We start from the raw sequence: 56,301 nt of genomic DNA on the forward strand, positions 1-56,301 counted from the left end.
TGCGGGCGATCTTGTTGGAGGTGCGCGGCCAGATGTAGTCGGAGCCGATGAAGTAGAAGCTGTCGCCGCCCTTCTCCTTGTGGACCCAGTCGAGGCCGGCGAGGATCTGCTGCGTGGCCTCCTGGCCGGTGTAGAAGACGTTCTTCGACTGCTCCAGGCCCTCGTAGAAGGTCGGGTAGTACAGGAGGCCGTTGTACTGCTCGAAGACCGGCAGCACCGCCTTGCGGGACGCCGAGGTCCAGCAGCCCATCACGGCGGCGCAATGGTCGTTGACGAGGAGCTTCTTGGCCTTCTCGGCGAAGGTCGGCCAATCGGAGGCGCCGTCCTCCTGGATGATCTTGATCTTGCGGCCGAGCACGCCGCCGGCATCGTTGATCTGCTGGATCGCGAGCTTCTCGGCTTCCTGGGCGCCCGTCTCGGAGATCGCCATCGTGCCGGTGATCGAGTGCAGGATGCCGACCGTCACCTCGCTGTCGGTCACCGCGAGGCCCGTCGTGTTCACGGCCGAGGTCGCCGGTGCGGCCCAGGCCGTCCGCGGCATCAGCGCCAGCGCCGGGGCGCCGGCCAACCCCATGAGCAGCCTGCGCCGCAGCGGGGAGCGCAAGCCGCGATCGGCGCCAGTGTCGGTGTCGTCTGCCATGTGCCTGACCCTGTTCGCGTCCGGGCCTTGAGAGGCGGCCCGGATCGACGCGTGCAGGCTAGGTCCTGGGTTGCGCTGCGGCCTATACGCGATTTTGCGTATGGCCGTGCTCTTGCATGCGGTGCACCATCGCGGTGGAATACTTTGAGGTTCTGGTGACCGGCAGCGCGAACATGGTGAGCACCGCTCGGGTGCTTGGTGTTTCGCGCGCGCGCGTGCCCGCGGATCGCGAGCCGATTGCCGGGATCGGGGCCCGATGAGCGGGCCGCAGCGCATCATCCCCATCCGGCGGGACTACAACCGCTTCGTCGCCGACGAGACGCTGGAAGATTACGCCCTCCGCTTCACCGCCAAGAAGGCGCGCCGCTGGTCCAGCTTCGAGGTGGCGCAGACCGCCCTCGGGTCGATCTCGTTCCTGGCCCTGGAGGCGATCGGCGGGACCCTGGCGCTGACGGCGGGCTTCCCCAACACCGTGGCGGCCGTCCTGGTCGTCGGCCTGATCATCTTCGCCACCGCGGCCCCGATCACGGTCTATGCCGCGCGGTACGGGGTCGACATGGATCTCCTGACCCGCGGTGCCGGCTTCGGCTATCTCGGCTCGACCGTCACGTCCCTCATCTACGCGAGCTTCACGTTCCTGTTCTTCGCCATCGAGGCGGCGATCATGGCGCTGGCGCTGCAACTCTGCTTCGGGCTGCCGCTCGGCATCGGTTACCTGCTCTGCGCCGGTGCGGTGATTCCCCTTGTGGTCTACGGGATTCGGCTGATCAGCCGCTTCCAGATCTGGACGCAGCCGCTCTGGATCGCCTTGAGCCTGCTGCCGCTGTTCTTCGTGGCGGCGCAGGGTGCGGGGTCGCTGCGCGCGCTGGCGGGCTTCCCGGGCCTCGACGGCGGCGGTGCCGGCTTCGACCTCGCCCGGTTCGGGCTGGCCACCGGCGTCCTGCTGGCGCTGCTGGCCCAGGTCGGCGAGCAGGTCGACTTCCTGCGGTTCGTGCCGGAGCCGTCAGGGCCGCGGGATCGCCTCTGGTGGCTGGCGGTCCTGTCGGGGGGCGCCGGCTGGATCCTGCCCGGGATGCTGAAGATCCTGCTCGGCGCCGCCCTCGCGGTCCTGGCGCTGGGCCACGGCGTCCCGCCCGATCACGCCGCCGAGCCGACCCGCATGTATGCGGTCGCCTTCGGCTACCTGACGGGGGAGGGGAGCCGGGCGGCTTTGCTGCTCACAGGGCTGTTCGTCCTCGTGTCGCAGCTGAAGATCAACCTCACCAACGCCTATGCCGGCTCGATCGCGTGGTCGAACTTCTTCTCGCGGCTGACCCACAGCCATCCGGGGCGGGTGGTCTGGCTGGTGTTCAACGTCGCCATCGCGGTGCTCCTGATGGAGCTCGGGATCGACAAGACCATCGAGAGCACCCTGCCGCTCTACGCCGCGGTGGTCTCGGCCTGGGTCGGGGCCCTCGCCGCGGACCTCGCAGTCAACAAGCCGCTCGGCCTCTCGCCGCCGGGCATCGAGTTCAAGCGCGCCCATCTCTACGCCGTGAACCCGGTGGGGACCGGCGCGATGGCGCTGGCGCTCGCGGCCGGCGGCGCGGCCTATCTCGGCTGGCTCGGACCGATCGTGCAGCCCTTCGCGCCCCTGCTCACCCTCGCCATCGCGTTCTGCGCGGCCCCGGCAATCGCCTGGGCCACCGCCGGGCGCTGGTATCTCGCCCGGGTTCCGAAGCAGGATTGGGGCGCGGCCGAGGTGGTCTGCCGGGTCTGCGAATTGCCTTTCGAGGGCGAGGACATGGCCCATTGTCCGGCCTACGACGCCCCGATCTGCTCGCTCTGCTGCTCGCTGGACGCCCGGTGCGGCGACCTGTGCAAGCCCCACGGCCGGCTTGAGGTGCAGGCGCAGGCCGCCGTCGCCCGGCTCCTGCCGGGCCGTACCGCCGCCTGGATCGGTGCGCCGCTCGGCCGCTACCTCGCGGTGATGCTGACGCTCTGCGCGGTGATCGGCCTGATTCTCAGGATCGTGCATGCCGGCGCGACAATCGGGCATCCGGAGCACCGCGAGTTTTTGCGCACCGCGCTGACCAGCGTGTTCTTCACGCTGGTGGTGATCCTCGGCGTGGTGGCGTGGCTGTTCGTCCTCGCCCAGGAGAGCCGCCGCGTGGCCCAGGCCGAGACGATGCGCCAGACGGCGCTCTACGAGGCCGAGATCGCGGCCCATAAGATCACGGACGCCAAGCTGCAGGAGGCCAAGGAGCGGGCCGAGGCTGCCAACCAGGCCAAGAGCCGCTACGTGGTGGGCATCAGCCACGAATTGCGCACGCCGCTCTCCACCGTGTTGGGCTATGCGCAGCTCCTCGAAGCCGATCCCGCGATCCCCGCGCACCGCCTCAATGCGATCCGGGTGATCCGGCGCAGCGCCCAGCACCTGTCCGGCCTGATCGACGGGCTCCTCGACATCTCGCGCATGGAGGCCGGGCGCCTCCAGATCCACCGCGACGAGGTGCGGCTGACCGACTTCCTCGACCAGCTGGTGGACATGGTGCGGCTCCAGGCCCGGGAGGCCGGACTGGAGTTCCGGTTCTCACGCCCCGAGATCCTGCCCGCGGTGGTCGCCGCCGACGAGAAGCGCCTGCGCCAGGTGCTGCTCAACCTGCTGTCGAACGCCATCAAGTTCACGGAAGCCGGCACCGTCTCGCTGGACCTGAGCTACCGGAGCCAGATCGCGGTCTTCACGATCCGCGACACCGGTCCCGGCATCCCGGAGGCGGATCTCGCGCGGATCTTCGAGCCCTTCGAGCGCGGCTCGACCCCGGCCGCCCGCAGCACGCCGGGGACGGGGCTGGGGCTCACCATCGCCAACCTGCTGGCGCAGCTCCTCGGCGGTGAGATTACCGTCGCGGCCGCTCCCGGCGGGGGGACGCAGGCGCGGCTGCGGCTGATGCTGGCCTCCGTGGCGCAGCCCGCGCCGATCGTCCTGCCCGCGCCGCCGGCGGCGCCGGACCGCGCCTATGCGGGCGCGCGCCGCGCCGTTCTGGTGGCCGACGACGACAGCGCCCACCGGGCCCTGATGCGGGCGATCCTCGAGCCGCAGGGCATCTCCGTCCTGGAGGCCGGTTCGGGGCCTGAGTGCCTCGCGATGGTCGCGCAGGGCGGCGTCGACCTGATCCTGCTCGACATCGCGATGCCCGGGATGAGCGGCTGGGCGGCGGCCGCGGCGCTGCGACAGGCCGGACATACCGGCCCGATCGCCATGATGTCGGCCAATGTCCACGAGATCAGCCCGATCCGCGGCGACGATGCTCCTCACGACGCGATCTTCGCCAAGCCCTTCGATCTGCGCGACGTGATGGAGCGGATCGGCAAGCTGCTGCACCTCGAATGGACCGAGAGCCCGCCGCCGGCCCGGGCCGAGCCCGTCCGGGCGGCCGCCGACCTGCCGGGGCCCGGGCCCGAGCACATCGGCGAACTCCTGCGCCTCGGCCGGATCGGGCATATCCGGGCCATCGAGGCCAAGCTGACCCAGATGGAGGAGGACGCGTCCGTGCCGCCCGCTTTCGTCGCCCGGATGCGGGGGCTCGTCGAAGGATACGATCTGCGCCGCTATCTCTCGGTTCTGCAGGGGCTCGCCCGCCATGGCTGAGGCGCCGATTGTCCAGCCGCACCGGGACATCGTCCTGGTGGTCGACGATTCACCCGACACGCTGAGCTTCCTCACCGAGGCGATCGAGCGCTCCGGCGCCACCGTGCTGGTCGCGGTCGGCGGCGACCTCGCCCTCGCCCTGGTGGACGAGATCACCCCCGACGTGATCCTGCTCGACGCGGTGATGCCCGGCCTCGACGGATTCGAGACCTGCCGGCGGCTCAAGGCCAAGCCGCAGCTCGCCGGCGTGCCGGTGATCTTCATGACCGGGCTCAGCGAGACCGAACACATCGTGAAGGGCCTGTCCGCCGGCGGGATCGACTACGTCACCAAGCCCATCGCCCCCGACGAGATCCTGGCCCGGATTCGCGTCCACCTGGCCAGCGCGCGCGCCGCGCAGAGCGCCCGCGCCGCCCTCGACACGGCCGGGCGCACCCTGTTCGCCGTCGCGGAGGATGGCTCCGTGCTGTGGTCGACGCCCCAGGCCGGGCGGCTGCTGGCCGGGCTCTGCGATGATGCGTCCGGCGCGCGCGAACTGCCCGCCCGGGCCCGCGACTGGCTCCGTGGCTGCCTGTCCGGCGCCGCACAGCCGCTGACCCTGACCGACCGCGACGGCGCCGCCTATGCCCTTAGCTTCATCGGCCGCACCCCGGACGAGATCCTCCTGCGCCTGTCGCGCGACGCGCTTGCGGCGGGCGTCGAGCGGCTCCGGGCGCGCCTGCCGGTCACCGGACGCGAGGCGGAGGTGCTCCTCTGGCTGTCCCGGGGCAAGTCGAGCCGCGACATCGGCGAGATCCTGGGGCTCAGCCACCGGACCGTGACCAAGCACCTCGAGGGCATCTACGCCAAGCTCGGCGTGGAGAACCGCACCGCCGCCTCGATCATCGCGGCGCGGCATCTGCAGGACTGAGCCGGGCCGAAGATCCCCATCTTGTCCACAGGCGCCGCGGCCGGGCGAAACGCCTTGGTAAGCGCCGGCGCCCCACGGTCCCGGCTCAGACCGACAATCCGGGTCCGGATGCGATGATGACCAGCCAGCAGCTCGCCGACGAACTGAAGCGGATCGCCACCACGCAGGTCAGCGACATCACCCGGGCGGTGAAGGAAGGCCAGAAGTCGATCGCGCTCAACGAGGTGCGCGACATGGCGCGGCGCCTCGGCCTGCTCGCGGACGCCTTCGATCCGAAATCCGCGGCCGAGAAGCCCGAGCCCGGCGCCGAATCCCGCGACGAGCCCGTCGACGACGCCCAGGCCGCCTGACACCCGTCTCCGGCGGCGCCCCGCCGGTCCCCTCCCAGGAGCGCTCCATGGTCCGCGCCCATTTCACCATCCGCCTCGGCAACGCCTCGCTCCCGGCCTCGGCGGCCCAGTGGGTCGAGGACGTCGAGGCCGCCCGCGCCACCGCGCGCACGATCGTGCAGGGCCTGATGCGCCAGCACGGCGGCGATCCGCGGCTCATGGAGGCGGCCATGGTGATCACCGACGATGACGGCGCCACGCTCCTGGAGATGTCCTTCTTCGACGCGCTGTACCTGCCCGTCGAGCCGGTCTCGGATGCCGATCGCCGCCGGCCGCGCGCGCCGCGCAAGACCGCCCCGCTGGGGCTGACCGCCGCCTTCGGCCCGGTCCGGCGCCTCGCGGGCGCGCTCGGCATGCGCGCGCCCTTCGGCATGCGCGCGCCCTCCCTGTCGGGCCGCTGAAGCCCGATCAGCCGTAGAGATCGCTGACCACGAAGCCCCGCGGCGCGAGGCGTTCGGCCAGCACGCGCCGGTGGCAGCCGGCGGGATCCCGCTCGAAGCAGAGCAGGCAGATCGGCGCCGACCCGGCCAGCGCCGCGAGGTCGTCGAGCGCCGCGATCCCGGCGGCGGTGTCCAGCACCTCCTCGCAGTAGATCCGCCGCATCAGTGCCGCGTCCCCGGCCCGCGCCGCCTGCCGGCCGGATTTCGGCGTCCCGAGGCTGCGCAGATGCGCGTAGCCGAGACCGGCCTCGCGCAGGGAAGTTCCGAGCGCGCCCTTCGAGAAGCCGCGCTTGCGCGAATTCGCCACCGCCCGGACATCGGCCAGCACCGCGACCCCGGCCGAGCGCAGGACACCGACCAGGCGCTCCGAATCGAGGCCTTCGTAGCCTATGGTAAAGAGTTGCTTACTCACGGTGGCCCGTCCGGACTCGTGTTGCGGGACCGCGACTTAGCCGGATGCCGGCCTGTGAACCAGCCGGGGACGGACGTCGTATGTCGCGGGGATGCAACGCGTCCCGGAATTCCGCCGCAATGATCGCAAAGCTCCGTTAACCGCGCCGGGGCCATCGAATACGCCTGTCTGTGGCGCATCTTCGGTGGCGGGCTAAACACTGATGTCGCGGATCTACACGCTTTCGCGTTCGCCGATCGAAGACCTCGTTCGGGGCCTGACCGGTCGCCTGAAGCCGGCCCGGCGCCTCGCCGGGCGGTTCGCCGCCGCCGCGATCCTGGCCGGACTCGCGGCCTGCGCGTCGAACAACGACTTCTATCCCACGAAGGGCGACGCCAAGCCGCATCCGGGGGTGGCCAAGGCCAAGCTCCACCCGATCCAGGGCATCGACATCTCGAAGTGGCAGGGCAATGTCGACTGGGCCTCGGTCCGGGCCGCCGGCACCCAGTTCGCCTTCATCAAGGCCACCGAGGGCGGCGACCACGTCGACGAGCGCTTCCGGACCAACTGGGACGGCGCGGCGCGGGCCGGCGTTCCGCGCGGGGCCTACCATTTCGTGTTCTGGTGCCGCTCCGCCCGGGAGCAGATGGACTGGTTCAAGAAGAACGTCCCGAACGATCCCAGCGCCCTCCCGCCGGTCCTCGACGTCGAGTGGAACGGCCACTCGCAGACCTGCCCGAAGAAGCTGCCCAAGGCCCAGGCGCTGGCGATGGTCACCGAGATGCTGGAGGAGATGGAGCGCTACACCGGCAAGCGCCCGATCATCTACACCGACATCACCTTCCACAAGGACGTGCTGGAGGGCGAACTCCCCGATTACCCGCACTGGCTGCGCTCCACCGCGGCCGAGCCGGAGCAGCGCTTCGTCAACCGCAAGTGGATGCTGTGGCAGTTCACCTCCACGGGCCGGGTTCCGGGCGTGCGCGGTGACGTCGACCGCAACGCCTTTTACGGGACCCCGTCGGACTGGGCCTCGTTCCTGACGACCGACTGCGATCCGCGCGAGCACAAGCGGCTTTCGGAACAGGGTCTCTGCACCGACAAGTAGATGAACGGGTTCGGCGAAACCTAGGTTAGTTCAGGGGCGCAGAGCGCGCGGTATGGCAGGAGGCCCGCTCTTCGGCGGGTGAACCTCGAGAGGATCCTGACGGGAAACTCTCCTCCCGCACCTCTCCGCCCCCTATGCCGATCGAAACTGCCGCCTCCACCGGCAATCTGCTCCTCGACGCGCTGTCGGATTCGGATCGTGCGCTGATCGCGCCCCATCTGGAGCCGCTGACCTTCGTCAAGGGAGACACGGTGCTCGTTGCGGGCTCCGCGGCGAGTTACGTGCTCTTCCCCCGCGAGCACGCCGTCGTGGCGCTGGTGGTCGCCACACGGGACGGCCGGATGGCTGAGACCGCGAGCGTCGGCCATGACGGGGCGGTCGGCGGCCTGATCGGCCGGGGTCGGTTGCCGCCGGCGGTCAGCGGGCTCGTGCAGGTCGGCGGACCGGTCCTGCGCCTCGAAGCCGAGCGGCTGCGGCAGGCCGAAGGCCAGTCGGACACGCTGCGCGACCTCTTCGCGCGCTACGCCGATTGTTTCCTGGCCCAGCTGATCCAGATCGCGGCCTGCAATGCCCTGCATCCGATCGAGCAGCGCTGCCTCCGCTGGCTGTTGTCGCTGCAGGATCGGACGGGCGTCGATACCCTTCCGATCACCCACGAGGTCCTGGCCTCGATGCTCGGCGTCCAGCGTACCTACCTCACCCGGATCCTGCGGGTGCTGCAGGAGCAGGGGCTCATCCGGGTGGGCCGGGGGCGCATCACCATCCTCGACCGCCGCGCCGTCTCGGCCGCCGCCTGCGAGTGCCATGCCCGCGTCCAGCTCCATTGCGAGGCGGTGCTCGGCGCGGTCTACGGCGCCGATCGGCATGCCCGGATCCGGCCGGTCGAGGCCGTCGGGACATCCGCCTCGGCCTGACGGCCCGGCGCGGCGCCGCGTTGCCGGTCGGCCTCCGGCGCCTTCGCGGAGCTCCTGTCGAGCAGGATGTACGGGATGCCGGTCTGCGCCTTGCACCCTGTCGGCCAGCGACGCGGAGGTGGGCCCCGGGCTGCCTGGATCGGCGGTCAGGTCGGGCTAGGCGGTCAGCACCGCCGCGAGCACTCGCTCGACCCGGCCGAAGAGCGCGGCCGTGCGGCCGGCCGCATCCGTGAACGGATGCGCTGCTGCCTCGCAGGACGCAACCAGCGGCAGTATCGGCGCCGCAGCCGTGGAGGCGCGGCGGCCGGCCCTCGGCCGCATCAGACCGACTTCCGCTCCAGAATCTCGATCAGCGCGCCGTCGGGGCCCTCCACGAAGGCGATCCGCAGGCCGGGACCGCGCTCGGTGATGCCGGTCCGCACCGTCACGCCTCGGGCGGTGAGATCGTGCATCGCGGCCTCGATATCGGCGACGCGCAGCCCGACATGTTCGATCCCGAGGCAGGGCGTGGCGGATGCGGGCGCGGTCTCCGCCGGGGCCTGTTCGATGAAGACGGCGAGACCGCCGAGGTCGAGCACGACACGCTGAACCGGATCCGCGCCGACGCGCTTCACCTCCCGCGCTCCGAAGGTCTCGACGTAGAAGGATGCAGCCGAGACGGCGTCGCGGCTGCGCAGGTGGAGGTGGTCGCAGGCGTAGTGCATCGGCTCTCCGGCTTCGGGTGATTCCAGTGAACTCGGCCCCGGGCCCGAGCGCACCGAAGGCGCCGTTGCGCGCCGCATCCGACGATAGGGCCCGCCTGCCGCCGCGGCGAGGGTGGCGGCTTGACGTTCGGCGCGAACCCGCAGACTTTCGCCGCCAGGACCGTTGCAGGGATGCAACATCCATCCCACATCCCGGTGGCGACGCGACATCGCAGAGCCAACCGCACAGCCAAGAGATCCATGCGCAATCCCTACGACGTGCTGGGCGTGGCCAAGGGGGCGAGCGAGGCCGAGATCAAGAAGGCCTATCGCAAGCTCGCCAAGGACTTCCACCCCGACCGAAACAAGAACGACGTGAAGGCCAAGGACCGTTTCGCCGAGGCGAACTCGGCCTACGAAATCCTGGGCGACGCCGAGAAGCGCAAGCAGTTCGACCGCGGCGAGATCGACGCCGAGGGCAAGCCGCGCGCGACCGGTTTCGAAGGGTTCGGCGGCTTCGGCGGCGGACGCGGTGGCAATTTCGACTTCGAGAACATGGCCCGCGCCCAACGCGGCGGCGGCATGGGCGGAGGTATGGGCGAGGACATCTTCTCGCACATCTTCGGCGAGGCCTTCCGCGCCGGCGGGGCCGGCCCGGGCGGCCAGCGCCAGGCGGCCAAGGGCGACGACGTTGCCGCGGAACTGGCGGTGACCCTGGAGCAGGTCGCCAGCGAGGAGAAGCTGCGCCTCGCTTTGCCCACCGGCCGGGAGGTCGACGTGGTGATTCCCCGCGGCGTGATCGACGGCCAGACCATCCGGTTGCGCGGCCTCGGCCAGAGCGGCGGCATGCGGGGTGAGCCGGGCGATGCCCTCCTCACGATCCGGATCCGGCCGCATCCGCGGTTCACCATCGAGGGTGCCGATCTGCGCACCACCGTCGACGTTCCCCTCGAGGATGCCGTGCTCGGCGGCACGATCCGCGTGCCGACCCTTACCGGCGCCGTCGAGATGAAGATCCCCGCGATGACGAGTTCCGGCCGGACCTTCCGCCTGCGCGGCAAGGGCCTGCCGAAGAAGGACGGCACCCGCGGCGACCTGTTCGCCACCACGGCGATCGTCCTGCCGGAGGGCGAGGATGCGGCCCTGACGGACTTCGCTCAGGGTCGACGGGCCACGAAGGCGGCCTGACGCCCCTTCGACCACGCCGCCGGCGCCGCCTCGATGGCGCTCGGTGGCGCCCCGGACTTCCGTCGCCGGGCTGCCTCCGCTAAGGAGGCCCCCCGACCCCGAGAGGGGTCGCGCGGCTTCGGGATCGATCATGGCGGAACACGGGCAGGGCCTTCTGGCGGGCAAGCGGGGCATCGTCCTCGGGGTCGCCAACAACCGCTCGATCGCCTGGGGCATCGCCCGCAGCGCCCGCGCCCACGGGGCGGAACTGGCTTTCACCTATCAGGGCGACGCTCTGCGCAAGCGCGTCGAGCCCCTGGCCAAGGAACTCGACGCCCACGTCATCGGGCATTGCGACGTTACCGAGTCGGCGACGATCGACGCGGTCTTCGCGGAGGCCGCGAAGGTCTTCCCCGAGGGCATCGACTTCGTCGTCCACTGCGTCGCCTTCTCCGACAAGGACGAGCTGACCGGCCGCTACATCGAGACCTCCGAGGACAACTTCACCAAGTCGCTCCTGGTCTCGTGCTACTCGTTCACCGCCGTGGCCCAGCGCGCCGAGAAGATCATGCGCCCCGGTGGCTCCCTCGTGACGCTGACCTATTACGGCGCCGAGAAGTGGATGCCGCACTACAACGTCATGGGCGTGGCCAAGGCGGCGCTCGAGGCGTCGGTGCGCTACCTCGCGGCCGATCTCGGCCCGAAGAACATCCGGGTCAATGCGATCTCGGCCGGCCCGATCAAGACGCTCGCCGCCTCCGGGATCGGCGATTTCCGCTACATCCTGAAGTGGAACGAGTACAACGCGCCCCTGCGGCGGACCGTGACCATCGGGGAGGTCGGCGAGACCGCGTCCTACCTCGTCTCCGACATGGCGGCCGGCATGACCGGCGAGATCCTCCATGTGGATGCCGGCTACCACGTCGTCGGCATGAAGAATCCCGACGCGCCGGACCTTACCCTCGACAAGGATTGAGTCGCGCGGCCGCGTCGCTGCGCGCGGCGCGAACGACCCGGGCGGCCCGGGCTCAATCCTCGTCCGCCTCGGCGAATTCCCCCGAGAGCTTGAGCCCGTCGATCCAGGTCTCGCCGTCGCGCTTGATGACGATCCGCGGCCGGACGCTCCCGTGCTCCGCGATTCCCGCCGCCAGCCGCTCCGAATGCGTGACGAGCCAGACCTGCGTGCGCTGCGCCGCCCGGGCGATCAGCCGCGCCAGCGGGTCCATGAGATCGGGATGGAGGCTGGTCTCGGGCTCGTTCAACGCGATGAACGGCGGCAGCCGGTAGCCGAGCAGGGCACCGGCCAGGGCGAGGTAGCGCAGGGTGCCGTCCGACAGTTCCGGCGGATCGAAGATCCGGGCAGGGAAGTCGGGGAATCGCAGGCCGAAGCTGGCGTGACGGCTGGGTCTCGGGATCACGAGCCCGGCGCCCGGGAAGGCTCCGTCGACGGCGTCGTCGATCTCGGCCGTGTCCTGCCGGATATGCGCCAGGGTGGCGAAGACGGCGGCCAGGTCCGAGCCGTCGGAGGCGAGGGTCGGCGTCGTCACCGCGAGGCAGGGCCGGCGCAGGGGCGACTCGGCATCCGTCCGGAAATCATGGTGGAAGCGCCACCCCGCCAGGGCGAGGCGGACGAGGGCGATCTCGGGATGCCCCGTGGCGTCGAGGAGGCTGCCCAGCGCGGTCTCGGTCGGCAGCAGGTCGTGGCCGAGGGAGCGCTTGCGGCCGGCATCGTCGCGGACGAAGCCGGTGCGCCGGTCGCGGTCGAGGATCACCGCCGTGCGGCCTCGGGTGCGGACCGTCAGGCGCTCGGTCTTGACCTGTGGCTCCAGCAGGAAGGCGGCCCCGACGGTCTTGCCCCCGCTTTGCTCCACCAGCCCGATCTCCACCGCATAGACGAAGTCCTGCGCGGTGGCGTCGTGGCGCAGGGTAGCCGACAGGCAGATCCGGGCGGTCTCACCCTGCCGGCGGCGGCCGGCCCAGAGGGCCGAATCCATGCCGCCCTCCGCGGCCAGGTCGCGCGTGAGCGTGCCCCGGGCCGCCGCTTGCAGCAATTCGAGCGACCGGTAGAGGTTGGTCTTCCCCGTGCCGTTGCCCCCGACGAAGACCGACAACGGATCCACCGGGACGCTGATCCGCCGCAGCGACCGGTAGCCCGAGACCGCGATCTCCCGAACCACCAGCATCGCGTGCTCCCCTGCCTCAGTCGGGCACCGTCAGATCCGCGATGCCTTTGGCGGCCTCGGGGAATCGCGGGTCCATGGCTTCGAGCGTATCCGCCACGGTCCGGGCAATCACGTAGTTGCGGAACCACTTGTGGTTGGCCGGCACCACCAGCCACGGCGCATGGGGCGTCGAGCACCGGCCGAGGGCGTCCGCGAAGGCCTGCTGATAGGAATCCCAGGATTTCCGCTCGACCAGATCGGCCGGATCGAATTTCCAGTGCTTCTCCGGGTCGGCGATCCGGGCCTCCAGGCGCTTCTTCTGCTCCGCCTTCGAGATGTGCAGGAAGAACTTGACGACCGTCGTGCCGGATTCCGTGAGCAGACGCTCGAAGTCGTTGATCCGGCCGTAGCGGCTCTGCCAGACCGCGTCCGGCACGAGGCCCTTCACCCGCACCACGAGCACGTCCTCGTAGTGGCTGCGGTTGAAGACCCCGATCAGGCCGCGCCCCGGCACCCGGGCGTGGTAGCGCCACAGGAAGTCGTGATCGAGCTCCTCGCTCGAGGGCACCTTGAACGAGGCCACCGTGCAGCCCTGCGGGTTCACGCCCTTGAGGACCGAGCGGATCGTGCCGTCCTTGCCGCCGGTATCGATGGCCTGGAAGACGAGAAGCAGGCTGCGGGCGCGCTCGGCGTAGAGGCGTTCCTGGAGCGCGACGATGCGCTCGCGCTCCGTGGCGAGGGCGTCCTTCGCCCAGTCCTTGTCGAGGCCGCCGTCATCGTCGGGATCCACCGTTCCGAGGTCGAAGGCGGCGCCCGGCGCCACGGTCACGATGCCCGGCGCGGCGCGGATCGGGACCGGCCTGTGATGGCCCAGAGCCGACGGGGTGGACAGGGCCAGCGTGTCGACGCTGTCGGCCCAGCGGGCCGTGGACGGGCGGTGATCCACCGTGGGACCATGCAGATCGGCCTCACCTGTCATGCCGTCACCGCGTTTGTGGCCGCGATGATGCTTGCCGTGCTTCTTGGACATGGGGCAGGACCTGGTTCCGGATATAGCCGACCGACGGCGAGAACGGCCGGCGATCCAGGCCGTTCCGGATGCCTGCGCAGGACGGGGTTGAGACGGTTGGGTACGATCTACTTCATCCGGCACGGCCAGACAGCCTGGAACGCCGAGGGACGCCTTCAGGGTGGCCGCGACACCGATCTCAACAGCCACGGCGAGACACAGGCGGCCGCCGTCGCGGAGCGGCTCGCCGCCGCGGCCGGCCCGACCCTGGTGGAGGCCGATTTCGTCGCGAGCCCGCTCAAGCGCACCCGGCGAACCATGGAGATCCTGCGGGGCGCCCTCGGCCTGACCCCGGACGGCTACCGGATCGATCCCCGGCTGCGGGAGATCGGCTTCGGCAGCTGGGAAGGCTCCACCTGGGCTGAGATCCGCCGCCGCGACCCGGCCGGGGCGGCCGGCCGCGACCGGGATCGCTGGCATTACCGGCCGCCCGGCCAGGGCGGCGAGAGCTACGCCGCCCTGGTCGAGCGCGTCGGCCCGATGATCGCGAGCCTGGACAGGGACACGGTCGTCGTCGCCCATGGCGGCGTCGCGCGGGCGGCCCTGGTGGCCCTCGGCCATCTCGACATCTACGCCGCGCCCCGCCTCGGCATCCGCCAGGGCGAGGTGCTGATCCTCGAGCCCGGTGGCTGGCGCTGGGCTTGATCCCGTGCGCCGGCGCAGTGCAAAGCCGCCTCGATAACGGCATGATCGGCAGGCTATAGGGCGGCGGCCACGGTAGGCGCCGGCCCGAGCGGGCGGCCAGCGGAGCAGCGGATGAGCGACGTCGCCGAGAAGACCCGGCCCGGCCCGACGGCCGGGGAGCGCGCGCCGCGCGGGGATGCGGCGGCGATCCTGCGCGGCGACCACCGGCCGGACCTGATCCGCGACGAAGTCCTGGCCGAGATCTTCCTGCATTCGGCCGCTTCCCGGCCCGACCATCCCTGCCTCGTCGACGGCGCGCGCGTGGCGGCCGGGGGCGTCCACCCGCACCTGACCTACGCGGAGGTCGCCGCCCGGGCCGGCCGGATCGCCGCCGGCCTCGCCCATCGCGGCATCGGGCCCGGCGACGTCGTCGGCCTGTGGATGGCCCGGGGCCCGGACCTCCTCGTGGCGCAGATCGGCATCACGATGTCGGGGGCGGCCTGGCTGCCCTTCGACGCCGAGGCGCCGGCCGACCGGGTCGGGGTCTGCCTCACGGATGCGAATGCCAAGGCGCTGCTGGTCTCCCCGGCGCTCGTCCCGACCGCGCCCGATGCGGCGCCCGCCCTGACGCCGTCGGATCTCGATGCCGGGACGCCGGCCGGCGCGCCGGTGCCGGACCCGCGCGCGGCCGGGCTGACGCCCGAGCATCCCGCCTACCTGATCTACACCTCGGGCTCGACCGGTGTGCCCAAGGGCATCGTCATCAGCCACGCCAATATCTGCCACTTCCTGCGGTCCGGGAACGCGCTCTACGGGATGCGCGCCGACGACGTGGTCTTCCAGGGCGCCTCGGTGGCCTTCGACCTCTCGATGGAGGAGATCTGGGTCCCCTACCTCGTGGGCGCGACCCTGTTCGTGGCGAGCCCGGCCATGATGGGCGACCTGGAATCGCTGCCGGGCATCCTCGAGGCCGAGCGGATCACGGTGCTCGACACCGTGCCGACGCTGCTCGCGATGATCACCGGCGACCTCCCGCGGGTCCGCCTCGTCCTGCTCGGCGGCGAGGCGCTGCCCGAGCCGCTCATCGCCCGCTGGGCGACGGGCGGTCGCCAGCTGTTCAACACCTACGGGCCCACGGAGGCCACCGTGGTGGCGACCGCGGCCGAGATGCGGCCCGGCGAGCCGGTGACCATCGGCGGCCCGATCCCGAACTACTCCGTCTACGTCGCCGGCGAGGACCTCGCCCTGCTCGGCCGCGACCAGCAGGGCGAGCTGCTGATCGGCGGTCCCGGCGTGGCGCGGGGCTACCTCGCCCGTCCGGAGCTGACGGCAGAGAAGTTCATCGCCAATCCGTTCGCCTCGGACGGGACCGATCCGGTTCTCTACCGCTCGGGCGACGCGGTCTCCCTCGACGCCGTCGGCCGGATCGTGTTCCACGGCCGGATCGACGACCAGGTGAAGATCCGCGGCTTCCGCGTGGAGCTCGGCGAGATCGAGTCGCGGATCCGGGCGGTGCCCGACATCAACCAGGCCGCCGTCGTGCTCCGGAACGACGACGGCGTCGACCGCCTCGTCGCCTTCCTGATCCCGGAGCGCGGTCGCGCCATCGATGCCGCCGCCCTGCGCCGGACGCTCGCCGGGCAGATGCCGCCCTACATGGTGCCCGGCCATTTCGAGGTGGCCGAGACGCTCCCCCGGCTGGCCTCGGGCAAGGTCGACCGCAAGGCGCTGAAGATCGCCCCGCTCACGGTGGTCGCCGCCGACGGCGAGCAGGAGCCGCCCGCCAACGAGACCGAGGCGGCCCTCGTCGCCGCCGCCAAGCAGATCTTCGGCAACCAGCCGATCGCCCTCGAGGGCGACTTCTTCGCCGATCTCGGCGGCCACTCCCTGCTGGCCGCCCGCTTCGTCTCGGCGGTGCGCGAGAACCCGCCGCTCGCCGGCATCACGCTGCCGGACGTCTACACCCTGCGCACCATGCGGGCGATGGCCGATGCGCTGATCGCCCGCACCGGCGGGATGGGCGCCGGGGCCGCGACCCGCGACCTGAGCTTCGCGCCGCCGCCGCTGCTGCGCCGGGCTTTGTGCGGCCTCGGGCAGCTCGTGGCGCTGCCCTTCGTGATCGCGCTGGCCACCGCGCAGTGGCTCGGCATGTTCGTGACCTACCTGCTGCTCACGGGCGGCGGCCTCAGCTTCTTTGCCGAACTCGGTGTGCTGCTCCTCGTCTACGTGGCGATCAACGGCGTGACCGCGGTGGCGGCGGTGGCCGGCAAGTGGCTGATCCTCGGCCGGACCAGACCGGGCCGGTATCCGCTCTGGGGCGCCTATTATTATCGCTGGTGGCTCGCGCAGCGGCTGGCGCCCCTTGTCCACGTGAAATGGCTCCAGGGCTCGCCGGCCATCGCCATCTACCTGCGGCTCATGGGCGCCAGGGTCGGCCGCGACACCCTGATCTCCGACATCGAGATCGGCGCACCCGACCTCCTGACCATCGGGGACGGCGCCTCCCTGGGCGGCCGCCTCGTCATCGCCAATGCCGAGATCGTCGGCAACGAGCTGGTCATCGGCACGGTCGAGATCGGCGCGGACGCGGCGGTCGGGACCTCCTGCGTGATCAGCCACGACGCGGTGATCGGGCCGCAGGCGGAGATCGCCGACCTCACCACGATCCCCACGGGTACGCGCGTGGGCGCGGCCGAGCGCTGGGACGGTTCACCCGGTCGCAAGGTCGGGATGGCCGATCCGTCGGACCTGCCCGCGCCCGCCGAGGCCTCCTTCGCGCGCCGCACGGCCTTCATGGCGGCCTATATCGTGCTGCTCGGCGCGATCCCCGCGGTGGGCCTGCTGCCGATCTTCCCGGCGTTCTTCATCTTCGATCAGATCTCGGATTCGCTCTCCGACATCACCGATATCGACTACCACTGGTACCTGCCGATCCTCACTTGGCCGACCGCCATGCTGATGACCGCCGGCACGGTGCTGCTGATCGCCGGCATCCGCTGGATCGTGCTGCCGCGGACGCGCTCCGGCACCTACTCGGTCCACTCGCTGTTCTATCTGCGGAAGTGGTCGCTGGCGCTCGCCGTCGAGGTCACCCTGGAGACGCTCTCGTCGCTGTTCGCGACCGTCTACATGCGGGCCTGGTACCGGCTGATGGGCGCCGATATGGGCCACGGCGCCGAGATCTCGACCAACCTCGCCGGGCGCTACGACCTCGCCGAGGTCGGCGCGAAGAACTTCGTCGCCGACGAGGTGGTGTATGGCGAGGAGGAGATCCGGCGCGGCTGGATGCATCTGGAGCCGACCCGGACCGGGGCGCGGGTCTTCGTCGGCAACGACGCCGTGGTGCCGCCGGGCGCCGTCATCCCCGACGACGTGCTGATCGGCATCAAGTCGAAGCCGCCCGAGAACGTCGCCATGAGCCCCGGCGAGACGTGGTTCGGCTCGCCGCCGATCCGGCTGCCCGCGCGGCAGAAGGTCGATCTCGGATCGACCGCCCAGACCTACGAGCCCGGCGCCTGGCCGAAGATCCGCCGCGGCGTGTTCGAGGCCTTCGCGACCTCGTTCTCGCCGATGCTCTACATCACCCTCGCGATCACCGTGATCGACTGGTACTTCTACCCTGCCATCCTGGAGAAGGACTGGACGGGACTGGCCATCAGCTTCATCACGGCGAGCGTCGCCATCGCGCTGATCCAATCCTCGGCCGTCATCGCCATGAAGTGGCTGCTGATGGGCGTCTACAAGCCCGGCATGCAGCCGATGTGGTCCTGGTGGGCGATGCGAACCGAGGCGATCGCGGTCGCCTATTGGGGGCTCGCCGGCAAGGTGTTGCTCGAACACCTTCAGGGCACGCCGTTCCTCCCCTGGGTGCTCCGGCTGTTCGGCGTGAAGGTCGGCAAGGGCGTGTGCATGCTCACCACCGACATCACCGAGTTCGACTGTGTCACCATCGGCGATTACGCCACGATCAACCGGGTCTCGGCGCTGCAGACGCACCTCTACGAGGACCGGATCATGAAGATCGGCCGCGTCGTCGTCGGCCGTGGCGTCTCGGTGGGGGCGTTTTCGACGGTGCTGTACGACACCAAGGTCGGCGATTTCGCCCGGCTGCGCCCGCTCACCATCGTCATGAAGGGCGAGTCGATCCCCGCCAATACCGAGTGGGAAGGTGCGCCCGCGGTCCCGGTGATTCACCACGCCTGACGGTACGACGGGTCATCGCGTTTCGAGCTGCGGCCCGTCCCTACGGCGACGCGCCGCAGAGCCCCGAGCCAGAGACACCGACGCGTCGCGGTCCGGCACACCGGGCGGTTCTCGGTTCAGGGCCCGTCCTGGCCGCCGAAGGACAGCCCGGATCAATCGTCTTAAAGGGCGGACGTGCAGATGGCTTGGCTCATTCGTGAGGTTCCAAGCCCATGCAGGGGCTTCACCCTGCCGAGATCATCCCCGCAGTCTCTCTCTGAACAGGACCGGAAGTGCATCTCGTCCCTCGGGCGAATATGGAAGTGTACTAGCGCTTCGGCAGCGTAGAGGCTTTCTAAGCAGGCTTATTGTGGCTCCCATCCAAATATAGTGGTATAGGCATAAATCCCGAATCGTCGTTCGGTCGCGCTGCGGCGATGGGACGGCGCCAGCGTCCAGGTCGAGGATTGACAGTCGTCCGTGCAGCTTGATCCCGCCACTCTGCTGGTCGTCAGCGCGGCGACGACCTTCCTGGTCGGCACGCTGTTCATGGCCTCTTGGCGGCAGGCGCCCGACTCCCCGGTGCTTGCCTACTGGGGCGCGGCCCATCTCTTGGGCGCGGTCGGATCGACCGGCCTCGCGTTGCGCAACCAGATCCCCGACCTGGTCTCGGTGGCGCTCGCCAACGCCGTCGTGCTGGCCGCCTACGGCCTGATCTGGAGCGGTGTCCGCTCCTTCGAGCACCGCGAGCCGCGAGCGGGCGTTGCGATGGCCGGCGCGCTCGGATGGTGCGTCCTATGCCTGATCCCGGCCTTCAACGGCTCGATCGAGGCTCGCATCGTCTACGCCTCGGCGGTGGCGGCGCTGTATTGCGGCGGCGCGACCGCGGAGATCTGGCGCGGCCGCGCCGAGCGGCTCGCCTCCCGGTTCGCGGCCGCCACCATCCTGGCGCTGCACGGCGCCTTCTATCTCGTGCGGATCCCCGCGACGCTTCTGGCGCCGCCGCAGCCGGGTCTCAGCCCGCTCGCCTCGCCCTGGGTGGCGATCCTGTGCTTCATCACCCTGATGTTCTCGATCGCCTCCGCCTTCACCTTCATGGCGCTGGTCAAGGAACGGGCCGAGCGCGAGCAGCGCATCGCCGCGTCCACCGACGCGCTGACCGGTGTGCGCAACCGCCGGGCCTTCGCCACAGCCGCCGAGGACGCGATGCGCGCGCACCGCGACGCGGCCCTGCTGCTGTTCGACCTCGATCGCTTCAAGGCCGTCAACGACCGCTACGGTCACGGGGTCGGCGACGCGGTTCTGGTCGGCTTCTGTGCCATGGCGACGACCCTGCTGCCCCGGGAGGCCTTGCTGGGCCGCATGGGCGGCGAGGAATTCGCCTGCCTGCTTCCCGGCGTCTCGCCCGCGGAGGCCCTGGCTCGGGCCGAGGAGCTGCGTCAGACCTTCGCGCAGCTCAAGGTCCCTGAACTTCCGGCACTGCGCGTGAGCGTCAGCATCGGGATCGCGCAGGCTCGCCCCGGAATCGCGTTCGAGGCGTTGATGCAGCGGGCCGACGCCGCGCTCTATGCCGCCAAGAATGGTGGGCGCGACCGGATCTCCGTAGCGGATCCGGCCGCGATCCGCGCTGCCTGAGGCGCTGCCGGACCGCTCACGCGAGGGCGCGCGCCGCCTCCGAAACCTTGCGCACGGAGGCATCGACGAGCCCCGCCGAGGAGGCGATCTCCGCCATGGCGGTGTGGACGGCCGCGACACTCTGCGCGGCGGCTTGCATGTTCTCGGTCATGTCGCGGGTCACCGCCGCCTGCTCGGTCACGGCCGACGAGACGCTGAGCGAGATCGCGCTGAGCTGCTCGATCGTGGCGCCGATCCCGTCGATCGCCGCGACGGCCCGGGAGGTCTCGGCCTGCACGGCGGCGATCTGCGTGCCGATCTCGCCGGTGGCCTTGGCGGTCTGCTCGGCGAGCGCCTTCACCTCGGCCGCGACCACCGCGAACCCCTTGCCGGCCGCGCCGGCCCGGGCGGCCTCGATGGTGGCGTTGAGCGCGAGGAGGTTCGTCTGGTCTGCGATGGAGCGGATCAGGCTCACCGCCGCCCCGATCCGGTCCGCGGCGCCGGTCAACCCGACGACGATCGCGCCGGCTTCCTCTGCGCGGGTGACGACGAGGTCCACGGAGGATTTCGCCTGCAGGGCGTGGCGGCTCAGCTCCTCGATGGAGGACGCGAACTCCTCGGAACCGGCGGCGACCGCCTCGACGTTCCGCGCGGTCTGGCTGGACGTCTCGGCGGTGTCGTCGGCCTGCCGGACGACCCGGCTCATCGACTCGCGGATTGCCGCGATATCGCTGTCGATGGCGCGCTGGCCCTCGGTCCGGCGCTGTCGATCCTCGACCTGCCGCGTCACATCGGTGGCGAACTTCACGACGGCGCAGGGCTTGCCGTCGGCGTCGAGGATCGGGTTGTAGGCGCCGAAGATCCAGACCGTGCGGCCGCCCTTGCCGATCCGCCGGAACTCGCCGGCCTGATACTCGCCCTTGCCGAGCGCGGCCCAGAATGCCGCGTATTCCGCGCCGGCCGCCTCGGCCGGCGGCAGGAACATCCGGTGATGCCGACCGCGGACCTCCTCAAGGGTGTACCCCATCGTGGCCAGGAAATTCGCGTTGGCGTCCGTGATCGTCCCGTCGAGGTCGAAGCAGATCACCGCCTGCGAGCGGTCGAGAGCCGCGATCTGACCCGCATGCTGCGCGTTGCGTGCGCGCTCCTCGGTGATGTCGGTGGCGAGCTTGACCACCTTGGTCGGCCGGCCGCGCCGGTCGAGGATCGGGTTGTACGATCCCTGGATCCAGACGATCCGGCCGGATTTCGTGACGCGGCGGAAGGCGCGGGCCTCGTGCTGGCCGGCGCGCAGCCGGTCCCAGAAGGCGGTGTAATCCTGGCCCGCGCGGTCGGCCTCCGGAACGAAAACCCGGTGATGCTGGCCGCGCACCTCTTCGAGCGTGTAGCCGACGAGGTCGAGGAACAGCGCGTTCGCGTCGGTGACGGTGCCGTCGAGATCGAACTCGACCCGCGCCATCGTCCGGTCGATCGCCGCGACCAGAGCGTCATCGCGTGAACCAAACACCGCCATCGGGAATCGTGCTCGCCTGAACTGTAATGTGCCGGCAACTCTCGTGTAATTGGCTTAAAAATCTGTAAATCGCGTGCGGACGCCATGACTCGCATTGTCAAAGGCAATGGCACAAATCCGCGACTTCGGTCAATAAAATTGATGATCGCAATCGTGTATAGTTATCGGCAAGTTTATTTGAATATCTACTAGGGGGAAGAGCAATATTGTGATCTCGAATTATGTCCTTGACGCTTGCCGTCGGGTTCCTGCCTGACACCGCCCCGCCGTTGCTCGACGGGCGGCCTGCGCTAGGAGGGGAGCGAGCACCGGCGGACCGGCCCCATTGCAGAGGGAAGGCTTTCGGAACGGCACTGACTGGAGGTTGCACATGGACGAAGCCACGCGGATCGATCGCCTGGAGATGCGTCTGACCGAGCAGGATGCAGTGATCGAGGATCTGAACCGCACCGTCACCGATCAGTGGCGGGTGATCGACCGCCTGACGCGGCAACTCAACATGCTGCGCGAGCAGGTGGAGGAGGCTGCCGCCCGGGGAGCACCGCGGGGGCCGGAGCCGCCGCCGCCGCATTACTGAGAGGCGGAGACCGGTGCGCCGCATGCGGCGCACCGGCCGGCGCATCAGAAATTCGCCTGGGTGACGAACTTGGTAACCAGGTAGGCGTCGAGGGCCTCCGGGCCGCCCTCGCTGCCGTAGCCGGAATCCTTCACGCCGCCGAACGGCGTCTCCGGCAGGGCGAGGCCGTGGTGATTGATGGAGATCATGCCGCTCTCGACCGCGTTCGACACCCGCGCCGCCCGCTCGGCCGAACGGGTGTAGGCGTAGGCCGCGAGCCCGTAGGGAAGGCGGTTGGCCTCGGTGAGGGCCTCCTCGTCGTCGGAGAACCGGTTGATCGCCGCCACGGGACCGAAGGGCTCCTCGTTCATGATCCGGGCGGTCAGCGGCACCTCGGTGAAGACCGTCGGCTCGAAGAAGTTGCCCTGATTGCCGATGCGCTTGCCGCCGGTGCGCAGCGTCGCGCCGCTGGACTCGGCCTCCGCCGCCAGCGCCGTGACGGCGTCGAGGCGCCGCGCGTGAACCAGCGGTCCCATCTTCGTCTCGGGATCGAGGCCGTCGCCGACCTTCACCGACTTGGCGAAGTTGGTGAAGCCTTCGACGAAGCGGTCGAAGACCGAGTCGTGCACCAGGAAGCGGGTTGGCGAGACGCAGACCTGGCCGGCGTTGCGGAACTTCGAGGGGGCGAGGACGGCCACCGCCTTCTCCACGTCCGCGTCGCCGAACACGATCGCGGGAGCGTGGCCGCCGAGTTCCATCGTGGCGCGCTTCATGTGCTCGCCCGCGAGCGCGGCGAGCTTCTTGCCGACCACGGTCGACCCGGTGAACGAGATCTTCCGGATGACCGGGTGGGCGATCAGGTAGGCCGAGATGGCCTCCGGATTGCCGTAGACCAGGGAGAGCGCGTCGCCTGGGATGCCGGCATCCAGAAAGGCGCGGACCAGGGCGGCGCAGCTCGCCGGCGTGTCCTCGGGACCTTTCAGGATCACTGTGCAGCCGGTGCAGAGCGCCGCCGAGATCTTGCGGACCGCCTGGTTGATCGGGAAGTTCCAGGGGGTGAAGCAGGCCACAGGTCCCACCGGTTCGCGCACCACCGCCTGCAGCACGCCGTCGGCGCGGGCCGGGATGACGCGGCCGTAGGCGCGCTTACCCTCTTCGGCGAACCAGTCGACGATGTCGGCCGCCGCGAGGGTCTCGACCCGCGATTCGGCCAGCGGCTTGCCCTGTTCCAGGGTCATGATCCGGGCGATCTCGTCGACCCGGGCGCGCAGCAGGTCGGCCGCCTTGCGCATCACCTTGGCGCGCTCGAAGGGGGCGACCCTGCGCCAGGCCGGGAAGGCGCGGGCGGCCGCTGCGAGGGCCTCGTCGAGATCCGCCGTGGTGGCGACCGCGCACTGGCCGATCGTCTCGCCCGTGGCGGGGTTCAGGACCCCCAGGGTGTCCCGGTCGGCACCCGCGCGCCAGCGCCCGGCGATGTGAAGCTCGGTATCCGGATACATCGGTCGATTCCCGCCCGGCCGCACCATCGGCCGCAGGCGGAATGTGGCGATGTGGCGCGCCCCGGCAATCCCCGCGGCGGCATGGCTGCCGCCGACTGTATTCAGGCGGCGGCGCGGGCGGGCTCCGGCGCCTCCACGAGGGTCGCGGTCCCGTGGCGGGCGCGCAGGGTCGCGCCCTTCGGGACCACCCGCCACCCCTCGCGGCAGCCGTCGATCGGCTCCGACACCACCACGATGCCGCCCGGCCCTTCGCGGTAATACAGGCTCGGCGGCCGGCCGTCGCAGGCCCAGCGATAGGCGGTTAGCGTCTCGCCGTCCGTGAGCAGGGCGGTGAAGCGCAGCGGTTCGCAGACATTCGCCGCCTCCATCAGTTCGCGGACGGTCTTCAGCGTCCGCGCCATCGCGCCGACGGGATCCGCCTCCAGGCCGTTGGCGAGCGCCAGGAGGAAGAGCGCCTCCGAGTCCGTGCTGCCGCGGCGATGGTCGTAGTAGGAATCTGGGATCAGCGCCTCGAGGCGCCGCTTGATCCGGTGGTATCCGCCAATCTGGCCGTTGTGCATGAACAGGTGGCGGCCATGCACGAAGGGGTGGCAGTTGGCCCGGGCGGTGGCCGTCCCGGTCGAAGCGCGCACGTGCGCGAAGAACGTCCGCGCCCGCACCTGCCCGCAGAGGTTCACCAGGTTCTCGTCCGACCAGGCCGGGGAGATGTCGCGATAGACACCCGGCTCGGGCCGCTCGGCGTACCAGCCGATGCCGAAACCGTCGCCGTTGGTCTCAGTCTTCCCCTCGTCGGCGTGCAGCGACTGGTGCACCAGCGAGTGGGTCGGCGCGCAGACGAGGTCGGAGAGGAAGACCGGCTCACCGCTGTAGGCGAGGAAACGGCACATGTCGGACGATGATCCTTCAGCTCTGGGCCGCGTTCGATCCGGTGAGACGCCTCCCGCGGGTGGAGACGTTCCGCCACAGGACGTTAACAGTCGGTCCACTCCGGTGAACAGTTTCTTAACCGCCCGGAAACTGCGCCATTTTCGTGCGTTCCGCATGAAAATGGTGCCGCCTGTCCGCAGGGCAGGCATTCGCCCCCGGAGCGACGCGACTCTTGTGAGCCGCCTCATGAAGGGTCAGCATGGCCGAATCGGGGAATCAGAAGTTCGCCGTACAGGCGGCCGCCCGACGCGGGGCAAGACACCGGCAGCAGGAGACTTTTATGGATCGCGCAACGCCCGATAGTTCCGCCCCCGTGGCGCTCGTCGTGGAGGACGACGCGGCTGTGCGCGACCTCGCGACGGCGGTGCTGGAGGAGACCGACCTTGGCGTGATCGCCTGCGAAAGCGCGGAGGCGGCCCTCTCGGTGCTGGAGCGCGCGGACGTGACGGTGGCGCTGCTCTTCGCCGACGTGCGCCTACCCGGCGCTATGGACGGCGTGTCGCTCGCGCAAGCGGTGAAGCGGCGCTGGCCGGACGTCCGCGTGGTCGTCACCTCCGGCGCGAGCCGGGACGCGCGGCTCCCCGATCAGGCGGTCTACATGCAGAAGCCCTGGCGGGCCCTCGACGTGCTGGTCCAGGCCGAGCACGCGACCATGGCCGCCAAGGCGGCGTGAATTGGCGGCCTGAGCGCGCGCCGGCCGAAGCCCTTCACGTCATCGCGAGCGCGGCGACCCGATTCGGCGCCGCATCACCGAATGCGGCTTCGACTTGAGCGCCTCGAGCTGTTCCCGCTCGTGTTACAGCCGTTTGGAAGAACGACTCCGGTCAAGACAGACGCGCCATGCCCCTCTTCCGTGCGCGAGAGGTCTGGCGTGAGGGATCGGGTCTTTCCGGAGAGGTCGCATCCCTCACTCTGTCCCTCTCCCGCACGGGAGAGGGGACCCGTGCCCTGTGCGGCACGGGCTACGCGATCGCCCCCGTCCCAATCCAATCGGAAACGAGGCGAGTCGCGCACGGCTCACGTTACCGGGCGTCTCCGTCCGGCCTCGTTGCAACCCGAAAAGAAAGCCCGGCCTGCGCGCGCAGGCCGGGCTTTCTCATAAACGGAGCGGTGTCGCTCAGGCGGCGGGAGCCGGGCTGACCGGGGTCTGGCCGGCGGCGTTGCCACCCTGGCCCTGCGCGGTGGACGGCGACGGGAAGCCGGGACGACGGCCACCGGCGGGGAAGCGGGGCTTCGGCTTCGGCGCGGCGATCAAGCCCTCGCGGATCGCGGTCTTGCGGGCCTGCTTGCGGGCGCGGCGGACGGCCTCGGCCTTCTCGCGAGCCTTGCGCACGGACGGCTTCTCATAAGCCTTGCGCTGCTTCATCTCGCGGAAGATGCCCTCGCGCTGCATCTTCTTCTTGAGGACGCGGAGCGCTTGATCGACGTTGTTGTCGCGAACGAGTACCTGCAACGGACTTGATCCTCTGGACCTGAAGTTCTGGGTTCACGCGGCCCGCCGCCGATCTGGAAACCGGCAACGTCCCTCGCCCGGTTTGAACCCGGGAGGGACGGGAACGTCGGTTTCCGAATCGGCGTGGAGCTCACGCCTTGACGGGGCTATTACACCAAGCGCGCACCAGTTCCAACCGTGCCGCGCGATCCATCTGCGCCTGCGCCGTGCTAGGTTGCGCAGATGAGACACGACGACTCGCAGCAATTCGCCAGCGACAACTATTCCGGCATCTGCCCGGAGGCCTGGGCGGCCATGGAGGTGGCCAATCGCGGCCACGCCCCGGCCTACGGCGAGGATGCCTGGACTGCCCGGGCTGCCGACGCGTTCCGGGACCTGTTCGAGATCCCGTGCGAGGTGTTCTTCGCTTTCAACGGCACGGCCGCCAACGCGCTGGCTCTGGCCGCGCTGTGCCAGTCCTACCACAGCGTGATCTGCGCCGACTCGGCCCATGTCGAGACCGACGAGTGCGGCGCGCCGGAATTCTTCTCCAACGGCTCGAAGCTGCTGACCGTCCGGACCGAGGGCGGCAAGCTCACGCCGGAGGCGATCCGCGGGCTCGCGCAGAACCGCAGCGACATCCACTTCCCGCGGCCGCGGGTGGTGACGATCACGCAGCCAACAGAGACCGGGCAGGTCTACAGCCTCGCCGAGTTGCGGGCCCTGTCGGCGACCTGCCGCGAGCTGGGCCTCGCCCTGCACATGGACGGGTCGCGCTTCGCCAATGCCTGCGCGAGCCTGAACTGCAGCCCCGCCGACATGACGTGGCGCTCGGGCGTCGACGTCCTGTGCTTCGGCGGCACCAAGAACGGCATGCATGCCGGCGAGGCGGTGGTGTTCTTCGACGCCAAACTCGCGGAGGATTTCGGCTACCGCTGCAAGCAGGCCGGACAGCTGGCGTCAAAGATGCGCTTCCTCGCTGCCCCATGGGTCGGAATGCTGGAAAGCGGCGCGTGGCTGACGAACGCGGCCCACGGCAATGCCTGCGCCCGGCGCTTCGCCGAAGCCGTTGCCGGGCTGCCGGGCGTGCGGGCGCTGTTTCCCGTCGAGGCGAACGCCGTCTTCCTGACGATGCCGGCGGCGACGATGGAAGGCCTGCGGGCCCGGGGCTGGCGGTTCTACACCTTCATCGGCGGCGGGGCGCGCTTCATGTTCGCCTGGGATGCCCGGCCGGAGCGAGTCGACGAGCTGGTCGGCGACCTGCGCGCGCTGGCGGCGGCCGCGGCCTGAGCGAGCGGTCATAGGGGTTCAGAGCCGCCCCACCCGAAGGTGTTTTGCGCGCTGTCGTCGGGTTTCCGTGAGGAGCGTCAATACGTTGGCACGACGTGCGCACGGTCGTCCTTGCGAGCGCAGCGAAGCAATCCAGTGCCGCGCAACGCCATCCGGTGTCGTGCGGCCCTAGGTCGATTCGCTGCGCTCGCGATGACGGAGGGGCCGAAAACCCAGACTCGAGGGGGCTGTCTGCAACGCCTGAGCCTTCAGCTTGCCCCCTGCGATGCAACTCCGCCAATCCCGCCCTCCACTTCAGGACGAGGGGAGGGGTGGGAAGGCGCGATGCTTCAGCGGGCGGCCCCCTACAGCAGCGCGAGATCCACCGGGTCCGCGCTCGGGAAAATCCGCCGCAGGCTCGCCTGGTCGAGCCCGTAGAGCCGCCGGAACAGGCCGCCCAGCAGCCCGCGATAGTCGGTGAGCACCAGATAGTCCCGGTTCTGGAACAGGTGCGCCTCGTCCGTCCGCACCTGCGGCCCCGCGATCCGGCCGCCGCGCACCCCGCCGCCGAGGATCCAGTAGACGCTGCCGTGACCGTGGTCGGTGCCGCGGCTGCCGTTCTCCCGGAAGGTGCGCCCGAACTCCGACAGCACGACCACCACCGTGTCGGACCAGCCCGGCCCGATCTCCTCGACGAAGCCCGCGAGGCCGCGCCCCGGCTCGCCGAGCCGGTCGGCGAGGTAGCCGGTGCCGGCGCCCTGGTTCACGTGCGTGTCCCAGCCGCCGACATCCACGAAGCCGAGGTTGAAGGTCTCGCGCATCAGGCGGCCGATGCGCCGGGCCGACAGCTCGAAGCCCTTGGGCGAGACCGCCCCGCGGTCGGCCTGGCCGGCATGGTCGGAGATCGTGTGGTAGACCGCGTCGCGCACCCGGAATCCCTCGGTCACGGCGGCGGCCAGCTTGGTGTCGCTGTACATGGCGGCGATGAGGCGGGCCTGCCGGTCGTCGATGCCGGGCTTGCCGACGCCGTTGATGGCGATGTTGGGCACCGTCTCGCCGCCCCGGAAGATCAGCGGCATCTGGTCGGTGAAGGCGATCGGCCGGACCCGGGTCAGCTCCGCGGCGAGCCGGGCCATGAAGCCGGAATTGTAGTCGCGGGCCGACCCGACGGTCTGGCCCATCTCGATCGTGTCCTGCGTCTCGAAATGGCTCCGGGTCAGGTCGTCGGTGCCGGCGAAGGGCACGAAGGCGGCTTGGCCCTTGGCGTAGAGCGGCAGCAGCGTCTCGCGCAGCGCCGGGTGCAGGCTCCAGTCGGCGTCGAGCGCCAGGGCGGCCTTTGGGTCGGCGGCGTCCGGCCTCGGGATCGCGAGGTTCGGCCGCGACCGGTAGTAGAACTCGCTGCCGGTCGGAATCACCACGTTGGCGGCGTCGTAAGCGCCGCGCAGGAACACCACGAGGAGCCGCGCGTCGGCCTTCGGGGCGGCTCAGACGCGGCCGGCCACCGTGGACAGGCCGAGCGCCGCGACGGCGCGGATCAAGTCGCGGCGGATCATCGCATGAACTCCGGCGAGGCGAGGTAGAGAGTGTTCCAGTCCTGCGGCGAGACCGCCTGGGCGAGGGCCGCCCGCGTCGTCGCCGACAGGGTGCCGGACAGCGTCGTGAAGTAGAGCCCGTTGGCGAGCACCGGGAAGGCCGGCTCCTCGGCCTGATCGGGCAGCGTCGGCTTGAACAGGCCGGCCGAGCCCGACCCGATCTGCCGGGCGATCTCGAACCGCGTCGCGAGCTGCCCGGGGCCGCTCCAGGCGGCGTCGACGGGGTAGCCGTCCGGCGTCGACCGGTTGAACAGGCCCTCGCCGAGGCGGTTCAGCCAGCCGAGCACCGGGCCGGCGTTGCGGATCACCCTTGTGTCGTAGGCCATGCGCAGGGCGGAGAAGACGTAGCGCACCGGGTCCTTGAAGGCGCCGCCGCGCTCGGCCGTGAAGGCCGGCTCGCGCACCAGCGCCTCCATCACCGCGGCGATTTCGCCGTCGCTGCGACTGAAGACGGCGGCGAGCCGCGCCACCAGGGCGTCGTCGGGCGGCTGACCCAGGAAGTAGGTGGCGAGCGCCCGGGAGACGTTGGTGGCGGTGGCGGGATGGCGGGCGATCAGGTCCACCGCCTCCTCGATCTCCGGCCAGCCGCGTCCCTGGATGCGTGTCCCGAGGAAGACCTTGTCGCCGTAATCGTGCCGGTTCGGGTTGAACGCGAACAGGCCGTCCCGGCGGAAATCGGCGGCATGCTCGGGGCGAAGCTTCGGGGTCTCGGGCTTCATGTCGATGCCGACACCACTCAGGATCCGGGCCAGCGCCTCGACATCGCCCTGCGTGTAGCCGGAGCCGACACCCATTGTGTGCAGCTCCATGATCTCCCGGGCGTAGTTCTCGTTCGGGCGGCCGGCCGCGTTGGCGTCGTTGTCGAGGTAGCGCAGCATCGCCGGGTGGCGCAGGCTTGCCATCAGCAGGTCGCGGAAGCGCCCGAGCACGTGCGGACGGATCGCGGTGTCGAGGTAGTCGCCCACCGCGGCGCGCAGGGTGGACTTGCCCTGATGCACGTTGAACCGATTGAACCAGAACCACGTCAGCCGCTCGCGCAGCTGATCGGGGCTGTAGAGCGCCCGCAGCACCCAGACGGAGGCGGCGTTCCGCGCGGCCATGTTCAGCGCGGCCTGGAAGGCCTGCTGCGCGGCCTTCTTGGCGTCGGGGTCCTGGATGTCCTTGAACGCCTTGGCCTGCGCATCCAGCGCCTGGGCCCGTTCGAACAGGCTGCCCGGCGGGGTCAGCGCGTCGACCTGCGCCTGGGCGGCGGGCGGCAGGCGCGATTCGGCCGGCGGATGGAGCTGGGCGTGCAGCCACCGTGCCCGCCCCTCCGCGGTGAGCTGCGCGAAGGCAGACGGGGTGGCGCCCCAGGTCAGGGCATCCAGGAAGGCGGCATCGGCCGCGGCGGCCTGCGGCGACGCGTCGGCCGCACGGGGCCCCGGGCCCGCCAAGGCCACCAACAGACCAGCAACCAGACAACAGCGTGTTGCGGCGCGCGACATCGCAGCCTCGCGGTGCGTGGATCGGTCGGGGCAGCGTGGTGTCGTGTCCCTGTACCGTGCCTGAAAGGCGGCCCCATCGTGCCGGCGTCTTTGCCAATATCGGGGCTTGCCGCTACACGATCCCGAGACCGCGCGAATGCCGCGCCGCGCACCACCACGTTCCGCCGATCCAGAGCGTTCGCTCCATGCTGATGCAGACCAAGACCGAGGCGAGGCCGGCCGATCCGGTGTCGCGGCGGCGCACCTTCGCGATCATCTCCCACCCGGATGCGGGCAAGACGACCCTCACCGAGAAGCTGCTGCTGTTCGGCGGCGCGATCCAGCTCGCGGGCGAGGTGAAGGCCAAGCGCAACCGGGTCTCGACCCGCTCCGACTGGATGGGCATCGAGAAGGAGCGCGGCATCTCTGTGGTCACCTCGGTGATGACCTTCGAGTACGGCGACTGCGTCTTCAACCTCCTCGATACGCCCGGCCACGAGGACTTCTCGGAGGACACCTACCGGACGCTCACGGCGGTCGATTCGGCCGTCATGGTGATCGATGCGGCGAAGGGCATCGAGGCGCGCACCCGCAAGCTGTTCGAGGTCTGCCGCCTGCGCGACATCCCGATCGTCACCTTTATCAACAAGCTCGACCGCGAGGCCCGCGACCCGTTCGAGCTGCTCGACGAGATCGAGAAGACGCTGGCCCTCGACGTTGCCCCGGTCACCTGGCCGATCGGCACGGGCCGCAACTTCTCGGGGACCTACGAGCTTGGCGGCAACCGCGTGCGCCGCCTCGATGCCGCCGAGGATGCCGGGATGGTGGCAGTCTCCGGCCCGCAAGACCCGCTGTTCGACGAGCTGCTCACCGAGAACGGCGCTGCGGATGCGTGGCGCGAGGAGGTGGAGCTCGCCGAGGGCGGACTGAAGCCCTTCGACCTCGACGCGTTCCGCGAGGGTCACCTGACGCCGGTCTTCTTCGGCTCGGCGCTGCGCAATTTTGGCGTGCGCGACTTGATCGACGGTCTCGCCAAGGTTGCGCCGCCGCCCCGCGGCCAGGACGCCGACAAGCGCCTCGTGGAGCCCACCGAGCCACGCATGACCGGGTTCGTGTTCAAGATCCAGGCGAACATGGATCCGAATCACCGGGACCGGATCGCGTTCATGCGGGTCTGCTCGGGCAAGCTCAACCGGGGCATGAAGGCCCGGCTGGTGCGCACCGGCAAGCCGATCTCGCTCTCGGCGCCGCAATTCTTCTTTGCGCAGGACCGTGCCATCGCCGATGAGGCCTATGCCGGCGACGTGGTCGGCATCCCGAACCACGGCACGCTGCGGATCGGCGACACGCTCACCGAGGGCGAGGACATTGTGTTCCGCGGTGTGCCGAGCTTCGCCCCCGAGATCCTGCGGCGGATCAAGCTGACCGACGCCATGAAGGCCAAGAAGCTGCGCGAGGCGCTCCAGCAGATGGGCGAGGAGGGCGTCGTCCAGGTCTTCGTGCCGCAGGACGGCAGCCAGGCGATTGTCGGCGTGGTCGGCGCGCTCCAGCTCGACGTGCTGAAGGAGCGGCTCCAGGCCGAGTACGGCCTGCCGGTGGATTACGAAACCTCGCGCTTCTCGGTCTGCCGCTGGGTGTCGTCCGATTCGGAGGCCGAACTCGACAAGTTCATCGACACGCACGGCTCGGCCATGGCCAAAGACCTCGACGGAGCCCCGGTCTTCATGGCGACCACGGCCTTCTCGCTGCGCTACGAGGAGGAGCGCTACCCGGCCGTGCGCTTCACCGACGTGAAGGATTACCAGAAGCGGACGGCGTGAGGGTTTCGGCGGCGGCTGAGCCATTCGCCTCCTCCCTCGCCAGAGGGGAAGGGGATGAGCGCTTCGCTGCGGAGCGTCCAAACGGCCCGCTGTCAGAACTTCCCCAGCATCGGGAACTCCACGCTCAAGCTCGATTCCGATGCGATCGGCGTCTCGCGCTTGCGCGGCTTGCGGTTGAGCACCTGCTTCAGCTTGCTCTTCAACACCGCCATGTCGAAGGGCTTGAGAATGAAAGCGTCCGCCCCGGCCTGGTGGGCGAGATTGATATCCTCGAAATCGAAGGAGGACTCAGTCAGCATGAAGGGCGTGTTCATCAGGGTGTCGTCGGCGCGGATCTCGCGGAGCAAGCTGAGTCCGTCCATCGGCTCCATGTCGAGGTCGGAGATCACCAGGGCGTAGCGGCGCTGCCGCAGCCGCTCCAGCGCCTCGGGCGCGCTGGTGACGCCCTCGACATCGGGGAATCCGATCCGGGTCATCAGCATCACGATCAGGCGGAGAAGCTTCTCCTGGTCGTCGACGATGAGGATCGGCGGCGTATCGCTCTCGGACATCGGCGGCTCAGATGAAGAGATGATCGATGCCCTGGCGGGACATCGCGTCGGATTGGAGCGAGAGGCAGAGCCCATGGATCGCCGAGGCCTTCGGCGTACCGCGCTGGAGCATCGGCAGCAAATTGGCCTTGGCGAACAGCGTGTCGTTTCCGGTAGTGCGCTGAGCGCTCTTGAACGAGTGGACGAACTCGCGTTTGGTGATCTCGCGCCACTCGCTGATCTGGACATCACGGTGGCGGCTATCGGCGCTCACTCGGTCGAAAGTCTCGTGCACCGACGTGCGCTCGCCCTCGATCACCTGGCAGGCGAAATTGCCTTCGATGACCAGGAAGCTTGTGATCACCGCGAACTCGTTTTTCTTCTGCGCGATCCGCCCGATCTCACTGATCTGCTCGGACCGCTTCGCCGGGTCCGACGACAGGTTGAGGCGCGAGAAGTAGATGATGTGGACGAGGCTTGTCCGTTTCGCCCGCATGATCCCGAGATCCGAAGTCTGTACCCGTTCAGCGCGTCCAGGCAGGCCGCACTGCGCGTTGCCCTGGCCCGGCGGCATCTTCGCGCGTGTGGAATAACACCGCGTAAACGTCGCGGGCGCCGTCCCGACGGATGCGTGACCAGGGTGGGTTCGACCCGGCAGGATCTGCCGGGGTTGTCGCCGTGATGGGCGAACTCTGCCGGGTCGAGAACGCGCCAGCTTCGAATTCTCAAGGGCTTAGCTCTGGCATGCCGGTTGCGGTCCCCAACCCTGCGGGCCAGTGCGGCGCGCATCGGGATCGCTCGCCATGGATCTTTTCTCTGCCTTGCAGACCTCGGTCTCCGGACTGCAGGCGCAGTCCTATGCCATCAGCAACATATCCGGGAATATCGCGAACTCGCAGACAACCGGCTACAAGCGCATCGACACCAGTTTCGTGGATTTGATGGCGGAAACCACGCCGAAGCGCGAGGTCGCTGGCTCGGTCTTGGCCCAGTCACAACTGACGAACACGATCGCCGGCAACGTTGTTTCGTCAAGCATACCCACCAACATGTCGATCACGGGTACCGGCTTCTTCACGGTCGTGCAGAAGACCGGCGATGCGAACAATCAGCCGACCTTCAGCGGCGCGAACGTATACACGCGTCGCGGAGATTTCTCGCAGGATAAGGATGGTTATCTGGTCAATGGTGCGGGCGGGTACCTGACCGGCACCAACTTGGATCCCACGACCGGCCAAGTAACCAGCACGGGGCCTGTTAACATCGGCAACCTGACACTTCCCGCCCAACCCACGGCAACGATCGAGTATTCAGCCAATCTGCCGGCAACCCCCACCGTGACTGCGTCAGCTCAGCCACCCAACAGTATCGCAGGTCCATCGATCACTGGATATACTACAACTGGCGCGCCGGTCACGATCAGCATGCGCTGGGTTCAAACGTCGGCCGCCGGTACCTCGCCCTCGTCGTGGGATTTGTACTACAACAGCAGTACAACGGACACGCCGTCCTGGACTCAAACCGGGCCGGCATTCAACTTTGATTCGACAGGCCAGCTGACCAGCCCGAGTTCGACCGCCCCTGTCGCACTGACCGGCGTCAAGATCGGCGACTATAGTTTTGCATCGCTCAATCTGGACGTCAGTGGCGGACTGACTCAGTACGCGGATGCCAGCGGCGCCGTGACCACAAAGAAGCTCAGTCAGGACGGCAACAGTGCCGGCACGCTGACGAGTGTCTCGGTGGGCGAGGACGGTAAGATCAGCGGCACGTTCTCAAACGGCTCGGTGATTCCCGTCGCCACGGTCGGTGTCGCGCAATTCGCCGATCCAGATGGGCTGAAGGCCGATGGAAAGGGGAATTATCTCCAGACTGCCGATTCCGGGCCGCCACTGACCGGTCTTAACGGTAGCACGATCAACGGCGCCAGCATCGAGCAATCGAATACGGATATTGCAAGCGAATTTTCTAAGATGATCGTAACCCAGCAGGCATACTCTGCGAACACGCGGGTGATGTCGACGGCTCAGACGATGATGTCCGATCTTCTCAATGTGATCCGGTAGCTGATTCCGAGGGGGTCGCCGAGGAGGCTTACAAGTGTCGCTGAACGCACTTTCCAACGCGACCGCCGGGCTTGCAGCTACGCAGGCTGCGATCAACATCGTCTCGCAGAACGTCGCCAATGCCGGGACAGCCGGATACGTCAAGCGAACACTCACGCCTGTTGCCGCCGGAACCAACAATCTGGGAGTGGCCGCCGGGACGGTCACCCGCAGCTTCGACGCGGCTGCCCTGAACCAACTCCGGCTCGAGACATCCGGCGCCGCCTACACCAGCACGAAATCCGGCATCATCTCTCAGCTCGATGCCCTCTACGGCACCCCTGGCAGCTCAACAGCGCTCGACGGCACGCTGAACACCTTCACCCAGTCGCTCCAGCAGCTCGCCGCCAACCCGACCTCCGCCGCCGCCCGCACGACGGTGCTGAGCAGCGCGTCTGCCCTCGCGAGCCAGATCAACGGTGCCGCCGCCACGGTGCAGACGCTGCGCACAGGGATCGAGTCACAGCTCGGCACCGATACGAATTCGGCCAGCGCGCTCCTGTCGAGCATCGCCAACCTCAACACCAAGATCCAGAACACCGCGGACAGCTCGTCCCTGGCCGACCTGCAGGATCAGCGCGACCAGGCGATCAACGGCCTGTCGAGCTACATGGACGTCAGGACGACGTCGAAGAGCGACGGAACGGTCACGGTCCTCACCCAATCCGGCGCAACCCTGGTTGACGGCGGCAATGCGGCGACCCTGAGTTTCGACGGGCACGGCACGCTCAGCGCAAACTCGTCCGTTTCGTCGACGCCGCGCTCCGTCGGCACCATCACCGCCATGTTGCCAGGGGGTGGGAAGATCGATCTGGGCGAACCTGGGGTGCTGCGATCCGGGAGCCTCGCGGCTCAGCTCGAACTGCGCGACCAGACCCTGCCGCAGGCCCAGCGCCAGCTCGACGACCTCGCGGCAGGGCTGGCGAGTTCGCTGACCGACAAACAGGTGACCGCGACGGCGAATGCCGACAAGTCCGCCTCGATCAACCTGTCAGGCATCAAAGCCGGCAACACGCTCACGATCCCGGTTACCGTCAACGGCACGGTCCGGAACGTCATCCTCGTCGCATCCAACTCCACATCGACAACCGTCGCCCCGAGCCAGACCAACGACGCCAACGCGCTCGTGGGAACCTTCCAGATCCCGAGCGATCCGTCGCAGTATCCAGCCGTGATCAAGGCGGCTCTGGCGTCATTGACGCCGAATTTGAGTGTGGATGTCCCCGGCTCAGGTCCGAACATCACGATCAGAGACACGTCCAGCAGCCCGAATCAGGTTACGGCGAGCGCCAACATCACGGCCGTCTCCGCCGACGACCTCTACACCGGCAACCCGTCGCTGGCCCTGTTCGTCGACGGCGCCAATAACGCGGTCTACACTGGCTCCTTCGACCGCGGCTCGCAGCTGACCGGCTTCGCCCAGCGCATCGCCGTCAACACGAACCTATCCGGCGATACGACGGCGCTCTCGGCCGCGGCCCCCTCCACGAGCGCCGCGAACACGAACGCCTCGGGTACACGAGCGCAGCAGCTTTACGCGGCGCTGACCTCCACGCCGCAGACCTTCTCATCGTCCAGCGGTATCGGCGGCATCTCGGCTCCGTATCACGCCACCGTCGCGGGTTTCGCGCAGGATATCATCTCTGCCCAGGGGGCGGCCTCCGCGAACGCCTCGGCGCTCGACGGTACCCAGCAAACTGCACTCGCCACCGCCCAGAGCCGGTTCGCGACCGGGGCCGGGGTCAACATTGATCAGGAGATGTCCAACCTGATCGCCCTGCAGACGGCGTATGGCGCCAATGCCCGCGTGTTGACGGCCGCCCGCGACATGCTCAACCAGCTGCTGCAGATTTGATCATGACGACGATCACACCCTTCGCGGCTGGCTCGTACCTGACGACGCGGAACGCCGCCCAGCTCACGACACTGAAGAACCAGCTCAATGACCTGTCGAACCAGGTTTCGAGCGGTCAGGTGTCGCAGACATACGGCGGCCTCGGCTCCGGGCGTTCCACGGCGCTGGCCGCACAGGCTACGTTGAGCGCGCTCGGTGGCTACGCCGCCGGCATCACAGCCGGGCAAACGCGGACAAAACTTGCGGTGACTAGCCTGACCCAGGTTGCGACGCTGGGCACGAGTGCCCGCCAGAGCCTAAACAACGGGCTGCAGAGTGCTGCGACCAGCTCCATTGCGGGCCGCTCGACCGCCCTCGGAAACTTGGAGACGGTGCTCGATACGCTCAACCAGTCGGCGGCGGGCAATTATCTGTTCGGTGGCGCCGATGCCAGCACCCAGCCGGTCCTCGACGCCGACACGATCCTGAACGGATCGACGAACAGTGACGGAACCCTGAAGGCCGGTCTCACGAAGCTGATCAAGGATCAGGTTGCGGCAGATCTTGGGTCGGGCTCCGGTTGGCTGACCACCTCCCTATCCGGGTCGGCCGTGACCGTGGCCGAGAAGGACCCGACCAGGACGAGCTTCGGCTTCAATGTCGGCGGAGCCTCGTCGACGACGACTGCAATCACGGCGACTGCCAATCCCGGAACGACGTCCACGCCGGGCACGATCAATCTCGCCGTGAACAGCCCGCCGGCCGCGGGCGACAGCGTAACCGTCACGCTGAAAATGCACGACGGGACATCGACGACGCTGACGCTCACCGCCGTCTCCGGCAACACCGCGACTTCCACGTCGAGCACCGGAGCGACCTTCGCAATCGGCTCCGATGCGCAGACGACGGCCAACAACCTCAACATCGCGCTCCAGGGTGCCATCACGGCGGCCGCTGCCGGAACCCTCGCCGTAAGCTCGACGGCGATCGCCGCGAAGAACTTCTTCTCGGGTTCGGCAAGCGCAGGCATCATCCCCCAGCGCATCGACTTCTCCGGCGCGGCCCCCGTCTACGTGCCCGGAACGAAAGATAACACGGTACTCTGGTACCAGGGCGAGGATACCCGGAGCGCGCCCCCGGCCCTGCAGCCGACCTCAGCGCTCAGCACCCAGTCCGTCCAGATCAGCTCGACGGCCAGCGTCGGCACCGGTGCCCGCGCCAACGATGGCGCGATCCAGAACGTTCTCGCCGGCCTCGCCACGATGGCTTATGGGCTGCCCACGACCAGCGACGGCAACACTATCGCCACCTATCAGGCGGTGATCGACCGGGCGGGCAACCTACTCTCATCCACCGACACGACGAGCCCCAGCGTCCAGGACACCGTCACCCAGCTCTCCCTCGCGTCGGCGCGCCTGTCCAGCGCCGGCACAACCAACACGGCAACGCAGAACACCGTCCAGAACACTCTGGACGGTATCGAGCAGGCCTCGCCTGAAGAGGTTATCGCCAAGCTTCTCGACGTACAGAATCGGCTTCAAGCGAGTTATCAGATCACCTCGACGCTCTCGAAGCTCTCACTGGTCAACTACATCAGCTAAACCGGAGAGGGAAAAGGGCGCGGCTTCGTCCAGTCGCGCCCACGGTCCCAAAAATTTCGCGACCGCGCGAAAACATCATAGTCTTGCCGTTTTCCGGGGATGAACCGCATAGTGCGGATGCGCCCACGCGCCGTCATTCGATCGAGGAGAGGTCGACATGTCGCTGCCCGGACCCATCGAACTCGTTCTCCGTCTGGGAGCCGCCCCTCGCGTCGGCGCGATCGTCATGGTCGAGCAGGCGATCGACACCTATCTTGCGGGCTATGCGCATGCCGACGACCGCGCCATCGCCCTCGACATCCTGCTCCGCGATCTCGCCCGGCTACGTATCCACGAGCCCGATCTCGACCGATTCATCGGCGAGGTCGAACTCTACATCGACCTGCTTTTCCGGGGCCTCGCCTGCCAGGCCGCCTGAGATGCTTGGTCGGCTTCGACTGTGCGCCGCACTGGCGGCGGCCCTGACCCTCGCCGCGCCGGCCGTCGCCCTCGATCTCCGGAATTTGCCAGTGACGCCGGGGCCGGTGCCGTGCCCGTCCAAGGGCCAGGGCTTCCTACGCCTGCCAGGGAGCGGCAGCTGCCTCCGCATCTCGGGCCGCGTGGTCGCGGGGGCGGACCTGGGCGCCGGGCACCGGGTCGCGGCGGCTCCGGCTGTCACCGGCCGCCTCGCGATCGACAACCGCGCCGATACCGATCTCGGCGAGATCCGGACCTTCGTTCGGATCGGCACCGGCCGCCGCTGAAAGCGGGGCTCAGAGGTTGCGCGAGAGCACCAGGGGCCCGCTGCGCACGCCGCGGCCATACGGAGAGGGCGCCGGCGCTTGCCGGCCGTAGCCGGACGGCAACTGCGCGCGACCGATCTCCTCGGCCAGCGACTTGATCAGCCCTTCCGAAACGGTCTTCGCGCTGGCGAGCACCGTCTGGTTCGCCTCCACGGCGGTCGTGAAACGGCGATGCGCCGTCCGCAGAAGCTCGACCCCGTCGGGATGGAAGCGCTTCAGCGCGACGGCGTTCGCCTTCGCGACCTCAAGGCCCTGCATGTAGGCGGCGGCCAGGGCTGCCTTCGGCTCGGCTGCGGCGACGCCCTCCTGCAGGCGGCCCTCCCGAACGAAGGCGGCCTCCTCGGCGAGCACGGCCTCCAGGGCCGCCATGTTGCCGAGCACGCCCGCGACCAGGGCCTCGGCGGTGACCCGGTCCGCGACGCGCAGCGGTTCAGCCTTTTGCATGTGTCGCTCCAACGTTTGCCGCACCCTGCATCTTCATGATCTCGCGGAAGATCGAGTCGGCGATGCCGACGCCGCCGCTCTTCACAATCTGGGTTGCGTATTCCTTGGTCAGCATCGAGCGATAGACGCCTCCGCCGGTGCCATTCTCGCCCAGTGGTCCCTCGGTGCCTTCCGACTGCGTCAGCCGATCGAGGCTGTTCTCGAGGAACATCGATTCGAACTCGGTGGCGGTCTTCCAGGCCTTGGCCTTGTTGGCGGTCTTGATGATCCCGTCGGCCACGCTCCCGGCGGCGGAAGTCCCGACGCTGGCGGCGGCGCTGGCCGCGAAACTCGCGAGTTGCAACATGGTTCGTGCCTCCGCGTCCGGGTGATCACATTAACTCGATGTCGGCCTGGAGCGCGCCGGCGGCCTTGATCGCCTGGAGGATCGAGATCAGATCCCGCGGGCCGACGCCCAGCGCATTGAGGCCGTCGACCAGTTCACGCAGGCTGACGCCCTCCTTAACCAGCGCGAGCTTGTTGCCGTCGCCGGTATCGACCTTCACGCCCGTCCGCGGCACCACGACGGTGCGCCCGTCCGAGAAGGGCGCCGGCTGGCTCACCTGCGGCTGTTCGGTGATGGTGACGGTGAGGTTGCCCTGCGCGATCGCCACCGTGGAAACGCGCACGTCCCGGCCCATCACGATGATGCCGGAGCGCTCGTCGACCACGACCCGGGCGGTCTGGTCGGGCTCGACCTTGAGCTGCTCGACCTCGGTGATCAGGCGGATCATATTGCCGTTGTAGCGGGCCGGGATCTGGATCGTCACGGTCGCCGGATCGGTGGGTTCGGCGGTGTCGGCGCCCATGAAGTCGTTGATCGCGGCGGCGATCCGCTTCGAGGTGGTGAAGTCGGGATTGCGCAGCGACAGCCGCAGCGCGCGCGCGTCGTTCAGCTTGAAGGCGATCTCGCGCTCGATATTGGCGCCGTTGGAGATGCGGCCGTTGGTGGGCACGCCCCGGGTGATCTTGGCGGCGTCGCCCTCGGCCGAGAAGCCGGCAATCGCCACGGAGCCCTGCGCCAGGGCATAGACCTCACCGTCGGCGCCCAGCAGCGGCGTCACCAGCAGCGTGCCGCCCTGGAGGGACTTGGCGTCGCCCAGCGACGAGACCGTCACGTCGATGCGGGTCCCCTGCGCGGCGAAGGGCGGCAGGCTCGCGGTCACCATCACGGCGGCGAGGTTCTGCGTGCGCATCGTGGCGCCGCGGGTGTTGACGCCGAGGCGCTCCAGCATGGCCTGGAGGGACTGCTTGGTGAAGGGGATGTTGTTCAGCGTATCGCCGGTGCCGTTCAGGCCGACGACGATGCCGTAGCCGACGAGCTGGTTCTGGCGGACGCCCTCGATGGAGGCGAGATCCTTGACGCGCGACAGGGCCAGCGCCGGCCCGGACAGGGCGGCGAGCAGCAGGGCGCCGGTGAGGGCACCGAGCAGAATCTGCAGAGGACTGAACGCGTGACGCGGGCGCATGCCGGATTTTCGACCTGGACGGACCTGCCGCCATCCTGCCAGGGTCGTGCCACTTCGTCCGGCGCCGCAAGGCTCTGACGGAACGAAGGTTTTCACGGATGCGGCTGGCCGGCTCATCCCGCGGTACCGGCACCGAACCTGCCGACCCGGCAGCTTCTGCCGCCTTGTTTACTCGCGCTTAACCCTGGCAGCGGAATTTCCGGTTCTGCGCGGGGGCGCTTGGAGCAACGCGAACCGGATCATGCGTGTCGAGACTCGCCAGCCGATACAGAGTGCCGGCGGGGTCGCGGGCGCCCGGAAACCCGAGGGGGGCGCAGGCTTCAGCCTCGGTGCGGCCCCGGCCGCAGCAACGGGCACCGGCGCGCCGGCCGCCGCCGCGACGCTTGCGGGCCTCGACGCGGTCCTGCTCCTCCAGGCCGAGGCCGATACGCCCCAGGAACGGCGCCGGCGCTCGGCTCAGCGTGGCCAGGATCTTCTCGATGGCCTCGACCGGCTGAAGGCAGCGCTTCTGGGCGGCCGCGTCGCGCCGCAGGACCTGCGTGCCATCGCCGGCCGGCTGAACGAGCGTGCGGGCCTGTCGGGAGACCCGCGGCTCGACGGCCTGATGTGCGAGATCGAACTGCGGGCCGCGGTGGAACTCGCCAAGCTGGAAATGGCGCGGGGGGTCTGACGGCGCTTGCGCGACCGTTCCTATGGGCCGAGCGAAGCAGCCGGCCGTAGCCTGTTCTCGCTTCCCCGCGAGGAAGCCGGAGGACAGGTGCACCGGAGCGTTCGATTCGGCACCGCCGCCGATCCTGCCCCCGCCCGAGATGGGGGAGGGGAACGCGCGCCTGTTCGACGCGGCGCTTGCGTGGAGCAGATCCCGCTACACCGCCCGCCGCTTCGGACCGGTCGGCAGCATCTGCGGCTCGCCCGGCCCCGTCTCGACACCCAGATCAGGCACCGCGATGATCGGCGCACCGCGCAGATCCTTGCGGGTGACGATGGCGCCGCGCTCCTCGAGATAGGCCAGCATCCGCCGGGCCCGGCCGCCCGAACTGGTTCCGTAGGCCTCAGCCAGCATGGTGTCGGTCGGGCAGGGGGCGCCCTCGATGGCGGCACGGGCGACCACGAGGAACAGCCCGGCCAGATCGTCCGGCAGGCCGGCCGCGATCGCCTGGGCCTGCTCCCACCCGGAATTGTCCGCCACCGCGCCCCCGGCTTCGGCTCGCGCAACGGCCAGCCGCCGCTTGAATTCGGGCAGGCCCATCGTGTCGCCGCGCAGGCGCCGGATGCGGCAGCGGACCGTGAAGTCCTGATACAGCGTCGCGGGCGTGCAGGCGGCCGCGTCGGCATCCGCCAGCACCGAGGCCAGCACCTCGGAGAGCGCCGCCTCGCGGGCCTCCGGATCCATGGGTTCCTCCTCCGGCTCCTCCGCAGGCGCCGGCGGCCGGTAATTGGCGAGCTGTACGAGCACGTCCGGTGCCGGCGTCGGGCGCGGCTTCGGGCGCGGTGCCAACGGCGCGACGCTCTCCTGTGGGCTCGCCGTGAGAATCAGCGCGCGGGCGTCCTCCAGGGCGTCGGGCAGGGGGACCAGGACGGGCGAGGAACTCCGGCTCACGGTCTGGGTCGGCCCGACCGCGATGGTGAGCGGTCGCCGCGACAGGGCCGGCCCGAGGGCCACGAAATGCCCTCGCGGCAGGTCGCGAAACGTCTCGGCCTGGCGGCGCTCCAGACCGAGGAGGTCGGCGGCGCGGGCCATGTCGATGTCGAGGAAGGTCCGGCCCATCAGGAAGTTCGACGCCTCGGCCGCGACGTTCTTGGCGAGCTTGGCGAGGCGCTGGGTGGCGATGATGCCGGCGAGGCCGCGCTTGCGGCCGCGGCACATGAGGTTGGTCATCGCGCCGAGCGACAGGCGGCGGGCCTCGTCCGAGACTTCGCCGGCCGCCGCGGGCGCGAAGAGCTGCGCCTCGTCCACCGCCACCAGCATCGGGTACCAATGGTCGCGGTCGGCATCGAACAGACCGCCCAGGAAGGCCGCGGCGGCCCGCATCTGCCCGTCGGCGTCGAGATTCTCTAAGGACAGCACCACCGAGACCCGGTGCGTCCGCACCCGGGCGGCGATCCGCTGCAGGGCGACATCGTCGCCGTCGGCCTCGACCACGACGTGGCCGTAGCGGTCGGCGAGGCTGGCGAAATCGCCTTCGGGATCGATGATCGCCTGCTGTACGAGGCCGGCGCTCTGCTCCAGCAGCCGCCGCAGCAGGTGCGATTTGCCGGATCCCGAATTGCCCTGGACCAGGAGCCGCGTGGCGAGCAGTTCGGTGAGGTCGAGGAGCGCGGGGCGCTCGCCGGTCAGGCCGAGATCGATGTCGGAACGCATGGGGCCTCATAGCACGGCCCGGCGGATCCGGATGCGCCGCCGGAGCGCTGTCCACGCCTCCCGCATCTGCGAGTTCGCGCGACGGATTGGCGCTCGGCTCCGCGCGGCGGTGCTTCGTCCCGTCGTTCCGGGGCGCCGGAGGCGAACCCGGGATCCGGATCCGCTCTCGGTGTCGGGCTCTTCTGCGCGTCCGGATCCCCGTGCGGCTGCGCGGCCCTCGGGGTGACGAAGCGGATCCGATCCACCGAGGGCGCCGATGCGCGATCCCGCCGTCAACCCCTGTTTGACAAACCCGGGCTCTGCTCCTCCGGCCTGGACCCCGGCATGTCGGCCCTGTAGGCCCACGACCCTTCTCCCAATTCCCGGACCCACGACACGATGGCGGCCTGCGGCCTCGATTTCGGCACGTCGAACACGACCCTCGGGCATGACGGCCCGGAGGTTCCGACGCTGCTGCCCCTGGAGGGCGCGCATCGGACGATCCCGAGCGCGATCTTCTTCGAACTCGGCCGGGAGCCGATCATCGGCCGGGCCGCGACGGCGGCCTATGTCGAGGGCCGGTCCGGCCGGCTGATGCGCGGCCTGAAATCCGTTCTCGGCACCCCGCTCATGGACGAGGCGACCCCGGTCGGCCGCCAGCGGCTGCGGCTGCGCGACGTCATCGCCCGCTACCTCATGGCCGTGAAGGCGCGGGCCGAGGCCGCCTGCGGCCAGAGCCTCGACAGCGTCGTCCACGGCCGGCCCGTCCACTTCGTCGATGGCGACCCGGAGGCGGACCGCCGCGCGGAGGACACGCTGCGCGACATCGCCCGCGACGTCGGGTTCCGGGAAATTTCGTTCCAGTACGAGCCGATCGCCGCGGCGCTCGACTACGAGCGGCAGGTCCGCGCGGAGGAGATCGCCCTCGTCGCCGATATCGGTGGCGGCACCTCGGATTTCTCCATCGTGCGCCTCGCGCCGGAGCGCCGGGGCCGGCCGGACCGGGCCGGCGATATCCTGGCCAATGACGGCGTGCGCATCGGGGGGACGGATTTCGACCGCCAACTCAGCCTCGGCACGGTTATGCCGCTGCTGGGGCTCGGCAGTCCGATGCGCCGCGGCGACCTCGCCGTGCCGAATGCCTATTACCACGACCTCGCAACGTGGTCGGCCATCAACCGCCTCTACAACCAGAAGACCCTGCGCGAGATCGACGAAGTGATCCGCGACGGCGCCCGGCCCGACCTGCTCGCGCGGCTGCGCGAAGCCGTGGAGGGGGAGCGCGGTCACGCCCTGGCCGGGGCGGTGGAGGGGGCCAAGATCGCCGCCTCCGAGCAGGATGCGACAATGCTCGATCTCGGGCTCCTGGAGCGCGGGCTGGCGGTGCCGGTAGACCGCGCGACCCTGTCGGCTCAGACCGGTGATCTCGCCCGGGCCGTGGCGGCCCGGATCGCGCGCTGCCTCGCACAGGCGGAACTTCCTGCTGAGCGGATCGACGCCCTGTTCCTGACCGGCGGCTCCACCGGCCTGCCGCACCTGCGCGCGGCGCTGACGGCCGCGCTTCCGGCCGCCCGGGTGGTGGAGGGTGATACGTTCGGCTCGGTGGGTCTGGGCCTGACCATCGAGGCCGCGCGCCGCGGGGCGTGAGGCCAAGTCCGGTCGATCGCCGCGGCTTCTTCGTCTTCGCGAGCGCCGCGAAGCCATCTAGAGCCGTTCCCGATCGGGTTGGGAGGAAGATAGTCGAGCCCGTGCCGAACGAGGCGCGGGTCCCCTCTCCCGTGCGGGAGAGGGACAGGGGGAGGGGGATCCGGCTTCGGAGAGAGGCGCGGCCCTTCGGCGCTTCGACGGTGCGCCCCGCCCTGAGACCGCGCGTCCCTCACCCCAACCCTCTCCCGCACGAGAGAGGCGGCATGGCGCGGCTGTCTCGACCGGAGTCGCCGTCCTCCCAAACATTTGCAACATGATCGGGCACGGCCCTCGGGCCGCGTCGCAACTGCTGACGGCACCCGAACCCGGGTCCGTTCGCAGCACCCGTGACCACGGAGAGGACCGCATCAGCCGGGTCGATCCGATCTGAGATCACGTCGCTGCAGCGCCGGGCCGCGGAATGGTCGTGCACGTGGAGCGGCGATTGACGGGCCGGGCCCGATCCCCGACAAGGCGGTCGCTCTCGCTCGGAGATAACGGCGGCCCATCCGGGCTCCTCCGCGCCGCCTCGCCCGATGCTGTTCAACTCCTTCGTCTTTCTCCTCGCCTTCCTGCCGACCGCGCTGATCCTGCACGCGCTGGTGGCGCGCGCCGCGCCGGCGTGGCGGCTGCCGCTCCTCGTCGGCCTGTCCTTCGTGTTCTACGGCTGGTGGGATATCCGCTTCGTGCCGCTGCTCGCCGGATCGATCCTGGCGAACTGGTGCGTCGCTCGCCTCTATCGACGCTGGCCCGGCCGCTGGCTGATTCCGGCCGCCATCGCCGCCAACCTCGCCCTGCTCGGGGTCTTCAAGTACCTCGACTTCGCCGCCGATCTCGCCAACCTGATCCCCGGCCTGGAGGCGCCGCGTCTCGGTCTCGCCCTGCCGCTCGGCATCTCATTCTTCACCTTCCACCACATCATGTATCTCGCCGACCTGCGGGCCGGCCGGGCGCCGAGCTTCGGGCTCGTGAAATATGCCCTCTACATCGCGTTCTTCCCGCAGGTTCTCGCCGGCCCGCTCGTGCGCTGGAGCGAGATCATGCACCAGTTCGACGAGGCGCCCTACGCGCGGCCCGACGCCGCCGAGCGCTTCGCCCGCGGGCTGATGCTGCTCACGGTGGGCCTCGCCAAGAAGGTCTTCCTCGGCGATCCGCTCGCGGAATACGTGAACCCGGTCTTCCAGGCGGCCGCCGCCGGCAAGGCCGTCACGGCGGTCGAGGCGTGGCAGGCGACGCTGGGCTTCACCTTCCAGATCTATTTCGACTTCTCCGGCTACACCGACATGGCGCTGGGGATCGCGCTCCTGTTCGGCCTCGTCCTGCCGCAGAATTTCGACGTCCCCTACCGCGCCACGTCCCTGCAGGATTTCTGGCGGCGCTGGCACATGACCCTGTCGCGCTTCCTACGCGATTACCTCTACATCCCGATGGGCGGGAACCGCCGCGGCCTGCCGCGGCAGGTCGGGGCGCTCGCCGCCACCATGACGCTCGGCGGCCTCTGGCACGGGGCGGGCCTGACCTTCCTGGCCTGGGGGGCGCTCCACGGTCTCGGCCTCGGGGCCGGGTTGCTGACGCGCCGGGCCCGGATCACGATCCCGGCGCCGCTCGGCTGGGCGCTCACCAGCCTGTTCGTCGTCCTGACCTGGGTCCTGTTCCGGGCGACGAGCTTCGAGGCCGCGCTCGTGATCTTCAAGGGGCTGTTCGGGCTGGCGCCGAAGGGCTCCGGCTTCAAGTGGCGCACCATCGCCATCGCCGCCCTGGTTGCCACGATCGGGCCCACTGCCTGGAATGCGGTGCACCGCCTGCCGCCGCGGCGGCTGCTGGCCTTCGGCTTCGCGCTGTTGTTCGTACTCGTCCTGCTGAAGATCGGGGACGATGCGAATTACGAGTTCATCTACTTCCAATTCTGAGGATGGCGTCCGCACCCCCCACGACCGACCGGGACTGGCGCGGCTTCGCCCGCACCCTGACCCTGTCGATGGTCGCTCTGTTCGCGGGCTATCTCGCCCTCGCGACGCTGGTCGATCCCTACGATACCGGGCGCTCGACGGTGCTCTCCCGGGGCGCCGTGCGGCCGCAGGGACCCCGCACCGCCTCGGCCGTGCGCGGGCGCGATCCGGCCTATGCGGGCGTGGTGATCGGCAACTCGCATATCCAGCTCGTCGAGCCGGCAGCCCTGACCCGGCTCACCGGCATCCCGTTCCTCCAGCTCTCGGTGCCGGCCACAGGTCCAGCGGAGCAATTCGCCTTGCTCGGCTGGTATCTGAAGCATCATGCCCGGCCCGAAGCGATCGTGCTCTCGGCCGACGCGTTCTGGTGCGCGGACGACCCCGCCTTCCCGAGCGAGCACGGATTCCCCTATTGGCTCGTGGGCGACTGGCCCGCCTATCTGCGGGGCCTGATCCGCTTCTCGGCCGCGCAGGAGACGATCAATCGGCTCGGCTGGCTCCTCGATACGCGCCACAAGGCGGCCGCCCCCGACGGCTGGTGGGATTACGAGCGCAACTATCTGAGCCAGGGCTTCGGCGTCGACCCCGCCAAGAAGGCCGCGCTGGAGAAGCCCGTCGGATCCGAGCCGGAGCCGCATCACGGCGGTCCGTTCCCGATCGCGGCGCGGCTGCGCACCGAACTCACCCGGATCCCGGCGGCGACGCCGGTCGTCGTGGTCTTCCCGCCGGTCTATGCCCGGGGCGAGCCGCCGGCCGGCAGCGCCCGGGCGCGGGCCGAAGCGGCCTGCCGGGCCGAGGTGCGCGCCGTGCTCGCGACGCACGATCTGAGCACGGTGGTCGATTGGCGCGACGGCCGTCCGGAGGCGGCGAATCCGGATCAGTTCTTCGATCAAACCCATTACAGGCTCCCGCTCGCCCGGAGCCTGACGGCCGCGATTGCCGCCGCGATTGTACGGTTGCGGACCCGGTGACAGCGTAAAACTTCTGTACCGTGACCTGTTTGCCGCACGCGGCGATGCAGTGACGGCCCGTTACAGCCCCTGCTCCTGTGTGCGTTGTAGCGCTGAGGCACCTCGACTATACGGCACCTCACGTTTTCGCCGCACACCGGCCATCCCCTGGTGGGCGGTTTACCATCCAGCGAGGGTGACGCATGGCGAAGGTGCAGCTGGAGGACGGCTACGTCCCGTCCGACGACGAGCCCTTCATGAATGACCGGCAGCGCGAATATTTCCGGCGCAAGCTGCTGAGCTGGAAGAACGACATCCTGCGCGAGGCGCAGGATACGCTGGTGGCGCTCCAGAGCGAGAACGAGAATCATCCCGACCTCGCCGATCGCGCGTCGTCCGAGACGGATCGCGCGATCGAGCTGCGGGCTCGGGACCGCCAGCGCAAGCTCACCGGCAAGATCGACGCGGCGCTGGCCCGAATCGAGGACGGGTCCTACGGCTTCTGCGAGGAGACCGGCGAACCGATCTCCCTGCGCCGGCTCGATGCGCGGCCGATCGCGACCTTGTCGCTCGAGGCCCAGGAGCGGCATGAGCGCCGCGAGCGGGTCTACCGCGACGACTGAGCCGGGCCCGGCCGCGCGCCGGATCCGGCTGCCGGCTGCCGGCGGGCCTACTGCGTGAGCCGGAGCGCGCCGATGCTCGCCTGGATCTGCTGGAACGCGGCGATCAGATCGTCGGACGTATTGGCCAGGAAGTACTGGTTGTCCGCCGAGGCGCAGGTCTTCAGGAGTTTCTGGCCGGCCGCATCGATCGGATCGGACGGGATGCTGAAGCCGATCGTGTAGATCGAGATGTTGACCGCCTTCGCATTCGTGCAGGCCTCCGCGGTGAGGGCATCGAGCGCCTTCCGGGCCGTATCCCCGTCCGAGAGGTTCGCGTTCTGATACGCTGTCGTCAGGCGCGGCTTCGCGGTCGTGTTGTTGGCGTTCTTGAAGTAGCCGGCCGCGAAATAGAGCGACCCGGTGGGCGCATTCGGGTTGACGCTCCAGCTGTTGGTGCCGTCCGTCATCAGGATGATGATCTTGTTGATCGTCGTGGCGTTGGAGCTGTTCGCGCTCGACGCGTAGGGTTGCCCGTCCGCGAAGACGCTGTTGGGCGAGAGCGTCCGCCAGCCCCACATGAAACCCTCGTGGATGTTGGTCGATCCGAGGGGCGCCATCTTATCGATGAGCGCCTTCAGCGCGCTGGTATCGCTGGTCAGCCGCTGAAGCGGTTGGGTCGTGCAGCCGAAATTGGGACCGTTGGGGATCCCGACACTCGAGCCGGCAACCGCGTCCTTGGGATTGACGTACTTGCAGGCCTGGCCGAGGGCGGTGTTGTAGGTGCTGCTGTTCTGGCAGCTGCCGCCGTTATCGTCGTCGATATAGCTGTTGTAGCTGTAAGCGGTTGGCGACCGGCTGCCGACCGGGAAGGGCGCCGCGCCGGCCTTGGCGTCGCCCGGCTCGTCTGGCGCCAGCAGCGGCACGTAGTACGAATCCTTGGTCGAGGGGGCGCCGTCCTGCACGTTGAACGGGTAGGGGAGCGACTCGAGACAGCCCGCCCAGCCCCAGTTCCGATTGGCTGCCTGCAGCTTCGCAAACACGTCGAAGCGGCTCTTGAAGAGCGGCGGGGTCGACGGAATGATGTTGGTCCAGTGGTAGCTGGATTGGCCGTTCTGATCGATCCACGAGGCGTAGCGATAGGCCGACGGATCGACCGCCACGGCGGCGGCGAAGGGCACGATCGCGATCTTGGTCGCGCTCGAGAAGGCGGCGCTCGTCGAGACGTAATTCACGAACGTCGTCGCGGCCGTCTGCACGGCCTTGAGCTTCGATTGTCCTCCGCTCGACTCGGCCATCGACCCGGTATTGTCGAGCACGAGCGCGATTTCGAAGGTCTTCGGCAGCGGCGTGGCGCATTGCGACACGGCGCCCGGGTTGATGCGCTTGGTGCCGGTCAGCCCGCCGAAGAAGGTCGTCGAAAGCTTGTGGGCGGTCAGGGTGATCTTGCGCGGGTTGCTGGTGATGTCCAGCGGATCGATCACGAGATTCGCCGTCCCCATGGCACCGGTCATGGTCGTCTGCGCAAGGAGGTTGAGGTCGGGCTGCGACGTGGTCAGGGGCGTCTGGCAGAGGAGCAGGGCGGTCGCGTCGGTCGCGGCCTGGAGCTTCGTCTCCAGCCGTGTGGCGAAGCCGTAATCGATCGCCGCGCCGCCGAGCATCAGCATCGGCACGCTCAGGAACGCGAACAGCAAGGCGACGTTGCCGCCGCGATCGCGCAGGAGGTCGCGGCGCCACCGCGGGCCCGCGCGGTCAGGACGCGCGGTCGATCTGTTTGCCATCGCAATTCGCGTGTTTGGCATCCGGCAGGATGACTTCCGTGTAGGTGCTGGCGCCGTAGGCTTGACCGCCGCGGGTCGGCCACGGCGCGCTGCTCGTGAAGGTGATCGTCTCGCCGACGCCCTTGGCGAGCTTGACCAGGGCGCTGCCGATCATCGGCGTGTAGCTGATGCTGACCTCGGCCAGGACGTAGCGCATGCCCGGCACCTGGTATCCGTCCGGCACGGTCAGGCCGGTCGCGGTACCCGGGCTGCGCGGGGTCGCGTTGGCATTGGCGACGCTGGAGCAGACCAGCGGTACGGGGCTCGCGTTCTTCGGGTCCACGCCCATGGCGCTGACGACGATCTTGACCTTCGACGTGTCGAACGGGCGCATCACCGCAGTGGCGGAGGCGATGATGTCGTTCATCACGCTGGTGCTGATCGGGTTCTGCGTGTCGCCCTGGGCTGTCAGATCCGCCACGGTGCGGGCGAGCTGCGTGAGCTTGCGCCACTCGTCGATGGCGTGTGCGATCTCGGTCATGCCCGCCCAGATGGCGAGCAGCACCGGCAGGATGACGGCGAATTCCACCGCGGCGCCCCCGCGCCGGTCGCGCCGCAGCCGCGCCGTCCACCCGGCGATGATCGTCAGGACGGGCACGGGCTCGCTCCGACGATCTGATAGGGCTCGGTGCGGAACACCGCGGTGGAGGTCAGGAGACTCGAACCCGCGCCGGACCCGCTGGTGAATTGCCGCGTGTTCAGGCCCATCAGGTTGAAGAAGGTCGGGAATGGCACCGCCGCGGTGACGATCACGATCGTTCCCGGAATGGCGCATTTGTAATTGGTACCGAAGCTGGTGTTCCACGTGCCCGTGGCGGTGTCGATCGGCTTGCTCGCGGCGGCGCCCGAGAAGCTGCTCGCCGTCGCGACATCGATCTTGACGCTCTGGCAGTTGAACACCGCGGCGATGGGGCTGCTGGCCGGGCCGCACATGCGGGTCTTCAGGGCCGCGAGCACGGTCGCGGGATCGGTCTGGCCGGCCGTGTCGAGCTGGAACTGGCCGGTGAAGATCGTGCGAACCGCGTTCTGCAGGGCGCGATCGAGATTCTGGGTCGCCCAGATCTGGAATGTGATCTGGATGATCGCGCCGCACAGCGCCAGAAAGGGCAGCGCGACGAGGGCGAACTCCACCGCGGCCGCGCCGCCGGCGTCGCGTCCGAGGCGCTTCAAGAGACAACCTGACGTCTCTCTATACTGTGCGGTTAAACGTTCTCTGCCGGTCATGGGCGAGCAGATCAGTGGGACGTAGCCATCCTAGCCGATGTGAGCCCAAGATTTTGCAAAACCCTTAATCTGATCGGCGAGAGCAGACCCGTCGAGGGTCTGCTACTCTTGATTTTATTTCATGCGTCTCGAGCCCCGATGCGCGGTTGACGCATTGCTGGCTCGCACCAATTCCACGCGCAGGCGTGGCCGGAGAACCGCATGAGACTCGCTCGGATCGCGCTCGCCGTCGGCGCGGTGGCGCTCGCGCTCGCCGGCTGTAGCGAGCCGAAGCCGGGGCCTGCCGGTCCTCCGGGCGCGAAGGGGGATCGCGGCCCCCAGGGGCCGCCCGGCCCGTCGGGTCTGAACGGAGCGACCGGCGCCCGCGGTCCCACCGGCGAGACGGGCCCGGCCGGACCGCCGGGGCCGCCCGGGCCGGCGATGAACAACCAGGTACGCCTCGACGTGGCCTGCCGCCGTGACGAGGAATTGATTGGCGCCTATTGCCGGGGCATGGCCGTTCTGCCGTCCGTGACCGTGACGGACGGTGTGTCCACGGTCGGCTGCCTCGACATGACCGCCAAGGCCGCCAAGGATGCCCAGCCCGTCGCGGTCTGCATGAAGAAGCCATGAGACTCCTCGTCCCCGCTCTCCTGGCCGCGCTGGTTTCCGGCACCGCCTGTGCGCAACCCTTCGTGCCGACCGAGCGGGTGGCGATCGACCTCGTGCGCGACCGGCGCACCGCCGGCTTCACCACCGTGGCCCGGACGCTGGCCTATGCCGAGCGCGTGACCGGGGGTGCCTTCCGGCTCGGCGGTTACCAGGTCGATTATCGCCCGGACGCGCCCTTTGCGCGGGTGAGGATCTGCTATCGCCTGGGGATCGACCCGCCGACCTGCGGCCTCGATTACCGCGTCGCGGTGAGTCCCGCCCATGTCGAGCCGGCCGACCGCTATAACGGTCTGACGCGCGATCTCGAGCATGGCCCGCAGGCCTTCCTGCGGGCCCTCGCCCGGGAGGCTGATCTCCAGCGCCAGCCGGACTTCCTGCGGAAGGTCCAGGCGGTGCTCGACCCGTTCGATCCCTACGACTGGCGCTGAGGCCGGACGCACGTTCAGGGCAGCCGCGGCCAGGCCAGGAGCCGATCGGGCGCGAAGGCTGCGACCGGAACAGGGGGTGTCCGGCCGGTGGCAAGGTCGGCGATGACCTCTCCGGTGATCGGGCCGGTGGACAGGCCGATATGGCCGTGGCCGAAGGCGAAGAGCAGGCCCTCGTGCCGCGGCGCCCGGCCGATCACCGGCATTCCGTCGGGGGTCGAGGGACGGGAGCCGAGCCACGGCTCGTTGTCCAGGGGCCCTCCGAGCCGAAGGGTCCCGGCCGCTTCCCGTGACGCCGCCTCGATCTGGGTATGGTCGGGTGCGGCATTGCGGGCGTTCAGTTCCACGCCTGACAGGACCCGCACCCGGTGATCGCCCATCGGCGACAGGATGGAACCGGCCCCGGTGTCGAGGACCGGCCGGGTCAGCGGCGGGCTCTCCGGATGCAGGGCGTAGTGCCGGTGGTAGCCGCGCTCGGCCGCCACTGCGAACCGGTAGCCGAGGGTCCGGGCGATCGCCCCCGAAGCTGCGCCGGCCGCCAGCACGACCTGGCGGGCCCGGACCGTGCCGCCGTCATGGGCGACACGCCATCCGCCGGCCTCGGGCTCGAGGCGGGTGACGCTGCCTCGCAGGCGGCGGCCGCCGAGGCCGGCGAACAGGGCCTCGCAGGCCTCGATGAGCCGGCCGGGCTCGCGCACCGAGCCGGTTTCGGTGAGCAGCATCGCCCGCGCATAGGGCCGCACCAGGGCCGGCTCGAGGGCGTGCAGGGCCGCCGTGTCGAGGATGTCGAAGGCGACCCCGTGCCCCGACAGGATCTCGCGCTCCAGGGCGGCGGCTCCGAAGGCCGCCTCGCTGCGATAGGCCTTGATCCAGCCGGTCCGCTGAAGCCGGTCGGTGGTCCCGGCCCGGGCCGCCAGCCGCTCATGGGCCGGATAGGCCGCACTCGTCAGCGGCAGCAGCGCGGCCGCGGCGCGGCGCCAGCGGGAGGCGCGCGCGGCGGCCAGGAAATGCGCCGTGTAGGGGATGATCCGCGGGAGATGCGCGTAGTTCAGGCGCAGGCCGCGGTCGGCATTGCGCAGGTAGGCCGGGAGCTTGCCCCAGAGGGCCGGGCTCGACATCGGCAGGATCGAGCCGCGGCTGACCACGCCGGCATTGCCGTAGGAGGTCCGCGCCCGCGCCTCGCCGGGATCCAGCAGGACGACATCGAGCCCGCGGTCCCTCAGGGCGATGGCGCTGGCGAGCCCGACCATCCCGCCGCCGACCACCACGATGTCGGCCGTCCCGTCCGTCGCCATGCCGCTCACATCCCGCACCGCACAAAGTTCGTCCTTCTGGCGGGTTTTGGCCGCCCTGGGTAGCGGCTCTCCGCAGATCGGCGCATCGGGCGACTGCCGACGCGAAGTCCCGCGCACAATCCCGCGGAGATCGGTTAGAGAGCGGGCCATGACTCTCGTCCGCTTCGCACCCTCGCCGACCGGCTATCTCCACATCGGCAATGCCCGGCCGGCCCTGCTCAACGCCCTGTTCGCCCGCCGCACGGGCGGCCGTTTCCTGCTGCGCCTCGACGATACTGACGCGGAGCGCTCCACGGAGGCCTTCGCCGAGGCGATCGGCGAGGATCTCGGGTGGCTCGGCATCGTGCCCGACCTGTTCGCCCGGCAGAGCGCCCGCAAGGCGCAGCACGATGCGGCGGCCGATCGCCTGCGCGCCGCGGGCCGGCTCTATCCCTGCTACGAGACGCCGGAGGAGCTCGAGCGCCGCCGCAGGCGCCAGCTCGGGCGGGGCCAGCCGCCGATCTACGACCGGGCGGCGCTGAAGCTCACCGCCGAGGAGCGCGCGGCGCTCGAAGCGGAGGGCCGCCGGCCGCATTGGCGCTTCCTGCTTGAGGCGCGCACCGTAACCTGGGACGATCTCGTCCGCGGTCCGGCCCATGTCGATTGCGCGTCGCTGTCGGATCCGGTGCTGATCCGCGCCGACGGCAGCTATCTCTACACGCTGCCCTCGGTGGTGGACGATGCCGATCTCGGCATCACCCACGTCATCCGCGGCGAGGACCACGTCACCAATACCGGCGTGCAGGTGCAGATCTTCGAGGCACTGGACGCGGCCGTTCCGGTCTTCGGTCACCACAACCTGCTGACGACCGCGGACGGCGAGGGGCTGTCGAAGCGGCTCGGCCACCTGTCGCTGCGCGGCCTGCGCGAGGCCGGCTACGAGCCCGCCGCGGTGCGCTCGCTGGCGGTGCTGACCGGCTCGGCCGAATCGGTGCGGGCGGTGCCCGACCTCGACACCCTCGCTGGGCTCGTCGATCTCGGCGAGATCTCGCGCGCTCCGGCCCGGTTCGACCCGGCCGAACTCGACGGCCTTAATGCGCGCCTGATCCACGCCATGCCGTACGCGGAGGCGGCCGCACGTCTCGCCGCCCTCGGGATCCCGGCGGACCGGGCTGAGGCCTTCTGGCTCGCGGTGCGGGCCAATCTCGGCCGCGTCCCGGAGGCGGCCGATTGGTGGCGGGTCGTCACCGGCCCCGTCGAGCCCGTGCTCACCGAGCCGGCGGTGATCGCGGCCGCCCGCGAGACCCTGCCGCCCGAGCCGTTCGGCCCGGAGACCTGGAAGGCGTGGACGACCGAGATCCGGAACCGCACCGGCGCCAAGGGGCGCGGCCTGTTCATGCCGCTCCGCCTCGCGCTGACCGGTCTGGAGCACGGACCGGATCTGGCCGGCCTGCTGCCGCTGATCGGGCGGGCGGGCGCGGCGCGACGCCTCTCCGGCGAGACCCCCTGAGCTACTCGGCCTCGACCTCCGCGAGCCGGGTCGCCAGCAGCTTGTCGACGCGCCGGCCATCGAGGTCCACGACCTCGAAGCGCCAGCCGGCGATCTCGCAGCTCTCGCCGGTCTCCGGCAGGTGCTGGAGAACCGCGATGACGAGGCCGGCCGCCGTCGCGTAGTCGCGCGAGGGCGGGAGCCGCAGGCCGAGCTGGTCCGCCAGCTCGTCGGCCGGCATCGAGCCGGCGATCAGCCACGACCCGTCCGCGCGGCGCACCGCGTCCGGCTCCGTATCCTCGGCTGGGAACGCGCCCGCGATGGCATCGAGGATGTCGGCGGGAGTCACGAGGCCGTCGAAATGGCCGTACTCGTCGTGCACCAGCGCCATGGGCACCGGGGCCCTGCGCAGCACCTCCAGGGCCACGAGGGCGTCGACCGTATCGGGCAGCACGGGCGCCTTGCGGACCTGCATACGCAGGTCGAGCGGCTCACCCCGGGACAGGGGGCCGATCAGGTCGCGCAGCTGGAGGATGCCGATCATCGCGTCGGGGCCGCCATCCGCGACGGGCAGGCGGGCATACGGGCTTTCGAGGACCCGCGCCCGGTTGGTCTCCGGATCATCGGCGAGGTCGATCCAGACCACGTCGGTACGGGGCGTCATCACGCCGCGCACCAGCCGGTCGCCGAGGCGCAGCACGCCGGAGATCATCGCCCGCTCGTCGCCCTCGATGACGCCGGCGGTCTCGGCCTCGGCCACGAGGCTGCGGATCTCCTCCTCGGTCACCGCGCTGGCGCTCTGAGTCTCCTGGCCGATCAGCCGGAACACCGCGCGCGTCGAGGCGTCGAGGAGCCACACGGCCGGCAGCGCCGCCCGCGAGACCACGCGCATGCCGGGGGCCACCGCGCAGGCGATCCGCTCCGGGTCGCGCAGGGCGAGGTGTTTCGGCACCAACTCGCCGATGATCACCGACAGGTAGGTGATCACGCCGATCACCAAAGTGTAGCCCAGCGTGTCGGCCCAGCCCTTGCTCAGGCCGAGGTCGATCAGCACCAGCGCGAGGCGGTCTCCGAGCGCCGCACCCGAGACCACG

At 69.6% G+C, this 56,301-nt stretch carries 50 protein-coding genes and 1 pseudogene (1 of these 51 only partly in view); 28 read left to right on the top strand and 23 right to left on the bottom strand.

The features are described from left to right. Positions 1-640: transporter substrate-binding protein (locus tag CIW48_RS26580; RefSeq protein ID WP_149313438.1), on the bottom strand; the 640-nt coding region annotated here is incomplete at its 3' end. 256 nt (positions 641-896) lie between these two features. On the opposite strand from CIW48_RS26580, the gene CIW48_RS26585 reads away from it, so the two are divergent. The 4 genes from CIW48_RS26585 (at position 897) to CIW48_RS26600 (ending at position 5,971) form a co-directional block, all read left to right on the top strand. Beyond that, positions 897-4,271, top strand: coding sequence for an ATP-binding protein (locus CIW48_RS26585; protein WP_149313439.1), 3,375 nt, complete (start codon positions 897-899; stop codon positions 4,269-4,271). Beyond that, complete coding sequence (locus CIW48_RS26590; RefSeq protein ID WP_173009412.1) at positions 4,264-5,181, top strand: DNA-binding response regulator; 918 nt, start codon at positions 4,264-4,266, stop codon at positions 5,179-5,181. The genes CIW48_RS26585 and CIW48_RS26590 overlap by 8 nt, the downstream gene beginning before the upstream one ends. Positions 5,182-5,297: 116 nt before the next feature. Further along, on the top strand, positions 5,298-5,531 hold the full coding sequence (locus CIW48_RS26595) for a hypothetical protein (protein ID WP_246695430.1): 234 nt from the start codon (positions 5,298-5,300) through the stop codon (positions 5,529-5,531). 47 nt (positions 5,532-5,578) lie between these two features. Beyond that, positions 5,579-5,971 carry a catalase gene (locus tag CIW48_RS26600; protein WP_149313441.1) on the top strand — a complete coding sequence of 131 codons (393 nt, stop codon included), beginning with the start codon at positions 5,579-5,581 and terminating at the stop codon, positions 5,969-5,971. A gap of 7 nt (positions 5,972-5,978) precedes the next feature. Here the strand turns inward: CIW48_RS26600 and CIW48_RS26605 are convergent, their stop codons facing one another. Continuing rightward, complete coding sequence (locus CIW48_RS26605) at positions 5,979-6,422, bottom strand: DUF488 domain-containing protein (RefSeq protein ID WP_149313442.1); 444 nt, start codon at positions 6,420-6,422, stop codon at positions 5,979-5,981. Between the two features lie 202 nt (positions 6,423-6,624). On the opposite strand from CIW48_RS26605, the gene CIW48_RS26610 reads away from it, so the two are divergent. After that, positions 6,625-7,509: a GH25 family lysozyme gene (locus CIW48_RS26610; protein WP_149313443.1), complete on the top strand. Its 885-nt coding sequence runs from the start codon at positions 6,625-6,627 to the stop codon at positions 7,507-7,509. Positions 7,510-7,643: 134 nt separating this feature from the next. Next, entirely contained in the window at positions 7,644-8,423 is a 780-nt protein-coding gene (locus tag CIW48_RS26615; protein WP_149313444.1) for a Crp/Fnr family transcriptional regulator, read from the top strand. Between the two features lie 156 nt (positions 8,424-8,579). Here CIW48_RS26615 and CIW48_RS34280 read toward each other — a convergent pair whose 3' ends face one another. Continuing rightward, the gene (locus CIW48_RS34280) at positions 8,580-8,744 is read right to left on the bottom strand and encodes a hypothetical protein (protein WP_246695431.1); all 165 of its coding nucleotides are present in this window, start codon (positions 8,742-8,744) and stop codon (positions 8,580-8,582) included. Continuing rightward, positions 8,744-9,127, bottom strand: coding sequence for a VOC family protein (locus CIW48_RS26625; protein WP_091785741.1), 384 nt, complete (start codon positions 9,125-9,127; stop codon positions 8,744-8,746). The genes CIW48_RS34280 and CIW48_RS26625 overlap by 1 nt, the downstream gene beginning before the upstream one ends. A 240-nt stretch (positions 9,128-9,367) precedes the next feature. Here CIW48_RS26625 and CIW48_RS26630 point away from each other — a divergent pair, with 240 nt between their 5' ends. Further along, on the top strand, positions 9,368-10,294 hold the full coding sequence (locus CIW48_RS26630; RefSeq protein ID WP_149313445.1) for a J domain-containing protein: 927 nt from the start codon (positions 9,368-9,370) through the stop codon (positions 10,292-10,294). A 130-nt stretch (positions 10,295-10,424) separates the two neighbouring features. After that, entirely contained in the window at positions 10,425-11,249 is an 825-nt protein-coding gene (fabI, locus tag CIW48_RS26635; protein ID WP_149313446.1) for an enoyl-ACP reductase FabI, read from the top strand. 52 nt (positions 11,250-11,301) lie between these two features. Here fabI and CIW48_RS26640 read toward each other — a convergent pair whose 3' ends face one another. Both CIW48_RS26640 and CIW48_RS26645 read right to left on the bottom strand, forming a co-directional pair. After that, on the bottom strand, positions 11,302-12,456 hold the full coding sequence (locus CIW48_RS26640) for an AAA family ATPase (RefSeq protein ID WP_149313447.1): 1,155 nt from the start codon (positions 12,454-12,456) through the stop codon (positions 11,302-11,304). Positions 12,457-12,472: 16 nt separating this feature from the next. After that, positions 12,473-13,465: a polyphosphate kinase 2 family protein gene (locus CIW48_RS26645; protein WP_149313448.1), complete on the bottom strand. Its 993-nt coding sequence runs from the start codon at positions 13,463-13,465 to the stop codon at positions 12,473-12,475. A 96-nt stretch (positions 13,466-13,561) separates the two neighbouring features. Here CIW48_RS26645 and CIW48_RS26650 point away from each other — a divergent pair, with 96 nt between their 5' ends. The 3 genes from CIW48_RS26650 to CIW48_RS26660 all read left to right on the top strand — a co-directional run bounded on the left by CIW48_RS26650 (position 13,562) and on the right by CIW48_RS26660 (position 19,945). Further along, the gene (locus CIW48_RS26650) at positions 13,562-14,149 is read left to right on the top strand and encodes a histidine phosphatase family protein (RefSeq protein ID WP_149313449.1); all 588 of its coding nucleotides are present in this window, start codon (positions 13,562-13,564) and stop codon (positions 14,147-14,149) included. Between the two features lie 111 nt (positions 14,150-14,260). Then, positions 14,261-18,331 carry a Pls/PosA family non-ribosomal peptide synthetase gene (locus CIW48_RS26655; RefSeq protein WP_149313450.1) on the top strand — a complete coding sequence of 1,357 codons (4,071 nt, stop codon included), beginning with the start codon at positions 14,261-14,263 and terminating at the stop codon, positions 18,329-18,331. 459 nt (positions 18,332-18,790) lie between these two features. Beyond that, the gene (locus CIW48_RS26660; RefSeq protein WP_149313451.1) at positions 18,791-19,945 is read left to right on the top strand and encodes a GGDEF domain-containing protein; all 1,155 of its coding nucleotides are present in this window, start codon (positions 18,791-18,793) and stop codon (positions 19,943-19,945) included. Positions 19,946-19,961: 16 nt separating this feature from the next. On the opposite strand, the gene CIW48_RS26665 is transcribed toward CIW48_RS26660, so the two are convergent. Further along, positions 19,962-21,437 (bottom strand): PAS domain-containing methyl-accepting chemotaxis protein, encoded by a 1,476-nt coding sequence (locus CIW48_RS26665; protein ID WP_149313452.1) that lies wholly within the window; start codon positions 21,435-21,437, stop codon positions 19,962-19,964. Between the two features lie 370 nt (positions 21,438-21,807). Here CIW48_RS26665 and CIW48_RS26670 point away from each other — a divergent pair, with 370 nt between their 5' ends. Beyond that, a complete protein-coding gene (locus tag CIW48_RS26670) occupies positions 21,808-22,014 on the top strand; it encodes a SlyX family protein (protein WP_149313453.1) in 207 nt (68 codons plus the stop codon). 44 nt (positions 22,015-22,058) lie between these two features. On the opposite strand, the gene CIW48_RS26675 is transcribed toward CIW48_RS26670, so the two are convergent. Both CIW48_RS26675 and CIW48_RS26680 read right to left on the bottom strand, forming a co-directional pair. Continuing rightward, a complete protein-coding gene (locus tag CIW48_RS26675) occupies positions 22,059-23,492 on the bottom strand; it encodes an NAD-dependent succinate-semialdehyde dehydrogenase (protein WP_149313454.1) in 1,434 nt (477 codons plus the stop codon). Positions 23,493-23,593: 101 nt separating this feature from the next. Beyond that, a complete protein-coding gene (locus CIW48_RS26680) occupies positions 23,594-24,379 on the bottom strand; it encodes a class II glutamine amidotransferase (protein WP_149313455.1) in 786 nt (261 codons plus the stop codon). Between the two features lie 320 nt (positions 24,380-24,699). Here CIW48_RS26680 and CIW48_RS26685 point away from each other — a divergent pair, with 320 nt between their 5' ends. Continuing rightward, positions 24,700-25,092: a response regulator gene (locus CIW48_RS26685; protein WP_012322423.1), complete on the top strand. Its 393-nt coding sequence runs from the start codon at positions 24,700-24,702 to the stop codon at positions 25,090-25,092. A 444-nt stretch (positions 25,093-25,536) separates the two neighbouring features. On the opposite strand, the gene rpsU is transcribed toward CIW48_RS26685, so the two are convergent. Beyond that, positions 25,537-25,872, bottom strand: a complete 336-nt coding sequence (gene rpsU / locus CIW48_RS26690) for a 30S ribosomal protein S21 (protein WP_149313456.1) — start codon at positions 25,870-25,872, stop codon at positions 25,537-25,539. A 222-nt stretch (positions 25,873-26,094) separates the two neighbouring features. On the opposite strand from rpsU, the gene CIW48_RS26695 reads away from it, so the two are divergent. Then, positions 26,095-27,141, top strand: a complete 1,047-nt coding sequence (locus CIW48_RS26695; RefSeq protein WP_149313457.1) for a low specificity L-threonine aldolase — start codon at positions 26,095-26,097, stop codon at positions 27,139-27,141. A 344-nt stretch (positions 27,142-27,485) separates the two neighbouring features. Here the strand turns inward: CIW48_RS26695 and CIW48_RS26700 are convergent. Further along, a pseudogene (locus CIW48_RS26700) lies at positions 27,486-28,673 on the bottom strand (DUF1501 domain-containing protein). Beyond that, on the bottom strand, positions 28,670-30,196 hold the full coding sequence (locus CIW48_RS26705) for a DUF1800 domain-containing protein (protein WP_149313458.1): 1,527 nt from the start codon (positions 30,194-30,196) through the stop codon (positions 28,670-28,672). Before CIW48_RS26705 ends, CIW48_RS26700 begins: the two are co-directional and overlap by 4 nt. A 185-nt stretch (positions 30,197-30,381) precedes the next feature. Between CIW48_RS26705 and CIW48_RS26710 the strand changes: the two genes are divergently transcribed. Then, the gene (locus tag CIW48_RS26710; RefSeq protein ID WP_149313459.1) at positions 30,382-31,995 is read left to right on the top strand and encodes a peptide chain release factor 3; all 1,614 of its coding nucleotides are present in this window, start codon (positions 30,382-30,384) and stop codon (positions 31,993-31,995) included. A 92-nt stretch (positions 31,996-32,087) separates the two neighbouring features. On the opposite strand, the gene CIW48_RS26715 is transcribed toward CIW48_RS26710, so the two are convergent. Both CIW48_RS26715 and CIW48_RS26720 read right to left on the bottom strand, forming a co-directional pair. Further along, on the bottom strand, positions 32,088-32,546 hold the full coding sequence (locus tag CIW48_RS26715; protein WP_149313460.1) for a response regulator: 459 nt from the start codon (positions 32,544-32,546) through the stop codon (positions 32,088-32,090). Positions 32,547-32,553: 7 nt separating this feature from the next. Continuing rightward, on the bottom strand, positions 32,554-33,021 hold the full coding sequence (locus CIW48_RS26720; protein ID WP_091785693.1) for a BLUF domain-containing protein: 468 nt from the start codon (positions 33,019-33,021) through the stop codon (positions 32,554-32,556). Positions 33,022-33,328: 307 nt separating this feature from the next. Between CIW48_RS26720 and CIW48_RS26725 the strand changes: the two genes are divergently transcribed. The 5 genes from CIW48_RS26725 to CIW48_RS26745 all read left to right on the top strand — a co-directional run bounded on the left by CIW48_RS26725 (position 33,329) and on the right by CIW48_RS26745 (position 38,808). Next, a complete protein-coding gene (locus CIW48_RS26725; protein WP_149313461.1) occupies positions 33,329-34,591 on the top strand; it encodes a flagellar hook-basal body complex protein in 1,263 nt (420 codons plus the stop codon). Between the two features lie 34 nt (positions 34,592-34,625). Next, positions 34,626-36,485, top strand: a complete 1,860-nt coding sequence (gene flgK, locus CIW48_RS26730; protein ID WP_149313462.1) for a flagellar hook-associated protein FlgK — start codon at positions 34,626-34,628, stop codon at positions 36,483-36,485. A 2-nt stretch (positions 36,486-36,487) separates the two neighbouring features. Beyond that, positions 36,488-38,065, top strand: a complete 1,578-nt coding sequence (locus tag CIW48_RS26735; protein ID WP_149313463.1) for a flagellin — start codon at positions 36,488-36,490, stop codon at positions 38,063-38,065. A gap of 157 nt (positions 38,066-38,222) precedes the next feature. Next, a complete protein-coding gene (locus tag CIW48_RS26740; RefSeq protein WP_149313464.1) occupies positions 38,223-38,483 on the top strand; it encodes a hypothetical protein in 261 nt (86 codons plus the stop codon). A 1-nt stretch (position 38,484) separates the two neighbouring features. Next, positions 38,485-38,808, top strand: coding sequence for a hypothetical protein (locus CIW48_RS26745; protein WP_149313465.1), 324 nt, complete (start codon positions 38,485-38,487; stop codon positions 38,806-38,808). Between the two features lie 9 nt (positions 38,809-38,817). Here the strand turns inward: CIW48_RS26745 and CIW48_RS26750 are convergent, their stop codons facing one another. From CIW48_RS26750 to CIW48_RS26760, 3 genes are read right to left on the bottom strand one after another with little or no spacing between them, the layout of a single operon-like run. Beyond that, positions 38,818-39,291, bottom strand: a complete 474-nt coding sequence (locus CIW48_RS26750) for a hypothetical protein (protein ID WP_149313466.1) — start codon at positions 39,289-39,291, stop codon at positions 38,818-38,820. Continuing rightward, positions 39,278-39,637, bottom strand: a complete 360-nt coding sequence (locus CIW48_RS26755) for a rod-binding protein (protein ID WP_149313467.1) — start codon at positions 39,635-39,637, stop codon at positions 39,278-39,280. Before CIW48_RS26755 ends, CIW48_RS26750 begins: the two co-directional genes overlap by 14 nt. A gap of 25 nt (positions 39,638-39,662) precedes the next feature. Then, a complete protein-coding gene (locus tag CIW48_RS26760; protein ID WP_149313468.1) occupies positions 39,663-40,799 on the bottom strand; it encodes a flagellar basal body P-ring protein FlgI in 1,137 nt (378 codons plus the stop codon). Positions 40,800-41,040: 241 nt separating this feature from the next. On the opposite strand from CIW48_RS26760, the gene CIW48_RS26765 reads away from it, so the two are divergent. Beyond that, positions 41,041-41,469: a flagellar assembly protein FliX gene (locus CIW48_RS26765; protein WP_149313469.1), complete on the top strand. Its 429-nt coding sequence runs from the start codon at positions 41,041-41,043 to the stop codon at positions 41,467-41,469. A gap of 195 nt (positions 41,470-41,664) precedes the next feature. On the opposite strand, the gene CIW48_RS26770 is transcribed toward CIW48_RS26765, so the two are convergent. Then, positions 41,665-43,161 (bottom strand): ATP-binding protein, encoded by a 1,497-nt coding sequence (locus CIW48_RS26770; RefSeq protein ID WP_149313470.1) that lies wholly within the window; start codon positions 43,159-43,161, stop codon positions 41,665-41,667. A gap of 378 nt (positions 43,162-43,539) precedes the next feature. Between CIW48_RS26770 and CIW48_RS26775 the strand changes: the two genes are divergently transcribed. The 4 genes from CIW48_RS26775 to dksA all read left to right on the top strand — a co-directional run bounded on the left by CIW48_RS26775 (position 43,540) and on the right by dksA (position 48,348). Beyond that, positions 43,540-44,787: an Hsp70 family protein gene (locus tag CIW48_RS26775; protein ID WP_149313471.1), complete on the top strand. Its 1,248-nt coding sequence runs from the start codon at positions 43,540-43,542 to the stop codon at positions 44,785-44,787. Positions 44,788-45,362: 575 nt separating this feature from the next. Further along, positions 45,363-46,736: an MBOAT family O-acyltransferase gene (locus tag CIW48_RS26780; protein WP_149313472.1), complete on the top strand. Its 1,374-nt coding sequence runs from the start codon at positions 45,363-45,365 to the stop codon at positions 46,734-46,736. A gap of 2 nt (positions 46,737-46,738) precedes the next feature. Next, the gene (locus CIW48_RS26785) at positions 46,739-47,746 is read left to right on the top strand and encodes a hypothetical protein (RefSeq protein WP_149313473.1); all 1,008 of its coding nucleotides are present in this window, start codon (positions 46,739-46,741) and stop codon (positions 47,744-47,746) included. Positions 47,747-47,928: 182 nt separating this feature from the next. Further along, a complete protein-coding gene (gene dksA / locus CIW48_RS26790; protein WP_012322444.1) occupies positions 47,929-48,348 on the top strand; it encodes an RNA polymerase-binding protein DksA in 420 nt (139 codons plus the stop codon). A 47-nt stretch (positions 48,349-48,395) separates the two neighbouring features. Here dksA and CIW48_RS26795 read toward each other — a convergent pair whose 3' ends face one another. From CIW48_RS26795 to CIW48_RS26805, 3 genes are read right to left on the bottom strand one after another with little or no spacing between them, the layout of a single operon-like run. Continuing rightward, the gene (locus tag CIW48_RS26795) at positions 48,396-50,105 is read right to left on the bottom strand and encodes a TadE/TadG family type IV pilus assembly protein (RefSeq protein ID WP_149313474.1); all 1,710 of its coding nucleotides are present in this window, start codon (positions 50,103-50,105) and stop codon (positions 48,396-48,398) included. Beyond that, positions 50,077-50,742, bottom strand: coding sequence for a TadE/TadG family type IV pilus assembly protein (locus CIW48_RS26800; protein ID WP_091785645.1), 666 nt, complete (start codon positions 50,740-50,742; stop codon positions 50,077-50,079). The genes CIW48_RS26795 and CIW48_RS26800 overlap by 29 nt, the downstream gene beginning before the upstream one ends. Next, positions 50,730-51,314 carry a TadE/TadG family type IV pilus assembly protein gene (locus CIW48_RS26805; protein ID WP_348645140.1) on the bottom strand — a complete coding sequence of 195 codons (585 nt, stop codon included), beginning with the start codon at positions 51,312-51,314 and terminating at the stop codon, positions 50,730-50,732. Before CIW48_RS26805 ends, CIW48_RS26800 begins: the two co-directional genes overlap by 13 nt. 255 nt (positions 51,315-51,569) lie before the next feature. On the opposite strand from CIW48_RS26805, the gene CIW48_RS26810 reads away from it, so the two are divergent. Next, on the top strand, positions 51,570-51,980 hold the full coding sequence (locus tag CIW48_RS26810; protein ID WP_091785638.1) for a hypothetical protein: 411 nt from the start codon (positions 51,570-51,572) through the stop codon (positions 51,978-51,980). Further along, complete coding sequence (locus CIW48_RS26815; RefSeq protein WP_091785636.1) at positions 51,977-52,447, top strand: hypothetical protein; 471 nt, start codon at positions 51,977-51,979, stop codon at positions 52,445-52,447. The genes CIW48_RS26810 and CIW48_RS26815 overlap by 4 nt, the downstream gene beginning before the upstream one ends. A gap of 14 nt (positions 52,448-52,461) precedes the next feature. On the opposite strand, the gene CIW48_RS26820 is transcribed toward CIW48_RS26815, so the two are convergent. Beyond that, entirely contained in the window at positions 52,462-53,739 is a 1,278-nt protein-coding gene (locus tag CIW48_RS26820) for an FAD-binding oxidoreductase (RefSeq protein ID WP_149313476.1), read from the bottom strand. 148 nt (positions 53,740-53,887) lie between these two features. Here CIW48_RS26820 and CIW48_RS26825 point away from each other — a divergent pair, with 148 nt between their 5' ends. Further along, complete coding sequence (locus CIW48_RS26825; RefSeq protein WP_149313477.1) at positions 53,888-55,228, top strand: glutamate--tRNA ligase; 1,341 nt, start codon at positions 53,888-53,890, stop codon at positions 55,226-55,228. Between the two features lies 1 nt (position 55,229). On the opposite strand, the gene CIW48_RS26830 is transcribed toward CIW48_RS26825, so the two are convergent. After that, positions 55,230-56,301, bottom strand: partial view of a hemolysin family protein gene (locus CIW48_RS26830; RefSeq protein ID WP_091785626.1) — the 3' portion only. Its footprint extends 215 nt past the window's final position; the window shows 1,072 of its 1,287 coding nt (coding positions 216-1,287); its start codon lies off the right edge, out of view — the gene reads right to left on this strand; its stop codon occupies positions 55,230-55,232.

This window comes from Methylobacterium sp. P1-11 (assembly GCF_008329595.1).
Classification (GTDB): domain Bacteria; phylum Pseudomonadota; class Alphaproteobacteria; order Rhizobiales; family Beijerinckiaceae; genus Methylobacterium.

Excerpts from the sequence above, each read along its gene's own strand:
- CIW48_RS26585 (WP_149313439.1), top strand. The coding sequence starts at position 897 with ATGAGCGGGCCGCAGCGCATCATCCCCATCCGGCGGGACTACAACCGC.
- CIW48_RS26590 (WP_173009412.1), top strand. The coding sequence starts at position 4,264 with ATGGCTGAGGCGCCGATTGTCCAGCCGCACCGGGACATCGTCCTGGTG.
- CIW48_RS26595 (WP_246695430.1), top strand. The coding sequence starts at position 5,298 with ATGACCAGCCAGCAGCTCGCCGACGAACTGAAGCGGATCGCCACCACG.
- CIW48_RS26600 (WP_149313441.1), top strand. The coding sequence starts at position 5,579 with ATGGTCCGCGCCCATTTCACCATCCGCCTCGGCAACGCCTCGCTCCCG.
- CIW48_RS26610 (WP_149313443.1), top strand. The coding sequence starts at position 6,625 with ATGTCGCGGATCTACACGCTTTCGCGTTCGCCGATCGAAGACCTCGTT.
- CIW48_RS26615 (WP_149313444.1), top strand. The coding sequence starts at position 7,644 with ATGCCGATCGAAACTGCCGCCTCCACCGGCAATCTGCTCCTCGACGCG.
- CIW48_RS34280 (WP_246695431.1), bottom strand. The coding sequence starts at position 8,744 with ATGCGGCCGAGGGCCGGCCGCCGCGCCTCCACGGCTGCGGCGCCGATA.
- CIW48_RS26625 (WP_091785741.1), bottom strand. The coding sequence starts at position 9,127 with ATGCACTACGCCTGCGACCACCTCCACCTGCGCAGCCGCGACGCCGTC.
- CIW48_RS26630 (WP_149313445.1), top strand. The coding sequence starts at position 9,368 with ATGCGCAATCCCTACGACGTGCTGGGCGTGGCCAAGGGGGCGAGCGAG.
- fabI (WP_149313446.1), top strand. The coding sequence starts at position 10,425 with ATGGCGGAACACGGGCAGGGCCTTCTGGCGGGCAAGCGGGGCATCGTC.
- CIW48_RS26640 (WP_149313447.1), bottom strand. The coding sequence starts at position 12,456 with ATGCTGGTGGTTCGGGAGATCGCGGTCTCGGGCTACCGGTCGCTGCGG.
- CIW48_RS26645 (WP_149313448.1), bottom strand. The coding sequence starts at position 13,465 with ATGTCCAAGAAGCACGGCAAGCATCATCGCGGCCACAAACGCGGTGAC.
- CIW48_RS26655 (WP_149313450.1), top strand. The coding sequence starts at position 14,261 with ATGAGCGACGTCGCCGAGAAGACCCGGCCCGGCCCGACGGCCGGGGAG.
- CIW48_RS26665 (WP_149313452.1), bottom strand. The coding sequence starts at position 21,437 with ATGGCGGTGTTTGGTTCACGCGATGACGCTCTGGTCGCGGCGATCGAC.
- CIW48_RS26670 (WP_149313453.1), top strand. The coding sequence starts at position 21,808 with ATGGACGAAGCCACGCGGATCGATCGCCTGGAGATGCGTCTGACCGAG.
- CIW48_RS26675 (WP_149313454.1), bottom strand. The coding sequence starts at position 23,492 with ATGTATCCGGATACCGAGCTTCACATCGCCGGGCGCTGGCGCGCGGGT.
- CIW48_RS26680 (WP_149313455.1), bottom strand. The coding sequence starts at position 24,379 with ATGTGCCGTTTCCTCGCCTACAGCGGTGAGCCGGTCTTCCTCTCCGAC.
- CIW48_RS26685 (WP_012322423.1), top strand. The coding sequence starts at position 24,700 with ATGGATCGCGCAACGCCCGATAGTTCCGCCCCCGTGGCGCTCGTCGTG.
- CIW48_RS26695 (WP_149313457.1), top strand. The coding sequence starts at position 26,095 with ATGAGACACGACGACTCGCAGCAATTCGCCAGCGACAACTATTCCGGC.
- CIW48_RS26705 (WP_149313458.1), bottom strand. The coding sequence starts at position 30,196 with ATGTCGCGCGCCGCAACACGCTGTTGTCTGGTTGCTGGTCTGTTGGTG.
- CIW48_RS26710 (WP_149313459.1), top strand. The coding sequence starts at position 30,382 with ATGCTGATGCAGACCAAGACCGAGGCGAGGCCGGCCGATCCGGTGTCG.
- CIW48_RS26715 (WP_149313460.1), bottom strand. The coding sequence starts at position 32,546 with ATGTCCGAGAGCGATACGCCGCCGATCCTCATCGTCGACGACCAGGAG.
- CIW48_RS26720 (WP_091785693.1), bottom strand. The coding sequence starts at position 33,021 with ATGCGGGCGAAACGGACAAGCCTCGTCCACATCATCTACTTCTCGCGC.
- CIW48_RS26725 (WP_149313461.1), top strand. The coding sequence starts at position 33,329 with ATGGATCTTTTCTCTGCCTTGCAGACCTCGGTCTCCGGACTGCAGGCG.
- CIW48_RS26735 (WP_149313463.1), top strand. The coding sequence starts at position 36,488 with ATGACGACGATCACACCCTTCGCGGCTGGCTCGTACCTGACGACGCGG.
- CIW48_RS26740 (WP_149313464.1), top strand. The coding sequence starts at position 38,223 with ATGTCGCTGCCCGGACCCATCGAACTCGTTCTCCGTCTGGGAGCCGCC.
- CIW48_RS26745 (WP_149313465.1), top strand. The coding sequence starts at position 38,485 with ATGCTTGGTCGGCTTCGACTGTGCGCCGCACTGGCGGCGGCCCTGACC.
- CIW48_RS26750 (WP_149313466.1), bottom strand. The coding sequence starts at position 39,291 with ATGCAAAAGGCTGAACCGCTGCGCGTCGCGGACCGGGTCACCGCCGAG.
- CIW48_RS26755 (WP_149313467.1), bottom strand. The coding sequence starts at position 39,637 with ATGTTGCAACTCGCGAGTTTCGCGGCCAGCGCCGCCGCCAGCGTCGGG.
- CIW48_RS26760 (WP_149313468.1), bottom strand. The coding sequence starts at position 40,799 with ATGCGCCCGCGTCACGCGTTCAGTCCTCTGCAGATTCTGCTCGGTGCC.
- CIW48_RS26765 (WP_149313469.1), top strand. The coding sequence starts at position 41,041 with ATGCGTGTCGAGACTCGCCAGCCGATACAGAGTGCCGGCGGGGTCGCG.
- CIW48_RS26770 (WP_149313470.1), bottom strand. The coding sequence starts at position 43,161 with ATGCGTTCCGACATCGATCTCGGCCTGACCGGCGAGCGCCCCGCGCTC.
- CIW48_RS26775 (WP_149313471.1), top strand. The coding sequence starts at position 43,540 with ATGGCGGCCTGCGGCCTCGATTTCGGCACGTCGAACACGACCCTCGGG.
- CIW48_RS26780 (WP_149313472.1), top strand. The coding sequence starts at position 45,363 with ATGCTGTTCAACTCCTTCGTCTTTCTCCTCGCCTTCCTGCCGACCGCG.
- CIW48_RS26785 (WP_149313473.1), top strand. The coding sequence starts at position 46,739 with ATGGCGTCCGCACCCCCCACGACCGACCGGGACTGGCGCGGCTTCGCC.
- dksA (WP_012322444.1), top strand. The coding sequence starts at position 47,929 with ATGGCGAAGGTGCAGCTGGAGGACGGCTACGTCCCGTCCGACGACGAG.
- CIW48_RS26795 (WP_149313474.1), bottom strand. The coding sequence starts at position 50,105 with ATGGCAAACAGATCGACCGCGCGTCCTGACCGCGCGGGCCCGCGGTGG.
- CIW48_RS26810 (WP_091785638.1), top strand. The coding sequence starts at position 51,570 with ATGAGACTCGCTCGGATCGCGCTCGCCGTCGGCGCGGTGGCGCTCGCG.
- CIW48_RS26815 (WP_091785636.1), top strand. The coding sequence starts at position 51,977 with ATGAGACTCCTCGTCCCCGCTCTCCTGGCCGCGCTGGTTTCCGGCACC.
- CIW48_RS26820 (WP_149313476.1), bottom strand. The coding sequence starts at position 53,739 with ATGGCGACGGACGGGACGGCCGACATCGTGGTGGTCGGCGGCGGGATG.
- CIW48_RS26825 (WP_149313477.1), top strand. The coding sequence starts at position 53,888 with ATGACTCTCGTCCGCTTCGCACCCTCGCCGACCGGCTATCTCCACATC.